This is a genomic window from Amycolatopsis sp. lyj-108 (assembly GCF_046549005.1).
GTDB lineage: Bacteria > Actinomycetota > Actinomycetes > Mycobacteriales > Pseudonocardiaceae > Amycolatopsis.
Map to the genome: position 1 here is coordinate 223,590 of NZ_JAJPWQ010000004.1, position 56,517 is coordinate 280,106.

Below are 56,517 nucleotides of genomic sequence, written 5' to 3' on the forward strand. Positions count from 1 at the left end.
CTGTTTCGTCGCCCTGCTCGGTGAACCGCGCCCGCAGGTAGCGGGCGAGCACCCGCTGGTAGCGGTCGACGGTCGCGACCTCCTTGTCCCGCAACGAAGGCACCGTCCGCGTCAGGGTGAACCGTTTGAGCGAGACGTCGAGTTCCGCGGCGTAGGAGTCAAGGACCAGGCCGACGGCGGCACAGGCGACCTCCACCGGGTCACGGCCGGGATCCGCGGCGGCGAAGGTCTCCTCCATCTCGGCCACGATCTCGTCGTGGTTCGCGAAGAGCACGTCGTCCTTGGCGTCGAAGTACCGGAAGAACGTCCGGCGGCCCACCCCGGCGGCGGCCGCGATCTCGTCCACCGTGGTGGCCTCGTAGCCCTTGGCCACGAACAGGTCCACGGCCGAGGCGGCGAGCGCGCGGCGCAGCCTGCGACGGCCCGCGGGAGTCGCCCCGGCCCTGGTCACCGGCGCTCGGCGCGGCGAATCGGTCATAGCGGGACGGTAGCAGCCACTTGCTAGTGGCACTGAGTGCCGTTAGGCTGACGGTGATCCCGGGGCCATCGTGTCCCTCCTCCGTCCGGAAGGCGCCGACGATGTCGCTGGACCACCAAGTGCTTCCGATCGAGTCCCGCTCGTCAGTGGAGTCGATCCGCCCCCGGGGCGACGCCTTCTACAGCCGTCTCTTCGGCTGGTCGCTGAAATGGCGTGGCACGCAGCCGTTCCTGGTGCTGGAGAACGGGATCTGCGCGGTGACCCTGCCCAAGATCAACGGCGCCCAGGTCCTCACCCGGCTCGCCGAGACCGGCTGCGAGGGCCCCGCCATGGCGGTGCTGACCCAGCAAGGCCCGCGTGTGGCCATCCTCGCCGAATCCGACGGACTGATCCCACCTCGGATCTCCCTGCCACCGCACGTCGAGGTGCTCGCCTGGGGGTCACTGCTCCCCTTGCCCGTCGACTCGGGCCGCGCCGAAGCCCACGCGGAATGGCTCTCGGCACCGGATCCCCGGCAGCGCTGGCTTCCGAGCCTGGACGCCGTCCTCGCCGGCGTCCGGCCGCGGTAACGCTCGCGGCTCACGCCGCCACCGTCCGATTCGGCCCGGCGTCACGGCCAGCGTTCGTTTGTCACGGCCGTGCGGTCAGCGCGGGGCCGATCCACCGGCGGACGAGGGTGCGCAACTGCTCGTCGGTGTGGGCCGGCGTGGACGGGTACTGCAGGAACGAGAGGAACAGCCGCATCAGCATTTCGGCGAGCCCCTCGAAGTCCGCGTCGGTCGTGACGCCCACCGCGGCCCAGTCGACGGGCACGTTCCGGAGGATCCGCGCGCCGAGCGCGAAGGACTGCGAAGAAGTGACCGCGACGGTGAAGACGTCGGCCTCGCCCGCTTTCAAGAGCAGTCCGAGGTACGGCTCGTCAGGGACCGCGCGGACGCCGAACACCACGGATTCCACCGCGACCTCGGCGGCGCTGCCGAACGAGGCCAGATGCCGTTCCATCCGCCCGGCGAACTCCTCGACCCGGTCCAGCGCGACCGCGCTGAGGATGTCGGCGAGGCTCGGGAAGTAGCGGTAGACGGTCTGCCGGGTCACGCCCGCTTCGGCGGCGACGTCGGAGAGGCTGGTCTTGGCGAGACCGACCCGGTCGATGCAGGCCGTCGCCGCGTCGACGATCCGGCGGCGAGCCTCGCGCTCGGTTCCGGGCGGGTTGCCCCGCCATCCGTGGTGCCCCATACGTCCCATCTTCCCCGAACGGAGAATCTCAGACGGTGGCAGGTGCCCTGCGCCGCACGCGGTACAGCGCGGCCAGCAGCAGACCAGCGGCCACGAAGCAGGCCAGTGTGTACGGACCGTTCCCGACCGGGGTGCCGTCTTCGGTGACGCCGTTCTCCGCGGACAGGTAGCCGGGCAAGGCGCCGAGCCAGAAAACGGCCATGCCGCCCAGGTAGACGGCGGGATAGAACCGGGTGAAGGCGGTCAACGGCTCGCCGGGACCCCGGTGCCGGACGAAGATCCAGATGCCCGCGAACCACAGCAACGCCAGCTCGACGCCGAGCACCCAGGCCTGCGCGGTCACGTTCCCGCTGAAGACGCTCGACGGGAGGCCGGCGATCGCCATACTCGGCGGCGTGAGGACACCGGCCACGGCGATGCGTGCCGCGAGCGACCACCCGCGTCGCGAACCGCCTGCCAGCCGCACCACCAGATAGGTCATGGCGCCCATCGAAACGGAGGCGAAGAGCAGCATGCTGTTCATGGGGACCGAATCCAGCGCGGGGTGATTGACGATCCGGTTGTTCCCGTTCCAGGCCCACCACGTCAGCTGCGGGCCGAGATGATCGAAGACCTCGTAGAACACCTGACAGGCGAAGGCGACCGCCACCGATCCGATCAGCGCGCCCTTGGCGCGGAAGATCCCGAGCGAGCGGACGAGTTCGTAGGCGAGCTGGCTGATCATCGGATAGAACGCCACGATGTACAGCGGCAGCCGGTCCCACATGAACTGAACGGCGAACCGGTTGTGGGCGAAGATGAATCCGTACTGCCGCTCGAGCCCGAACCACTCCGGGAAGTACAGCGGCGGTTCGATGACGAAGAGGTAGACCAGGGAAGCGCACCACAGCGCCAGGTTGGTCGAATCACCCTGACGGTGACGGCGAATCGCGTGCACCAACGCGAACACGGCGCCGCCGAGGACGAGCAGTTCCAGCAGCGGCATCGTCCAATGGGCCGCCGCCCACGGCGGGCGGATCGACAGCCAGGGTGAAACGTCGTGGCAGTCGAAGCCGAGTCCGCGGGTGACGGCTTCCGCGTCCGGCCCGCATACGGCGTTCATCGGGAGACGGCGGGCTCGGTGGCGCCTTCCGGCGAGTAGTCCGTGACCGGTGGCTCGGCCCGGGCGTCGAAGTCGAAGGGAACCCGGTGCCGTCCGAGCGCGGCCCGGACCCGGTAGCGCACGAGCCCCGCGAGCACGCGCGGGTTCGTCATCATGTCCTTCAAGGACTCGTCGAGGTTGAACACCTTCGCGAAGTGCTCGTCGACCACGTCGTCCTCGCGGGCGGCGCCGACGATGAGCCTGAACGCCGGGCCGGACACCGCCTCGAGCAGGCGGCGCTTCCACTCCCCCGCCTTTTCCGTGCCCACCGCGCAGGCGTAGCCCTGATCCCTCGCCATCGCCAGACTCCACGGCACGTTGAGCAGCTTTCGTTGCGCGGCAAGGAAACGCGCGGAGAATTGCGGGTCGAGGCGGCCGGCGCGCGCGAGGTGCTCGCGCAGCAGCAGCGCCGAACCGGCGGCGGAACTGATGCCTTGCGCGTAGAACGGGTTGAACGCGCAGATCGAGTCGCCGACGAACGCGAGGCGTTCCGGCGGGGTGCGGAGCCGGTCGTAACGGCGCCACTTGTTCCCCGTCGAGCGGGTCAGATGCACCTCGGACGTCGGGGTGGACCGCTCCATCGCGGCCGCGAACAACGGCGCCCGCACCCGGCGGGCCGACTCGACGAACGCCTCCGTGGTGCGCGGCATTTCGAGCCCCCACGAGCCCATGCACGCGATGACGCGGTTGCCCTCGATCGGGAAGAAGTTCACCAGGAACTCGTGTTCGGCCGGATGCGTGCCCTTGTCGGGGGTCGGCATGATCACCAGATGCCGCCACCACCAGGACGGGGGCCGGTCCTCGGGTGAGGGCAGGTCGTACCAGCGCGAGGTGTAGGTGACCTTGGCGTCGAGGGTCCGCACATCGGGTTCGGGCCAGCCCGCCGCCACCAGCCAAGCGCTGACGGAGGAACCGCGCCCCATCGAGTCCACCACGAAGTCGGCGTCGACGTGCTCCTCGCCGTCGCGGGTGGAGAACGCGACCCCGGTGACGGCACCCGCCCGCGTGGCCAATCCGTTGACCGCGACGCCTTCGCGGATCACGACGTTCGCCAAGGCCCGGACCTTGTCGCGCAGCACGCGTTCGATGAGGATCCGCGAGCCGTAGATCATCGTCATCGCGCTGCGTTTCCGCGCCGACCAGCCCTTCCCGTCGAGATAGGCGGCGTCCATGGACGGCATCAGATGCAGTCCGCCGGCGGCGATGAGGTCGTCTTCGAATCCGGGGAACAGCTCGCCGATCGCGCGGCGGCCGGAGTTCAGCAGGAAATGCGGATGCTTGCTCTGCGGTACCCCGCGCCGATGTTCGGCCTCGGCCGGAAGCTCGTCGCGTTCGAGCACCAGCACCTCGTCGAAGTACGGGGCGAGCGCGCCCGCGGTGCAGAGGCCGGCGGCGCTGCCACCGAGGACGACGGCGGTCTTGCCCAGTCGCATGCGGACCAACTCCCAGCGTCATTCATACACATTGACAACGCGTGTATGAATGTATGAACGACGCTGGAAGCTGTCAAGGAGAGAACCCGGGAAGACAAAGCAGGTGCCCGGTCGTGAGTGATTAGGAGGATCAGAGCCAAGGGCGACTTAGGTACGACGCGGATTCCGGCTGCGGTTGCCTGAGTACATGAAGGACCCCTTCATGTACTCAGGCGGCAAGGACACCCAAACGAACCGCTGATCGAGTCTCAGAGGAGCTTTCGCAGCACTTCCCGCAGCGCGGCGAGAGCAGCCTCGGGCTGGTCCCAGAAGACCATGTGCCCGGCTTCCGGAATCTCGACGAGCCCGGCCGAAGGGTTGCACTCAGCGGCTTCGGCCACACCGGCGGCGGTGACGACCGGGCTCTCGCCGCCGTACAGAAAGAACGTCGGAGCGGGCACCTCCGGCCAGTCGGTGAAGAAGTCCTCCGATTCGAAACCGGCGTGGGTGGCGGCGATCGCGTCACGGGAACACGACGACAGCCAGCGGGCACGCAACTCCTGTTCCCGGCGCGGCCATCGTGGCCAGGACCGGGCCACCTCGTCGGCGTCGGTCCCCCGGCGGGCCTGGGCGAGTTGCCCGAGGAAGGCGTCGAGGGTGGTGGGGTACGGCTCCCGTCCGGGGCCGCTCAGCGGAGGGTCGATGAGAACGGTGCCGCGAAGCCGGGAACGGCCGACGGCGGCGGCCCGTGCGGCGATCCGCGCGCCCATGGAGTGCCCGAGCAGGATCGGGTCGCGCAGTTCCAACCCGGCCACGACCGCGTCGACGTCCGCGGCGTAGCTCGCCAGGTCGTAGCCGTGCAGGGGATCCGGCGCGTCGTCGGACAGGCCGCGGCCGCGGACGTCGAGTACGAGCGGGCGTACGAGATCGGTGAGTTCCCGCGCCACGAAATCCATCGTGACGGCCGGACTGGTGATCCCGGGCAGCACGAGCACCGGGACACCGTCGGCGGGACCGTAGTCGAGCACGTGCAGCCGGACCGGACCCGACCGCACCCAGCGGCTGGTCGCGGAAACGCTGCCGAGGTCGGCCAGCGCGGGCTGGCCGAGCGTTCGAAGTGGCGCCTTTCCGAGGTAAGCCACCGCATCTTCGACGCTGACGACGTCGGCGTATTTGGCCTGGAGGTCGAACAGTGCGGCGTCGTGCGGTCCCTGGGCGCGGTCACCGCAGGCTTCCCGGACGACGAGGGTGTTGAAGCCGGACTGGACGGCGTCGACGGCGGTCGCGCGGACGCAGCCCGACGTGGTGGCGCCGCAAACGACGACGGTGTCCGCGCCCAGACTCGTGAGGAGAGCGGCCAGCGCGGTTCCGTGGAACGCCGAGGCGCCCTTCTTCAAGACGAAATGGTCGCCCTCGCGCTGTTCGAGGCGAGGGTCGAGAGCGATGGCTTCGCTTCCTTCGCGCAGGGCTCGCATCCCGGGTGCTTTCCGGAGCCAGGCGATGGCGTCGCCGTCCGCCTCGGCGGGCGTGTAACTGATCGCCGTGTAGATCACCGGCACGTCCTGCCGCCAGGCCGTGGCCACGAGGGCGGCGGTCGCGGTCACTTCGGCGGTGAGGTCCGCTCCGGACGGGAAGCCGGGTTCGGTGAATCCACGGGTCAGGTCGACCACGACCAGCGCCGGACGGGATCCGCGGGGCACGCTCGCGCCGAAACCGGCTCGGTCGTACACGCTGTCGAGGTGTTCATCGACGGGCACGCTGCAACTCCTTGATCAGTTTGTCCTGAGTGCGGATCCGGCCGAGCAGCCAGCCCTGGAACAGCCCGAGCGCCGCGGCGGCCGCGATCGCGCCGTAGCGCTTGACGTTGTCGGGAACCAGCATGGCCAGCCCGTCGAGCGCCTCACCGCCTTGCGCGGGAACGGATTTCGCCACCGGCGCGGGCTCCCCCGAGGCAGGCTGCCGCAACTGGTCGGCGAGGTTGCGGGCGAACTGGTCGAGCAGCCGGGTGGACACGGCGCCGATCGCGCCCTTGCCGAACTGGGCGAGTTTGCCGCGGATCGACAGGTCGGTGCGCAACTCGATGGTGGCGCCGCCGGGTGCCTCGCGCACGGTCAGCGTGACGTCGGCTTCGGCGTCGCCGTTGCCGTGGGCGTCCGCTCCCCTGGCCAGCAACCGCAGAGTGCGGTCGGCCTCGGTGACGTCGGTGAAGCGCACGGTGCCGGAGTACGCGGCGGTGATCGGGCCGACCTTGACCTTGACGCGGCCGAGATAGGCGTCGTCCTGCCGCCCGTCGAGGGTCGCGCCCGGGAGGCAACCCGCCACCCGCTCGACGTCGTTGATCAAGGCGAAGACCGCATCGGGTCCGGCCGGTACGGACAGCTGGTTTTCCAGGATCACGCTGTCGCCTCCTTTTCCTTGGCGTGGCACCGACGGGTCGCGGTCGCCTCGACCGCGTCCACGATCGTCTGGTAACCGGTGCAGCGGCACAGGTTCGCCGACACGGCCTCGCGGATCTCCTCGCGGCCGGCGTCCGGCCGCTGGGCGAGGAATCCTTCGGCCAGCATGAGGAATCCGGGTGTGCAGAAGCCGCACTGCAGGCCGTGGTGCTCGCTGAAAGACCGTTGCAGGTCGGAGAGTTCGCCGTCGTGGCTCAGTGATTCGACCGTGCGGATCTCGGCGGTTTCCGCTTGGACGGCGAACATCAGGCAGGCCCGCACCGGTTCGCCGTCGACGAGAACGGTGCAGGCGCCGCACACTCCGTGCTCGCAGCCGACGTGGGTGCCGGTGAGCCCGAGGTCGTGGCGCAGGACGTCGAGCAGGGTCTTGCGCGGCTCGACGAGGGTTTCGTGCTCGTCGCCGTTGACGTTCAGGACGATCAGGTGCCGGTCGGTCATGATGGGACGCTCATTTCCTCGGGGATCCGCGTTTCGAGCGCGGCGAGCACGGTCTGCGGATGGACGGGGGTCGTGTCGAGTTCGATCCCCGTATGGCGCAGCGCGTCGTTGATCGCGTTCAGCACGGCGGCCGGCGCGCCGATGGTGCCGCCTTCGCCCGCGCCCTTCGCACCGCTTTCTGTGAAGGCGCAAGGTGTTTCGAGGTGTGTGACGGTGATGTCGGGGATCTCCGTCGCGGTCGGGACGAGGTAGTCGATGAAGCTGGCGGCCGACGGTTCGCCGTTGCCGGCATAGGTGACCTCCTCGAACAGCGCGCCGGCGATGCCCTGTGCGATCCCGCCGCGGCATTGCCCGTCGACGACCTGCGGATGGATCACGACCCCGCAGTCCTCGACGCACGCGTAGCGCAGGATCTTGATCTGCCCGGTGCCCGGATCGGCCTCGACGACCACGGCGTGGGTGGCGTTGGAGAAGGTCCCGTCGCCGGGCACGTCGAAGCTCGCCGTGGCCGTCAGCGTCGGTTCGACGTCCTTGGGCAGCAGGTGACTGCGCAGGTACGCCACGTCGGCGATCTCCTCGAACGACGCGCGCCGCTCCGGGTGGTCGATCTGGACGACGCCACCGTCGCCGTCGAGGCGGACGTTGTCGGGACTCGTTTCGAGCAGGTGCGCGGCGATCTTGCACAACAGCTCGCCGAGCTTCCCGGCCGCGAGGGACACCGCCGAGCCACCGATCGTCACCGAACGGGAAGCGAAAGTCCCCCATCCGTAGGCGATGCGCTCGGTGTCACCCTGGCGCAGTTTGACCTGGTCGAGATGCAGCCCCAGCCGGTCGGCCACGATCTGCGCCAGCGTCGTCTCGTGGGACTGGCCGTGGTTCATGGTGCCGCTGGTGACGACGACGGATCCAGTGGTGTCCATGCGGATTTCGGAGATGTCGAAGCCGGGGACCACGGCCATTTTCCGTTTGGCGAAGGCACCGGATCCGTAGCCGGTCCGCTCCGAGAAGCAGCAGTAGCCGATGCCGATGTGCCTCCCCTCAGCGGCGGCACGGTCCCGGGTCTCGTACCAACCCTCGTCGCGGAGAGTGACTTCGGCCAGTTCCAGCGACTCGCGATAGGTGCCGGGGTCGTAGGTGATGCCGTTGACGCCGGTGTACGGGAACTGGGTGATCACGTTGCGCCGCCGGATCTCGACGGGGTCGAGGCCGAGTTCCCGTGCCGCGCGTTCCATGACCCGTTCGATCGCCATCACGTACTGCGGGCGGCTGACGCCGCGATAGGGCGCCGTCGGCGCCTTGTTGCTGGTGATGGCGCGGGCGCGGACCCGGTACTCGGGCACCTGGTACACGCTCGGCATCTCGGCAGACGCCATCAGCGGCTCGATCCCCGCCGTGAACGGATAGCAGGAGTACGCACCCATGTCGCAGACGACGTCGACGTCCAGCGCGGTGATGCGGCCGTCTCCGTCGAACGCCGCCAAGGTGCGGTAGCGCTGCTCCCGTGCCAGGAAGCCGGCCGTGAGCGCCTCCCGGCGGTCCTCGATCCACTTCACCGGCCGGTTCAGCCGTCGTGCCACCGCCGCGACCGCGATCTCCTCCCGGCCGACCACGCATTTCTGCCCGAAGCCGCCGCCCATGTCGGGAACGGTCACCCGCACGGTGCGCTCGGTGACCCGCAGCGAGCGGGCCATCGCCGTGCGCACCTGGTGCGGCACCTGGGTACACATCTGCACGAGCAGCTGGTCGTCGTGATCGTCCCAGGACGCGACCACTCCGCGTGTTTCGAGCGGGAGCGCGTTCTGGCGCCCGCTCTTCGTGACGACCTCGACCACGCAACCGCCGTCCGCACGGGCCGCCTCGAACGCCGCGTCGACACCGGGAGTGTCGAACATGGACACGTCGAGCAGCACGTTGCCCGGCGCCTCCTCGTGCACGAGCGGCGCTCCTTCGGCGAAAGCCGACTCCTCCGAGATGATCGCGCCGAGCGGCTCGTAGCTCACGATCGCGGCCTCGACGCCGTCCTCGGCGCTGTACGGATCACGCGCGATGACCAGTGCCACCGGCTCGCCGGTGAACCGGACCTTCTCCCTGGCGAGGATCGGCATCGCGGTCGGCGAGAACTCCTCGGGCGGGCGGTCGAGCAGCGCGACGATGTCACCGAGATCGAGATCCCGCGCCGTGTAGGCAGCCACGACGCCGTCGACCGCCAGGGTGGCCGACAGGTCGATCCCGGAGATCGTGCCGTGCGCGACCGTCGAGCGGACGAAGGCCGCGTGCAGCATCCCGGTCAGCTGGATGTCGTCGACGAACCGACCCCGGCCGCTCAGGAAACGGGGGTCTTCGCGTCGCGGCACCGAGGCCCCGACCCAGCGACCGTTCCGCCCGTCGAATCGTGGAGTCATCGCGTCGCTCCTTTCTCCCACGCCTGGCCCAAGGCCTTGGCGACGAGGGTTCGCGCCAGCCGTCGGCGGTAGGTACCGCTGCCCGCCGCGTCATCGGGAGGGTCGATGGCCGCCGCCGCGGCCTCCCCGCACGCGGCGAACAGCTCCGGCCCGGGAACACCTCCGGCGAGCAAGGACTCGGCCTCGGGAACCCGGACGGGCGCCGGGGCCACGCCGCCGAGCACCACGCGTCCACCGGCCAGCGGAGCACGATCGCCGGGGCCCGCGTCCAGGCTGACCGCGGCGTCGACGATCGCGAAATCGCCGTGGCGGCGGGCGAATTCGGTCAGCGCGGCCCGGGGCGCCGGACGGGTGAAGCGCACGGCCGTCACCACCTCGTCCGGTTCGATGGCCGTGCTGTAGAAGCCGTGGAACATCTCCCCCGCCGGGATCTCGCGGCGGCCGCCCGGGCCTTCGGCGACGATCACCGCGTCGAGCAGCAGGGCGAGCAGACACCATTCCGCGGTGGCGTCGCCGTGCACGATGCTGCCCGCCACCGTGCCGCGGGAGCGGATCGGCAGATGCCCCACCCACCGCATGGCACGGGACAGCACGGCGAAGTCCGGTCCGAGCGCGGCGACCTCCACCGTCCGATGGGTGACCATCGCCCCGATGGTGAGCCCAGAATCCGTATGGCTGAAGGAACTCAGTGTCGGATCCCGGCGCAGCGGGCCGAGGTCGACCAGAGCCGTCGGCCGGGCGAGCCGGAAGTTCATCATCGGCATCAGGCTCTGTCCACCGGCGATCAGCTTCGGATCCTCGCCCGCCGCGGCGAGCTCGCCGAGCAGGCCGACGGCGTCGGAGACGTCGTGCGCCCGGTGGTAGCGGAACGCGGCGGGCTTCACGGAGCCGGAGCCGAGGTCGTACCGGTCGCGGGCTCCGCCGGGTCGACGATCCGGTCGAGTTCGCGCCCCCGGGTCTCCGGCGCGCCCATCATCATGAACACGACCGCCGCGACCACGAGCAGCCCCAGCACGGTAAAGGTCAGGGGCAAGCCGAGCACCGGCCACAGGACGCTGCCGAACAGCAACGGCGCGAAGCCGGTGATCGCCCGGCTCGACGAAGACGCCCAGCCGAAGCCGGAGGCACGGAGTTCGGTCGGGTAGAGCTCGGAGACGTAGGCGTACATCACCGGGATGACCACCAGGGCGAACAGGCCGAACGCGCCGATCGCCACGACCGCCGCGGCCGGGGTGTCCAGCAGCAGCGAGAACACGACCAGTGACAGCGCCGTGACCGGCCCGGCGACCATGATGATCCGTTTGCGGCCGACCTTGTCGACGAGGAGCACGGCGATCGCGACGCCGACGATGCCGGTCGCGTTCATGAGCGCGGTCGAGGCGAAGGCGGCGATCTCCCCGAAACCCTGTGCCCGCAGGATGGACGGCATCCAGCTGAGCGCGGCGTAGTACACCAGCATGACGGTGATGAACAACGACCACGCGACACCGGTGATCCGCGGGTTGAACGCCCACACCCGGCGAAGCTGATCGAACGCCGCCGCGAGCGCGCCACCGCGGGTGTCCTCCACTACCGCGGGCGGGATCGAGTAGGGCTCAGGGGCCGCTCCCGTTCGGCGGACGAGATCGTCGATGACCGTGCGTGCCTCCGCTTCGCGTCCCTTGCGCACCAGGTACAGCGGTGATTCCGGGATACCGCGCCGCACCCAGAACAGCAGCAGCGCGGGCAGGATCATCAGCACCAGCATCCAGCGCCAGTTCCCGGAAACCGGGACCAGCAAGGTCGCGGTGACGGCGGCCAGCGTGGTGCCGATCGGCCACCAGCCGTCCATCGCCGAAAGCACCCGGCCGCGATGGCGTCGTGGAGAGAACTCGCTGACGATCGCGTAGTCCACCGGGATACATCCGCCGAGTCCGATGCCCGCCAGGAAACGCAGCAGCAGGAACGACTCCACGTTCGGCGAGAGCGCGCCGAGCACGGAGAACAGCGCGAACAGCAGGAGCGTCACGCTGAACGCCCGCTTCCGGCCGATGCGGTCCGCCACCGTGCCCCAGATGACCGCGCCGACGGCCATGCCGATCAGATTGGCCGTCGCCACCAGTCCTTTCTGGCCGGCGGACAACCCGAATTCCGCCCCGACCAGCGGGGTGAGGAATCCGTTCAACGCCACGTCCCAGGCGTCGAACATGTAGCCGAGGCCACCGATGAGGAAGATCTTTCCTTGCACGCTCCAACGCCAGGGCAGGTCCTGGACGATCTGATCTCCAGTGCGCATGAATGGCTCCGTCGCGCCGGCCAGTCCGCTCCTCAGCGGGCGAACTGGTAATGGATGGACTCGGTGTCGGGATCGGTGAGCGGGCTGCCGTTCCACAGCCAGTCGTAGGAGACGTCGGATTCGCCGTCGAACCGGCGCAGCTTCTCATCCCGCTCGCGCTGCTCGGGACCGTCGGGCAGGTGGTAGAAGTCCATGTTCTGCAGTGACGCGTCCTGCACCATGCCCGCGTGCTTGGCGCGCCGGTCCACGTACCGCATCAGGGCGCCGTCGATCCCGTCGCGGGTGACCCGCCCGAGCTCCTCCGCGAGCACCGCGGCGTCCTCCATGGCCTGGGACGCGCCTTGTGCCTGGTAGGGCAGCATCGCGTGGCAGGCGTCGCCGAGCAGGGCGATCCGGCCGTCGACCCAGACGGGATCACGGCGACGACGGTACATCGCCCACACCGAGACGTCCTCGTCCTTCGCCTTGGCCAGCATGGCCGGGACCCGGTCGTCCCAGTCGCGGTATTCGGCGGCGAGTTCGGCGGCGGTGGCCGGACCGCTCCAGTCCCTGGCGACCGGCTCGGTGCACGGCACGATCGCGACCACGTTGAGGTACTGGCCGCCGCGGATCATGTAGTGCACCAGATGCTTGTTCGGGCCGTACCAGATCGTGGAGTGGTAGCGGTCGACCAGGAACCGGGTAGTGGGGTCCTGTGCGATCAGGTCTCCGGAGATCAGGGCGCGGTACGCCATCTCGCCGGAGAACTCCAGGGTGTCGTCGAATCCGGCGAGATCACGCACCGCCGACCGGATGCCGTCGGCGCCGATCACCACGTCGCCGGCGAACCGTCGCCCGTCGGCGGTGAGCACAGCGGGCCGCTCCGGTTCACTGCGGTCCAGGTCGGTCACTCGCGCACCGGTCGCCACCCGCACCACCGGACCGGGGACCTCCGGATCCAGGCAGGCGTCCAGCAGGACTCCGTGCAGATCGGCGCGGTGGTAGTGCCAGTACGGGGCGCCGTACTGGTCGATCACGCGTCCGCCGAGCGGCAGCTGGGCGATGATGCTCCCGTCGGCCCAGCGACGGCGGACCTGGTCCTGCGGCTCGGTCCGCACCCGTTCCAGCCGGGCACGCAGGCCGAGCCCGATGAGGATCCGGCTCGCGTTCGGCGCGGTCTGGATCCCCGCGCCGATCTCACCGAGTGCCGGCGCCGCCTCGACCACGGTGACCCGAAGTCCTCGCTGCCGCAGGGACAGCGCGGCGCACAGCCCGCCGAGGCCGCCGCCGACGACGATGACCTCAAACGACTGACTCGCGGCCATGCCCGCCTCCCGTCTTCGTCAATTCCCCGGCGCCGCTGAGCAACCGCCCGGCGCCCGGCACCCGGGGCTCGACCCCGAGTTCGGACAGGATCCGGAACGTCGTGGCGGTCGCCGCCGACAGGACCGGGATCCCGATTTCGTCCTCCACCGGCTGGACCGCGGACAGCGACGGCATCTGGACACAGGCCGAGAGCACCAGCGCGTCCACATCGGACAGATTCAGCCTCCGGTGGTGCTCCCGCAACCCGGCCGGATCCAGCCGTGCCACGGCGAGGTTGTCCGACACCTCGAGCGACAGCGCGTCGGCCACCTCGATCCCCGCGTCCTCGATGTAGTCCACCACCGCCTGGGTGAGCGGCTTCAGATACGGCGTGATGATCGCGACCTTGCGGGCACCCAGCGCACGGATACCCGACAGCAACGCACCGGCACTGGACACGACCGGCGCCTCGGAACCCTCGTCGCGCAGCACGCGCTCGATGTCGGCCTCGGCGGTGCAGTGGTAGCCGGGCCCCTGGGCCATGATCGCCACCAGGCACGCGGTGGCCACCACGTCCGGCCGGGCGTCAGCCAATTCGGCGGCCGCCCGGCCCGCCTGCGCGTTCATCGCCCGCAGCTGTTCCGGTTCGACGTGCTTCATCCTGGCCCGCGCGGAATGGAAGACGAACCGGTCCCCCGGCTCGGCCTCTTCCCTGGCACGCAGCATCCTCGGCAGCTCGGTCTCCATCGTGAGGTTCGAGCTGGGGACGATCATCCCGATGTGGTGGTCGCTCATCGACGACCCGCCGGACGCATCTCGGAAACGGTCAGCTCGCCGTTGTCGACGATCAGTTCGTCGTCCAGGTACAGGGAATTGCCGCGCATCGGGATGTCGAAGTGGCATGGGGTGTCGTTCGGGCCGCCGAGCTCGTTGTTGGGGCCGATGGAGAACATCACGTTGCCGTAGAAGCTGCGCAGTTCCATACCCATTCCGCCGGGGAACTGGGTCAGGCCGTGCCAGTGCGCACGCTCGTCGAGCCCCCAGCCGACGTGACTCATGCCGTAGCCGCGGGGGTCTTCGAAGCTTTCGATGTAGGACCGCAGCAGGTCTGCGTCCAGCCCGGTCGATCCGGCGCCGCCGCGGATGTCCCGGATGAAACCCTGCTCGATGGTGATTTCCACCGGCGTCTGTACGTAGGTGTTGAACGGCAGCAGGACATCTCCCGGTGACAGCACGATCTTCCCGTCGACGCCGTCGTCGGCGCCGCCGGTGAACACGAACGCCGCCGGCCAGTGGTCCCAGCGGCCGGGGGTGTCGGTGTAGCCGTACTCGGACAGCGTCGGGTAAACGCCCAGCTGATAGGTGACATCGGTACCCGCCGGACTGGTGATCCGCATGGTGCCCGCCTTGGCGAGCAGCTCGGCCCCGATCTCCACCCGCTCCCGCAGTTCCTTCGTCGGCATGAGCCGGGCCAGCAGCTCGGGCGGCTCGACCGCCGTGAGGATGCGGGTGCCCGCGTCCTGGATGGCGAACTGTTCCTTGCTGAACAACAGGAACGTGCAGTCGACCACCATGTCCACGCTCTTGAGCGCCTCGACCGCGAGCGGGATGTTCCCGAGGCCCGAATCCCCCACGGCCCAGGCGCCCGCGGCGCTGACCGGCGAGGGCAACCGCATGTGGTAGGCCGAGGCACCCAGCTGCTGGGCGGCCCACAGGAAAGCGTCGGCGTACTCCGCCCGCTCACCGCCGCGGGTCAGCACCACCACGGTCTCACCCTCGTGCACCCCCGAGAAAGTCAGCTGGCGCAGGCAGATGTCGTTGAACAGGTTCTGATCCATCGTTGACCACCTCCACATTAATCCGAGCACGTATTATCCGGATGCGCAAGAGTTGCGCCTGGATTCGTGCTCCCGCAACGCATTGGGACCGACACTCATCCGAACACGTACTATCCGGATACGCAAGGGCTCACGGAGGACAGGCTTCGGCGAGGGATGGCCGTGAGCGACCGTCCGGACACGTAGGATTACCCGGGGGCCCGGACAGCGGGTGAAACAGACGAGGGAGAACGACGATGGGTGAACCGGCGCGTACGGGCCGGCGCAGGGAAGACACGCCGGCCGTCACTCCCGCGCCACCCTCCGACCTGCTGGCGGCCCCCGGCTACGGCGCCCGCCGGCTGTACCAGGCGTACCTCGCCGCGTGGAACCGGCACGTGGATCCGGTCCTGACCGGTCCGCAGTTCGCGGTCCTGTCCGCGGTCCGCGCCTACCCCGGGAGCGACCAGAGCTCACTGGCCGGCGCCGTCGCGCTCGACACCTCGACGATGGCCGATCTGTGCCGCAGGCTCGAGCGGCGGGGCCTCATCCAGCGCATCGAATCCCCGCACGACGCGCGCCGCAAACTGCTCTCGCTCACCGACGAGGGCAAGTCCGTCTTGAGTCAAGTCAACCGACGCGCCCGCAGGCTCGACAAGGCGCTCCTCGACGGCGACGGCACCGACGGCGACATCGACATGGCCGCGTTGCTCAACACCCTCGGCGCCCACTGGGAACGGATCGCGTCGGTCGACAAGCTGCGTTGACCCGGCCCAACGCCGTGAGGGCCTCCTTCCCTACCTTCAAGGTAGGCAAGGAGGCCCTCACGGCCCCTGTCCCGTTGACGTCACACGCGTGCTTGGAGTCGGATCTTGCGTGTCTCGGGACGGATGACACCCGGCGCGAGAGTTCGCCCTCCAATCACGCGAGTTCGGTCCGGCGGCTCAGCAGCCCGCGGGTGAGCACGGTGGACGGCGGGGCGGGTTGCCGTCGATGACGTCCTGTTGCCGGTCGGCGTGGACGGCCGCGGCCCGCGGGCCGAGCACGGCGACGTCCAGGGTGCAGGACTCCAGCCAAAGGGGCCTCAGGACGCCGGCCTGACGGCAGATGGTCTCGGACTGGACGCGGACCGAGTAAGCGAGGTTGCTCGCGAAGAACGGTGCCGTCGGGTTACCCGGGGCCACCTGGGCGCAGGGCCGGAGCAGGGACGCGGTGGACGCGACCCGCCAGCTGTTGCCGAACGTGTAGAGATCTGCGAACGCGATCGGGGTGCGGAACCGCGTGCCGTCCTTGGCCTCCAGCAGCGTGGGGCTGTCGTCCGGGTTGCCGAGCAGGCCACGCACCCTGGTCGGCCAGGTGCCGAGGGCGACCGCCAAGTCCGTATAGCCGGTGTTCGCGGTGACGTGGATGCTGTTCCCGGCCTTGTCCCTCACCGTGTACACGTTCGCGGCGCGTTTGATGTCCACCCCGGCCGGCAGCGACAGGGATCCGCCGGACGCCAGCTCGGTCGGCTGGCCGTCCACCACGAGGCGCGTTCCGTCGCACAGCGCGACCTGTGTGGTGCCCATCCTCGTCGCGACCGATCGGTTGACCGAGGTGTTCGGCCACGACGGAGCACCGGACACCTTGCGGGTCTGCACCTCGAACTCACTGCCGGCCTGTGCCTCGACGAAGTCGCCCGAAGCCTGGAAGTCATAGGCCAGCCCGGCGAACGTGACTTCGTGGGTGTCACCGATGGCCACGGCCGAGGCACATGGTGTCTCCGCGCCGAGCACTCCGGGGGCGAGCTTCTTCTGACGGAAGACCACCGCGGGCTTGGTTCCGGTCGGCAGCGGCGGAGGTGCCACGAACGAGAGGTTGTTGGCCTCCTTACTGAAGCCGGTGGAGATGCACAGGGGTTTGGCCGTGCCGCCGTATTCGATCTGCGTGCGGGTGTTGAACTCGGCATTGCCGTTGAACACGGCGGTGGATTCGTCGTCGTAGCCGTACACGTTGAACTCGACGTCCTGCCACTGCGTCCCGATCACGAGTTCGCGGGCGGTCGCCACGGCGACGACGCCCCCGTCGACGGTGAACACGGCCGCGTCCTGGGGCCCGTTCGCGCTGCCGGTCAGCTTGTACCTCGGCATGCTGCTGGTCACGAGTGGCATGTTCGGTGTGGGCGTCCCGGCGCTCTTCTTGTAACAACTGTCGGCCGGCTTGGACTGCCAGCCCGCCGGGCATGGCGCGCCGAGCGACCGCAGCCAGTACTTGATGTACAGCTCACCGCCGCTTCCGTTATTGGCGAACACGAACTGCATCCAGCCCCAGCACTGCGGTTTGCCCGCGCACAGCGGGGTCCTGAATTCGTTGGTGTTGAGCTGGAGCGTGTAGGCGTCCTTGGTCTCCGGCGGTGTGTTGGCCGCGACGGAGGACGTCACGCTCGTCACGTTCTTGACCGTGCCGTTGTCGAACGAGCCGGTCGCCTGCTGGACGGCTCCGGCGGGCGTGCGCGCGATGACACCGAAGTCCCCGCCCGCCATCAGCGTCGGGGGTGTGTCCGCGTGCGCCGCCATCGGCAGCAGAATGATCCCGATCGCGGCCATCGCCGCCGTGCGTCTCTTTCCGCGTATTCGCGATAATCGGCTCGTCACCTGATTCCCTTCCATTCGTTTCAGCATTGAGCGAGAAGGCTGTCCTCCCAGGTCCACACGCCCGGTTGCTGCTGGACTTCCCCATGCCAGAACCGGAATGTGTACGGAGTCGGAATCAAATTGCCGACCTGGCTGCGGATCTGACCGACGAGGTGATACGTGGCGATCTTCCCGTTCTTGATCTCCGAGTACGCTCCCGGTGATGTGCAAGCCGGCTGTCCGGCCAGCGCCTGCGGCTGCATGCCGACCACCGGGAAGAGCAACGGCGAAGGCGGATCACAGCGGGCACGATCGGCCGCATCGAAGCGGTACTGGCCGTTCACCACTTTCTCGTGCAGCCAGTACACGATCCTGCCCGAGCCGACCGGGCGGGAACCGACCCGCCAATGGGTCGAGTAAGGCGCGACGCTGTCACTGAAGCTGCCGTTGATCGTGCACCGCCAGTTCTGCGCGGCTTGCGCGGGCGCCACTCCCGTCACGATTCCGAGTACGACGACCATCACCACGACAATGCCGAGTTCGCGTTTCATGGAGCAGCTCCTGGGGTATTCAGCCGAAACGTCGGCCAGGTCTGGCACCGATCCTGCTCCTGGCACCGCCGACCGGGTAAGCTCCGAATTCGCCCATTCGGCCGTGGGTGAGAATGCCCATCGATTCTGCGGCCATGCGGGCTAGTGTGACCGGGCCGACGAACCAGTAGACTCCATTTGTGGTCTCGACCGGGGGGTCCAGCACGGGGCACGGCGACCTCGCCGAGATCCTGGGGGCACAGGTCGTCTGGTGGCAGCTCGGTTTCCGGACACGCCGGGCGGTGATCCGGCAGGCGCGCAAGGGAAACCGCTTCCCCGATCCGGAGATCTGGGCCGTCGCGCTGGGTTGGGCACGTCATTGGCTCACCGCGCCACGTTGGTGGCGCCGAGTGCGAATCGCGGGCGCGACCGTCCTCGCGATCTTGTACCTTTTGGCGCTGGCGGGCGAATGGGTGGGAGCGGATCCGTTCGTCGCGTTCAACGGCGCGCTCGTGGTCTGTTTGCCGCCGGCCGCGGCTTGGGCCATCAGGCAAGCACGCGTCGCCAGGATGCTGGTTGCTTTGGCACCCGGCCCGCGACCCGAGGGGCCGTCCACCCGGGCTCTGGCGATCCGCACCTCGGGCCTGTTGCTTTCGGTCGGACTCGCGGCGGGCGTGGTCGTCGTGGCCGTCGCCCACCAGCACCCCGAAGGCCGCTTTTGTCCTCCGTTCGTCGTCGACGCTCCGGTCCGCGATTGGTTGCGGCACAACGACGGCCAAGTCGGGACGGGTTGCCCCGCCGGTGACACCCGCAGTAGCTCCGGCGGCGTGCGCTACACCCCGTGGAACGCGCCGAACCGGGGAGTCAGGTTCGGGCCCGACTACGTGATCTACGGCCCGCGCTCCGACCGTCTCACGGTGATGCCGATGGCCATCTTCACCGTTTGGGCCGCCGAGGGCGGGCCGTCGGGGCGGCTCGGTGAACCGATCGACGAGTCGGCGGATCATTCGGTCTGCTACGTGAATTTCCGCGGCGGCGCGATCGTGCTGCCCGTCGGCGGAACACCGCGAGTCCACTTTGGACAGCGTCGGTCCGTTGCCCGCGAATCCGGCGGCCCCTGCGAAGTCCTCGACTGGCCCTGCATCACGACGGCCTCCGCGGCAGGTTCGGGTATCCGGCTGAGCTGGCGGTATCAGACCGCTGACGCGTTCAACGTGGCCTGGTGGCCGGAAAACGACCCGACGCGGTCACGCGTCGAACGCGAAGTCGCAGGTTACGAACTCACCGTGCGCGGCCTGACCGCGGCGACCACCTATCTGGTGGAGGTCCAAGCATGCGAGAAGCATTTCGTGCGCCGCTCGACCTGCACGAGGTTCTCGCCCCCAGTGATCGTCAGAGTGCCGTAGATGCCGGAGGGCCCGAGACATCCGACGCCGATCCTGCTGGTGCTCGCCCTGCGCTGGCTGGCGTTCGGCTGGATGCTGATCGTGGCGTTGATCAGCGGGCAGATCCAGCGGCCCGTCGAAGCGGGGATCGCGCTTCTCGCGACCGGTTGCTGGACGGTCTGGCTCACGATGGCCGGAATCCGGCGGATGCGGCCGGTGCTCGCGATGGACGTGGCGGTGGCCATCGCCCTGACGGTGGCGTACGGCCACATCCATCCTCCGCACGCGCTGCTGACCGAGCACCCGTCCTTCATGGGCGCGTATCCGGCCGCGGCGGTCGCGGCCTGCGGAGCCGTCTACGGACCGCGCGGCGGGTGTACGGCCGGGCTGATCCTCGGCTTGTCCCTGCCGTTCGCCTATGCCGCCAACGAAGTCGCGCTCGACAGGCTTTCCTTCCTCCAGGTGCTGGCCATGATCGGCGGAGGACTCTCTTACGTCTTGCTCGGCGGCACGATCGGGGCGGCCGCCCGCCAGCTCGACGCACTGTACGAACGGGCGAACCGTGCCGGGCTGCGAGCGGCGCGGATGGCCGAGCGGCAGCGGATCGCCGCCCAGATCCACGACGACGTGTTGCAGGAACTCGCCCGGCTGCGCGCGAACATCCGGGAAGCCGGGCCGGCGTGGGCCACCGTCGCGGAGGGGATCGCCCGGCAGGAGTCGGCCCTGCGGGGCCTGGGCGCCGCCGAACCCGATCCACTGCCGACCGACGTCGTGTCGCTGCGCGCCCGGCTGGCCGAACTCGCCGAGCGCCACGACGACGTCGCGGTCCGGCTCATCACCGCGGGCCCGTTCCTGCTGCCCGCGGGTATGGCCACCGAGATCTCCGCCGCGGTGGCCGAACTGCTGACCAATGTGGTCAAACACGCGCGGGCGCACCACGTTTGGCTCACCGTGCTGCCCGACGGCGGCGATATCACGGTCACCGTCCGCGACGACGGTGTCGGGTTCCCGCCCGACCAGGACACGAGCGGGCTCGGCCTGCGGCTCTCGGTGAAGGCCAGAGTGCACCGGATGGCGGGCGGCGTCCGCATCCGCAGCAGTCCCGGCCACGGCACCGAGGTGGAGCTACGTATCCCGAAGGGAAACGACCATGCGTGAGACCCGGATCCGCGTGCTCATCGTGGAGGACCACCCGATCACCCGCGACGGTGTCCGAAATGGACTGGAGCGCGACGGCAGGGCGATCGTGGTGGCCGAGGCGGCCGACGTGCCGACGGCGTGCCGGATGGCCGATCAGGTGCGGCCCGACGTCGCACTGGTCGATCTGAGTCTGCGACCCCACCCCGAAGAACCCACCGGCCGCGGCGTCAGTTTGATCCGCCACCTGCGGCAGCGTCGGCCCGAAGTGCGCGTTCTCGTGCTCTCCCAGGCGGGCCCGGAGGAGTTGCTGGCCGCGATCCAGGCGGGCGCGCACGGCTGCGTCGGCAAGGCCGCCACCTCGGCCGAGCTGACCGACGCGGTCGCCGCCGTGCTCACCGGGCCGGTGCTCCCCGCCGAACTCGCGGCGCATCTGATCGGCGAGCTGCACCGGGACGCCCGGCCGCTCACCACCCGGGAACGCGATGTGCTGCGCTGCCTCGCGAACGGCTACGACAACCGGGAGATCGCCACGCAGCTGCGCATCGCCGTGCGTACCGTGAACCGCCATCTGGAGAACATCCGGGACAAACTCGGCCGGACCCGCCGCTCCGACCTGATCCGCATCGCCCGGGCCCAGCTGCTGCCCTGGAATTCCCGTTGAGGGAAACCCGGCTGGTCACTACGGTCCCTGGCATGACCGCCGAGGAGTTCGTGCCGAGAGGTTTCATCCCGCCGACCTCGCTCGTCACCGACCGGTTCCGCCTGGAACCGCTGGGGCCACAGCACAACGCGGCCGACCATGCCGCCTGGATGTCGAGCATCGAGCAGATTCGCGCCGCACCCGGGTATCCCGACGGGAACTGGCCGCCACAGGAAGGCATGACCCTCGAGGAGAACCTCGTCGATCTACGCCGTCACGCCGACGATTTCGCACGCCGCACCGGTTTCACCTTCACCGTCCTCAGCCCGGACGACGGTGACGTCATCGGCTGCGTCTACCTGTATCCCACGGCCGTCGAAGAGTGGGACGTCACGGTGCAGTCCTGGGTTCGGTCCGACAAGGCGGAGCTCGACGCGGCACTCGCCGACGCCGTCGCGCACTGGCTCGCCGCGGAGTGGCCGTGGAAGCGCGTGGACCGCTGCGGTCGCTAGGCCGTAAGACGATCTTCGAAAGCCCGCAGAGGCCAATCTCGCTACGTTTCGACGCCTCGCTGCCCGAGCAGCAGGCCGCCGACGCTCGCCGCTCCGGCGCTGCCGAGTGCGATCCCCCAGCCGACCGGCCCGAGCGGCGTGCAGCCGAAGAACTGGCTGACCCCGGGGGTCTGGACCAGGATCGCCAGCAGTACGGCGGAGCCAAGCCCCGCGGCGAGGACGGTGCCGTCCCGGCCGCCGACGGCCAGCGTCTGCCCGAGCTGGGTGCCGATCAGGGAGACGAGCGCGATCGTGCTCGCCCGCCGTTGCCTGCCGGTCACCCTCGCGAGGGTCCACGCGACGGATGCCCCGAGTGTCGTGGTCACCGCGCGTGTGGTGATATCGCGCCGGAGAGCGTTCCCGAGTGACGCGCTGGGCCCCTCGCGCAGCAGTTCCGGCACGGTCTCGCCGTCCGGCCTGCTCAACGCGATCGCCAGCGCGGGCGCCAGGTCGGTGAGCAGGTTCATCAGCAGTAACTGGCGAGCGGTGAGCGGCGAGCGTCCGGTGACGATCGAGCCGAGCACGGTGAAGGCGATCTCCCCCAGGTTGCCGCCGAGCAGGATGCCGAGTGCCTCGCGGACCGACGCCCACATCGCCCGGCCTTCCACCAACGCGGCGACGATCGTCTCCAGCCGGTCGTCGGTCACCACGAGGTCCGCGGCCGCCCTCGCCGCGGCCGTGCCCCGTTGTCCGAGCGCGATCCCGACGTCGGCGAGCCGGATGGCGGGCGCGTCGTTCGCGCCGTCGCCGGTCATCGCGACGACCCGGCCGCCTCGCTGATATGCCTGGATGATCCGGACCTTCTGCGCCGGGCTGCACCGGGCGATCACGTCGACGTCGGCGAGTTCCCGATCGAGCTCCTCGTCGGCGAGTTCCTCGATCCTCGCGCCGGTGAGCACCTTCGTGTCGCCGTTGCGGCCGGTGATCTCCTCGGAGACGGCCTCGCCGGTGGCCGGATGATCGCCGGTGATCATCACCGTGCGCACTCCGGCCTCGCGCAACCGTTCCGCCGCCGGTGCGGCACTGTCACGCACCGGATCCGCCAAGGCGATGAAGCCGAGAAGCCGGAGTTCGTCGACGTCGTCCTCGGAAAGGTCCTTTGTGGACACGGCCTTCTCGGCGACGGCGAGGACGCGGTGCCCGGCGGCGGCCAGGCGTCCCACCCGCTTCTCCAGCCTGCTCCGGACGCCGGACCCCATCGGCCGATCGCCGTGCCGGGTGCACCGGGGAAGGACTGTCTCCGGTGCACCCTTGACGCACATGAGGTACCGCTTGCCGATTTTCCCGTTCGTCGCGTGGAATCCCCGTGACGGCTCGAACGGGACGGCGCCCGACTTCTCCCAGCCACCGGCGTCCACGCCCGCGGTGATGCCGCCTTCGAGCACGGCTTGATCCGTATGGTGCGGCAGATCCTCCGGGTTCTCCGCCCGAGGCGTCGCGCGGACGGCCGCGGCCAGCACCGCCTGGTGACTCTTCCGCAGTCGCCGCACCGCCGCGGTGGTCCTGCCGTCGTCGATCCGGCTGACGCTGAGCTTGCCTTCGGTGAGGGTGCCGGTCTTGTCGAAACAGAGGACGTCGACCCGTCCGAGCGCTTCGATGGTGCGCGGATTGCGGACGAGTGCGCCGTGTTCGGCGAGTCGGCGGGCGGCCGCCAGTTGTGCCGCGTTCACCAGGAACGGCAGGCCTTCCGGCACCGACGCGACCGCGAGGTTCACCGCCGCCCCGACACTTTGCCGCAGCGGTACGCCACGGACGAGTCCGGCGCCCGCGACGGCGGCCGCCGAGCCGACCGCGACGGGCAGGGCCTGTTTGGTGAGCGACGCGAGCCGTGCTTCGACACCGGTTTCGGGGGCGGTGCCTCGTGCGGCGGCCATCCCCCGTCCGACCTCGGTTTCGTCGCCGGTCGCCACGACGACGGCGGACACCTTGCCGGCGGCGACCGTGGTGCCTTCGTACAGCATCGATGCCCGCTCGGCGAGTTCGGCGGCCACGACCGGCGCCGGAGTCTTCGCCACCGGCAGCGACTCCCCCGTCAGCGAAGACTCGTCGAGTTCCGCGCCGGTCGTTTCGAGCACCCGGCAGTCCGCGGGCACGACGTCGCCGGATCGCAGCGACACGACGTCACCCCGCACCAGCGCGTCGGCGACGATCTGCCGCTCGGCACCGTCGCGTACGACGGTGGTCACCGTCGCGGACCGTTCGAAGAGCCCGGCCAGCGCGCGATCGGTGTGCACCTGCTGCACGCTGCCGATCAACGCGGACACCCCGACGATCCCGGCGACCAGCGCGGCGTCGACCGGAGAGCCCACCGCGGCCGAAACCGCCGCGCCACCGGCCAGTACCGGGGTCAGCGGGTTGGCGAGCTCGGCCATGAACGCCTTCGCGATGCTCGTGCCGGCGTTGCCTTCGCCGCCCGCACGACCGGCGGGCGCCCGCCGCCGGGCCTCGCGCTCTTCCAGACCACGCGGGCCCGAGCCGAGCCGGTCGAGCACGAGGTCCGCCGGCATCAAATGCCACGGCGGCGCGACGCGGCCTGAGGAAGGCTCCTTCCACTCGCCGGTGAGAGTCCGAGCACGCCAGATCCCGTCGCCGAAAGCCATGAGCGCCCCGGCGTTCACCGCGCGAAGGCCGCTCGCGGCGGGCCTCCGCCGGGCACCGAGCGCGGTCACACCCCCGATTCCGCCGGCCGCGGTCGCGAGCATCGTCGAGTCGCGGACGACCGCCTTGGCGGCGGTGATCGCCTCGACGAGCAGGAGGGCCGTGCCGACGTCGCGGCCGATCAGGACGTGTGCGCCCCACGGCGGCGGGTTCCCGTCCTCGTGCACGCCGACTCCGCAGTCGGACGCCCCCAGCGCCCGGCGATCGTCGGAGACCAGCATGACCACACGGCCGCACGCCTGGAGTTCGCGAACTGCGTCGAGCGCGACACCATCGTCGGTCTGGACCACCCGCAGCCCAGCGGCCCCGGCCGCGGAAGCCAACGCGTCCACGTCGGGTGAGACCTCCTGCGCGACGGCAAGCAGCCCGGCAGGCTGCCCGTCACGGACCAGGCCCAGCACCCGATGCGCGCCCTGGTCCAGCATCCGCTGTCGTTCGGGGAATCCCTCGCCACCGTCCAGGTCTTCGACCGGGCCGAGCGTCCATTCGCCGTCCCGCCGGACCACCTCGGGTTTCTCCGGGTCGAACAGGGCGAAGGCGGCGGCCGTCAGGTCCACCGGGTCGCCACCGGGCAACGGGACCAGATCGCTGAGTACGTTCGCCCCCGCGCCGAGCGCCGTGGTGTCGATGACGATCGTGTCGATGAGGTCGAGCCCACGCAGCACGGACCGGTCCATCACCAGCGCGCCGCGCCTGGCGAGAACCTGGCCCAGCTGGGCGGCAAAGGCGGCCGCGCCGTTGGATGGGGCCTTGGGCAACGCGGAGATCCCGACCGCGGCGGCGCGCCTCGGCCCGACGAACGGCAGGGCCGCCGCGGCGGCCGTGGCCCCGGCGGCGATGGACCGGCGCGCGTGCCGATCGGCGGCGCTTTCCGGTAGCGGCCACGGCCGTTCGCTCACCACCGATTCGGCACCGGCGTGCTCGCGCTGCCCGACCAGCTTGGACTCGGCCTCGCACCAGGCCCGCTGGTGTGCCTTGGCCTCCCGCCATTGGGTGCCGCGGACCATGATGTCCAGCACCGTTCCCTCGCTGCGGGCAGCGAGACCGTGGACCAGCGCCGCACCGATGGACGTGGCCGAATCCGCCCGCTCCCGTCCGCGCAGCTTCCGGTCCGCCAAGGCACGCAACCGCGGGTGCAGGTCGACGAGTGACGCCAGCGCCGCGACCTCCGTCGGCAACGGAGCCCACGGCATGATCTTCGAAGCCACCGACAGCATCAGTCCCGCGGCGTCCGCGGCGAGGGTGGACGGCAGCCGGGTCGCCGTGGTGCCGTCCGCCGGATGGTGCAGTTCGTCCTCTTCGACCCGCTCGGCCTCGGAAGCAGGCTCCGCCTCGGCTCGTTCGACCGCGCGGATCAGCTCCAGGCGCCGGGGTCCCGGCTCTCCGATCGCGACGACCACCCGGGACGTCGGCGCGTTCACCTGCGCCCAGCGCACGCCGGGGATCTCCGCCAAGGCCCGTTCCACCCGCCGGGCGACGCGGGCGCCGTCCGGTCCCTTCACGCCGTGCGTCTCGATGTAGAGCCTGCCGGGACGCGACCAGACCGCCCGCCGCGGACCGCGTCCCGGGATCCCCTCCAGCGGAAGAAGCGCCAGCCCGGCCAGCCCCCGGGCGACCCGCCCCAGCGTCCGCGACGGTTTGGGGAACGCGACACCCAGCACGTCCACGGTCTCCAGGTCCGTCCGCCGCATGCGGCATCCTCCTCGCGCTCGGGATCTTGTGGATCTCCCCGAGTACCCGCGCGCCGGAACGTCGAACCCCCTCACCACCTCAAGAGGTGACGGAGTCGATCAACCGGTTGTACCGGAGCCTCAGCGCGCGTTCGAGGGCGGAGAGGAATCCCGCCACCGTGAGCGCGATTTTCGCCCATTTCGGCAGCACCAGCGGCGAAGTGAAAGTCCCGACGTGTTCGGCGACGACGGGGATCTTGGTGACGGCCTCCGCGCCCTGGAGCAGGCCGAAAACGAGCGCGATCAGCAGGATCACGAGCGAGACCGCGCCGATCGCGGCACTGGTCCGGGGGAACCGCCGCCCGAACCTCGCCCGCAGTCCTTCCTGCGAACGAGGGTGAGGCCGCAGTGCTCGCTCGTCGCCGTGCTCGGGGACGAAGTGCATGCGCTTCAGCCCGACCGCGCTGGTGGCGACTTCGATGACGCCGCCCGGCACGGGGAACGCCGCGGGCAGGTTGGACCGGAAGAGCTGGACGCCGTCCCGATACAGCGCCGCGGGGCTTTTCCCGTCCGCGTCTTCGTGCTGCTTCCGGGTTTTGGCGTCGGCGAGATACCGGACGTCGACCGCGTAGACGTGTGCTTCGTGATCGAGGTAGAACAGCGAACGGGAGAAGAGCTGCCACCGGCGGTACTCGGCCAGCGCGGATCCGTCCCCGGACCTGACCCTGGAGAGCTGCCACCGTCGTTTGAGCTTCTTGACCATCATCAGCGATCGCTCCTCCTCCGGCATGCCCTCGACGTTCCCGTCGTAGCCCGGTGGCAGGTCCACCAGCTGCGACGGTCGTCGAGCAACCCGATCCGGTGGTAGTAGCGGACGGTCTTCAACGTCGTGCCTGCCGGTTCCGCCGGCTCCCGTGTGCTCCAAGACATCCCCCGCAGTGGACACCGTGCCCCAGGGGCACGGTCAAGCGGCTCGACCCTGCCACTGGGACACGTCTCGAATACATACGTCCTCGGCGACAAGGCCTACGCGGTGAATACGCGCATCACCGGGATCCGGGAAATACGATTCTCCGACGAAGTCTTTCAACGAAACGCACCGAACCAATACGATGGACGGGCGAGAACCGGATGAAGACGAATCCGTCGGATCATCCTTCCCCAAGGGACCTCGGCGGCACAACAGGATCCGGCCTTTGACGTGTCCCGTGCGACGCGTGGGGAATTTGTATCCCCGATCCGCCGTCCGGCCCAAATCCGGCCATCTCATGCGACGACTTTCCCTCTTGTCACCCGATTGCTGGTCCTCACCCGCGTGGAGAAGCGGGAAGATCCATGCCGGACCGCGACGAAAGAGGATTCGGCGAAAAATGACTACCGACGTCGCCGCGGCGGTCGGTTCGACGGATCGCCCGAGCGGCCGAACGTGTTCTTGGCGCATGCGGGCGCCGCCGGGACGACCCGGCCCGGACCGACCGCACGGCCCGGGGCCACCCCGGGCGTCCGTCAATACCCCAAGGGGAACCATGAACCGCGTCACCACGCTCGTAGTAGACGATCAGCCCCTCATCAGATACGCGCTCAGCAGGCTGTTGCGGGATTCGGCAGGGGTGGGAGCGGTGACCGAAGCCGCGAGCGAGCCGGAAGCCTTGTCGCAGTGCGAAAAGAGCCACCCCGACATGGTCATCACGGAGCTGTCGATCTGGGGCGAGCCCGTCGGGACCGCGATCTGCCGGTTCGTCAAGGAACACTTCGAGCGCGCGGCCGTCCTGGTCTTCGCCGGTGACGCCTCGCCTTCGGCCATCGCCATGGCGCTGAACGCGGGTGCGGACAGCTTCGTGCACAAGTCGGCCAGCGGCGGCCAGGTGATGTCGGCGGTACGCTCCACCCTCGCCGGGCAGCGGGTGTGTGTGCAGGCCGGTGGAACCCCGCGGCCGGTCACCGAAGCCGTGCGGTACGCGAGCCTGATGACCAGGCGGGAGGAGGACATCCTCGCGCTGATTCTCTACCGGTGGTCGAACGACGAGATCGCCGAAGAACTGCACCTCGCGACGCAGACGGTGAAGAACTACGTCAGCAGGATCCTGCAGAAGCTGGGCTTCGGCAGCAGGCGCGACCTGTTCCGGGCACTGCGATTCCGGCCGGGCGGCACCCCGCTGCCACGGCTGGAGACCACTCCGCACCAAGGCGGATCGCACGCCGCGGACCGGCTGGCCGGGTACCGCGGCTAGGCCATGCCCTAGGCCGGCCGGGTGGGCGGCGTACCGGAAGTACCGCGACCGGAGCAGGTTCGGTACCCACCGTCTCCTGCGCCGCCGAGATCGTTTTTCTAGCGTTGCAGTCATGACGAAGCCAGGCTTCCCGTTCGTGCTCCTCACGCTCGCCGGAACCCTCGCCCCGGATACCGTCCGGGCCTCGTCGGTCAAGATCCATGAGGTGCTCGGCGGCCCGGCGGGCTACATCGCCCTGCACAACACCGGCACCGTCACGCTCGACATCGGCGGCTGGTCCGTTCAGGCGTGCACAGGCGGAGCCGTGCCCGTCGAGCTGGCCACCATGCCCGCTGGGAGCGAGATCCCCGCCGGTGACCATTTCCTCATCACCGGACAGGGTTTCAGCGGGACCGTGCAGCGGATGGTCGTCGAGGCGATCGTCGGGGACGGCGAGATGCTGCTGGACCGGCGCGGAGCCCGGGTCGACAGCGTCGGATGGGCGCCGTCGTCGCCGTGCCGCGAGAACCAGGCCGCCGTCGCCTGTCCCGGTTCCGCTCAGGCAAGGGACGCCGTCAGCCGCGACACCGACGACAACAAGGCCGACTTCGGCTGCGTACGGCCACTCCCCTGAGATCAGAAAGGTTCGGTCGTGACCCCCCTGTGCGAACTACTCGCCGAACAACGAATCGCGAAAGGCTGGTCACAGTGCGACCTGGTCGCGAAGTTGCATATCCGCTCCGGCAACGAAAGCGTGACGCGAGAGGAGATCTCCCGCTGGGAGCGAGGGAAACGCATCCCCGGCCCGTATTGGCGAGAGCGGCTCAGCGACGTATTGGGCACGCCCAGCCGGGAGCTGGAACTCGCCGCCGCGGTCGCCAGAAGACAGCGGCGGAAAATTATCGGCTGACGGGAAAGTACCGGAAAACTGGCCCCTTTCCGAAGACGCACCCGTTCTCGGATACTTATCTGGTCGCCGCCGGACGAAATCGTTCCGGTCAGGCGAACAGATTCCCCGAAATCCAGTTGAAAGGAATTTCTCATGCGACGAATTCTGGGTGCTTCGGCGGTATTCGCGATGCTGGCGATGGGTATGGCCGGCGGTGTCGCGAACGCGGCAGGCGAGAGTGAGGGAACCGAGGCCGCGCCGCTCGTCTCGTCCACGGTGGTCGTCAACGAGGTTTCGACGCGCGGCGTGAACGGTCTGCTCGACGAGTACGTCGAGCTGCGCAACGTCTCGAACCAGCCGCAGGACGTGAGTGGCCACGTGATCCGCATCTACTCGCCGTCGAACGTCGTGGTCGACACGATCGTCCTGCCGGCGGGCACGATCCTGCAGCCGAAGGGCAACCCCGGCCAGTACGCCGTGCTGGTCGGACAGAACTTCTCCGGCACCATCGGCGACCAGACGTACGTCATTCCGTTCACGTTGACCGGCACCGAGGGCATCCCGACCCTCGGTGGCGTCTCGGTCCAGAACCTGGCCGGCGCGAAGATCGACGGTGTCGCCTTCAGCAACGCGGTCATGGCCGCACGTGAAGGCCAGGCCGCGACTCCGGAGAGCACCGTCACCGATTCGCTCAACGCGGCGAACACCCGCAACATCCTGAGCACCGACACCGACAACAACCGGCAGGACTTCTCGCTGCAGCTGCGCTCCCCGGGTCTGTAAGGCTTGTAGTACCGACCCGTTTCGCCCGGGCCCGGGCCGCCGTCGGCGGTCCGGGCCCCTTCCATGGCGGTATCTCGCCAACGGCGACATACCGCCACCGAGAGTTGTGTTCATCTGAGAACTCCTGCCTCATCCTCTGGGAAATCCCTTTTCGCGGCGGCCGTGACCACGGCCGCTTCGTGATATCCGAGGAGAGTGAGGCTCGATGCTTCCCCGTTCCCCTCACGTGACGAGACGCCCACGGCACCCATCGGCGATTTTGGCGGCCTCCGCTCTGGTCGCTCTTTCCCCACTACCGGTGACCGCGACCGCCGCGACCGCCGCCCTGTCCGGACCCGCTCCCGTCGCCGGGCGGCCGGACGTCCATCGCGTCACGTTGCTCACCGGCGACGTGGTGACCTACGAGCGGGACGGTGCCGGACACGGCAGCGCACAGGTCGAACCGGCGGTGCGGCCGGACCGGCCGGCCCCGGCGTTCCAGATCACGAGCACGGCCGAAGGTCTGATGGTGTATCCGTCGGACACGCTTCCGTTCGTCGGTAAGGGATTGCTGAGCCGGGACCTGTTCAACGTGACCGCGCTCGTCGGCGACCGGCGTGACGACGCGGCGAGCGCCACGATCCCCGTCATCGTGCGCTACGGCGACCGATCGGGTCTGCCCGCGCAGTCGCTGGACGCGAAGGCGAAAGCTCTTCCACAGACCCAGCGACGCACCCCGCTCGTCACGGCCAACGCGGTGGGAGTGCAGGTCAAGAAAGCGGGGACGGCCGAATTCTGGCGCTCGCTCGTCGCGTTCGATCCAGGCGGAAAACCCGTGCTGAACCAAGGGATTTCGCAGGTTCGCCTCGACAGGAAGGTCCGGGTGGCGCTGGACAAGAGCACCGGGCAGGTCGGTGCGCCGTCGGCCTGGAGCGGTGGGTGGACCGGGAAGGGGACCACGGTCGCGGTGGTGGACACCGGGATCGACGAGAACCATCCAGACCTGGCGGGCAAGACGATCGCCTCGGCGGATTTCAGCGGAGAAGGTGACGCCGTGGACCGCCATGGCCATGGCACCCACTGCGCGTCGATCATCGCCGGCACCGGCGCGGCGTCGGGCGGCCGGTACAAGGGCGTGGCGCCGGACGCGAAGCTGGTGGTGGCCAAGGTTTTCGACGCCTCGGGCGAGGGTGACACCGCACAGGTCATGGCCGGGATCGACTGGGCCGTCGCGCAGGGCGCGAAGATCGTGAACCTCAGCCTCGGTGCCGGCGTCAGCGACGGGGCCGACCCGTTGAGCGAGCAGGTCGACACGCTGTCGGCGAAGTCCGGCACGCTGTTCGTGGTCGCGGCCGGGAACTCCGGGCCTGGCGACCGGACCGTCACCACACCGGGGGCCGCGACGTCCGCGCTCACGGTCGGGGCGGTCGACAGGGACAACTCGATCGCGTGGTTCAGCAGCCGCGGGCCGCGGCTGCGGGACGCCGCCGTCAAGCCGGAGATCACCGCACCGGGCGTCGGGATCGTCGCCGCCCGGGCCGCGGGCACGGCGATGGGTGAGCCGGTGGACGACTCCTACACCGCGTCGTCGGGCACTTCGATGGCGACGCCGCACGTCGCGGGTGCCGCGGCGATCCTGCTGCAGCAGCAACCAGGGCTCACCTGGCGGGAACTGAAGAACACGCTCGTCACCACCGCCAAGGACGTCGGCCTTCGCTGGTACGAGCAGGGATCCGGTCTCCTCGACGTCGCACGTGCGGTCTCGCAGAAGGCGACCGGAACCGCCGTCGCGAGCTTCGGCCGTAACGAGCGGAAGATCACCGGCACGGCTCAGGTCGTACGGCAGCTGTCCTACACCAACGCCGGGGACCAGCCGCTGGCACTGAACCTGAAACTGACCGTGCACCCATGGGACAGCGGCACGCAGCCCGGAACCGGGATGCGCCTGGCGAAACCGAACCTGTCCGTCCCGCCGAAGTCCACCACCACCGTCGACCTCGCCGTGGACCCGAGCCAGGGGGTGGCCGGCGTCTACGGCGGCGCCGTGGTGGCCACGACCGCGGACGGGGCCACCACCGTGCGGACGTCCGTGAGCACCTACAACGCGGCCGAGCTGTTCCCGGTGACGATCCGGGTACGGGATTCGGCGGGTGGCCCGGCTCAGCTCGCGTCGGCCCAGCTGATCGACGACGCGGCCGGTGCGGGTAACCGCAATGACCCCTTCCTCGACCAGGTCAGCCAGCAGGTCGGCCTGGTCGACGGGGTCGGCCGGGTGCTCGTGCCCGCCGGACGCTATTCGGCGCTCGGCTGGGTGATGGAGCGCGGGCTGGCGGTCCGTCGCTGGTCGGCGATGAGCGCGACGCAGGTCTCCGTCCTGGCCCCGGCCGAGATCACGCTGAACGCGGCGAGCGCCGTCCCGGCGGGGCTGGTCACCCCCACACCCACCGACCTGCGGGACCGCACGGTGATGCTGCGGCGCGTGATCCCCGGCGGAGCGGGCGTGAACGGCTACGTCGGCGAAGCCGGGCTGACCGTCGGCGCGGGTTGGGACGTCCGCGTGACCCCTGCCGCGGCCACCTCGGCAGGCGCGATTTCGTTGCAGGACAGCGCGACGCTGTCCCAGACCGCGGTCGAAATGCGGGTCGTCGGCGGCGGCTCGCCCGTGCTGAATCCCGCGTACGACGTGCCGACGCTCACGGCGAAGTCACCCGGTGACCGAACGCTGCCGGTCGTGTTCGGCGGTGCGGGTGATCTCGCCGGTCTCGACGTGCGGGGGAAGGCCGTCCTCGTGCGGATCCCGGTCCAAGCCGGGTCGCCGAACCCGGTGGGCGACGTCTCCACCGGCATCGCGAACGCGGCACGCGCGGTGGCCGCCGCGGGTGGGGCCGCCATGATCCCTTACGCCGGTTCGCCGGGTTCGTTGAGTGTTCCGGGGCTCAGCAGTTCGGTGGTGCCGACCTTGTCCCTCGGCTGGGACGAAGGCGAGGCGCTGCGGACCGCCGGCGCGGTTTCGGTGCGGTTGCTGGTGCGCGCGGCTCCGGACGCGATGTACAACCTCAGCCACCTCGACGCCAACGGTGTGCCGAAGGAGCTCGTCCGGCGTGTCGATCAGAAGTCCTTGGTCGCCACGAAAACCGCCTACCAAGCCGAAAAACCGGGGCTGAGCGCGCAGAAGAACTGGTACGCCTTCCCCACCGGGCTGTGGAAGACGCAAGTGGTGCAGGGCACGAAGATCCCGGCGCCGGGCGCGTGGACCGAGTACACCGGCCCGGCGGACGATCGGCTGGTCTGGAAACGGGTGGTCACCCTGTCCGGCACCGACACCGCGGGCCGTCGCGCCGCGCTGTCCATGAACGCGCAGAACATCTACCGCGCGGGCGAGCGGTCGAGGCCGGACGAGAGCTGGTTCCGCGCACCGCTGCGCGGCGGGTCGGTCGAACTACCGTCCGACCATCCGGCTCGCTACCCGGCGACGGCCCGTGGCTGGGCGGTGCTGTGCTCGATGTGCCGCGGCGGCACGGATCCCGACCTCTTCGTCCCCGGGGCGCAGTGGATGGACGGCGCAACCGGTGCGGGTTCGGGCGGGCACTACACGAATCCGTACGAGAACGCGCGGTACTTCGCGGCGACCACGGTGCGGTTGTCCAAGGACGGGAAAGAGATCCCGCGATCCAATGTGGACGATCCACTCGCCCTTCTCCCGGTGTTCCGGCTCGCGCCGTCTCCCGCCACGTACCGGCTGGACGTGACCGACGTGATGCCCGGCCAGGCGCAGGTCGGTGCCCCGAGCGGAGTGCTGTTCCAGAACGCCCCGCGGACCGACACGTCGTGGACGTTCGCCTCGGCGCGGTCCGAGGCCGCGTCACCACTCGGGTTCACCTGTTACGAATCGGGCAGCGCGTGTTCCTTCCAGCCGCTCATCCAGCTGGACCACCGGCTGCCGCTGGATCTCGGCGGCCGTGCACCGGCAGGGCGCCCGTTCACCTTCGACGTGCTCGCCGGGTCGCACAGCGGCGCGCGTGGCGGCGGGCCGGTGACGCAGCTGCGGGTCTCGGCGTCGACGGACGGCGGGCGCACCTGGACGGCGGCGAGCGTCCGGCCGAACGGGAACGGGCTGTGGTCGGTGACGGTGTCCCATCCGCGGCTCGCGGCGACCGACGGGTTCGTCTGGCTGCGCTCGGACGCACGAGACGGGTCCGGCAACACCGTGACGCAGACGGTCCAGCGGGCCTACGCGCTCACGGACGTGGCGAAGGCGAACCCGCGCCTTCGGTGACGTCGTCCGCACGCGTGGGCCGGGTCACCGGCAAGGTGACCCAGCCCCGGGTGGCGACCTGAAGCCCGGCTTGGAAGCGGGTGGTCGCGCCGAGTGCGGTCATGAGGTCGCGGAGGCGTCGCTGGAATGTCCGGTAGCTCATGCCGAGCTGCTTGGCGATGCTCCGGTCGGGCAGGCCGGTGGTGAGCAGCGCGAGCAGGCGGGCGTCGTCGGACGGCGCGACGTCCGCCTGCTCGACGGAACCGGGCATGTGCAGCGGAAGCCCGGTCTGCCATAGGAAAGCGAAGACCGCGCTGAGCGCGTCGAGCAGCGCGCACGGGTGGATCACCAGTGCCGTGCCGACCTCGGGGAGATCGGAACGCAGCGGCACCAGTCCGAGTCGCCGGTCGACCACGATCATCTTCAGCGGGGCGGCGGTGACCACGCGGGCCTCTTCGCCGAGGGCGAGACCCGCCTCGATGTCGGACGACAGATCGTGCAGTTCCAGCGCACTGCGCTCGTAGACCCCACGGAACCGCACACCCCGGTTGAGAAGGTCACGTTCGGCGGGATGCAGCACACTCGGCGGTTGCGCGTAAGGCGGCTTGTTGACGAAAGCGACCTCCTGCTCAGCCGAGCGCAGCAGCTGATCGGCCCGGTCGGCGATGAGCGCGTTCCCGTGGACCACCTCGATGAGGTCGACCGGCCGTTCGCCGGCCGTCGCCCGGTACCGCTCGCGCAACCGGTCCGCGACCAGCCGCGCACTCGCGAGTTCCCGCTCCTTCTGCCGGAGCATCGCCTCCAGCGCGATCTCCGGTCGCACCGCCGAATACGCCTTCACCGGGCCGGGCAGCCCGGTGAGCAACCCTTTTTCGGTCAGTGAGCGCAGAATCGGGAGCAGCCGCTGCTCGGGCAACCCGGTTCGCCGCCGGATTTCGGCGACGGTCATCGAACCGGTTCCGGCGAACGCGTCGTAGACCTCGACGTCGATTTCACTCAGACCGATGATGTCCAGCAAATTAGCTCCCGCCGAGGTCGCTTTCGCCTGACCATACCGCTGGGCTTCGGCAGGCAAAAGGGACCGCGCTGGTCCCGGCGATCAGCCCTCGAGACGCGGATCGACGGCTCCCTCGAGCCACGTGCGCAGAACACCGTTGAACAGTTCCGTGTCCTCCACATTCCAGATGTGGTGCATCCCCGGCGCCACCCGGGAACATGTCTGTGGCGCGACTCGCGCGATGTCCGACAGGGATCGCCGCACCGCCGCGGAATCCTTCTCCCCCGCGATCGCGAGCAAGGGCCCCCGATAGCGGCTTACTTCCGCGGGCATCCCACCCGCGCACACTTCGGCGACCATCGCGGACTCGGTCTCCCGGCTCACCGAAAGACCGTGCTCGACATACCGCGCGCGTGAATCTTTTGGGAGTCCGAAGACCGCGGCTTGAGCACGCCAGAACCAACGGGTCCGCAGCAAGGCCAGCTGCATCTTGCAGTACAGGCGCAACCCGAAACCGGCGGGCACGAGCGGCGCGCTGGTCAGGAACGCCGAACCCACCCGGTCCGGATGCCGCGCCAGCACACGCAACGCCGTGAGGGCTCCGAGGGAAAGCCCGACGAGATCGAAGGGACCGGCTACCCCGTGACCGGACACCCTCGCGACGACGTCGTCCGCCACCGCGTCCAGTCCCGGCCAGTCCTCGCCGACCCGCTCGCCGAAGCCAGGCAGATCCGGCGTGAGCACGGTGCGGTCATCGAACGCGGACAGCTGCGGCTCCCACATCCAGTTCGCGGCGTTGCCGCCGTGCAACAGCACCAAAGGCCGCTTTGTCGCGTCCGTCCCGGCGAAGTGCACTTCGGGGAACGCGCTCACGCGAGCTCCTCCTCGACAGCGTCGAGCCAGGCCAGTTCGACGCGCAGATGCGCGATCCCGTTGTCCAACGTGGACAGTCGCAGCCGGGCCGCGCGGTCGGACGCCGACGACTCGGCCCGCGTCCGTTCGAACCGCTCCAGCCTGGCTCGGGTCGCCTCGCGATGCCCCGCCAAGAGCGCGCGGAATGCGTCGTCGCCGAGGTCCGCGCCGAAGAACACCCGCGCGAGGAACGGGTCGCGCTCGACGTGCCGCTCGGGCTCACTCGCCAGCCAGTCGGCGAGAGCCGTCCGCCCTGCGGCGGTGATGTGATGTTCCTGCCGGTCCGGCGCTCCGGAACCGGCCACCTTCTCGACATCGGCGAGCCCGTCGGTGACGAGTTGGGCGAGGGTGCGATAGATCTGCGCCTTGTCCGCCGCCCAGAAGTGCCCGACCGTCGAGTCGAAATGGCGTTTGAGGTCGTAGCCGGTCATGGGCGCGAGGGCGAGTAACCCCAGGATGAGGCGGGAGAGAACCATGCCACTAGTAGACAGCTCACCTATGAGACTTGTCAACTAGTGCAGGGTGCGCCCGGCCCAGCGCGCCCGTCTGGGTAACATCCGGGTATGCCATCACCATTCGAGGAGACCGCCTCGTGTCCCGCGCGATGACCAACCGCTTAGTTTGTCTCGGGGACTCCTTCACCGAGGGTGTCGGCGACGAGGACCCGTCGTCGCCCAACGGCGTCCGCGGCTGGGCAGACCGCGTCGCCGCCACGCTCGCGGCCAACCACCAGGACTTCCGCTACGCCAACCTCGCGATCCGCGGCAAACTCCTCGGGCAGGTCCTCGCCGAACAGCTCGACCCGGCGCTCGCGCTGAACCCGGACGTCGTGACGCTGTACGCCGGCGGCAACGACCTGATGCGGCCGAAGGTCGACATCGACGCCCTCATCGACGACTACGACATCGCTGTCGGCAAGGTCGTGGCCACGGGTGCGCGGGTCGTCCTCTTCACCGGTGTCGACGGGGTCGAAGACGCGTTGTTCCGCAGGATCCGCGGCCGCGTCGCGATCTACAACGAGCACGTCCGCGGTATCGCCGCGCGGCACGGGGCGCTACTGGTGGACATGTGGGCGATGCGGCAACTGCGGGACCGGCGACTGTGGGCACCGGACCGCCTGCATCTGAACTCGTTGGGGCACAACGAGATCGCCATCGCAGTCCTCGACGCGCTCGGCGAACCGCACAAGCTGGCCGCCGCCGAACTCGGACCGCGCCCGCTGCTGAGCCCGCAGGCGCGGCGCACCGAGAACCTCCAGTGGGGAAAGGAGCACGCTGTCCCGTGGATCAAGCGCAGGCTGCGTGGCGAATCCTCGGGCGACGAGCTCGCGCCGAAGCGACCGGCGATGGACCCTTACGCCTGACGCGGCCGTAGCCCGTCGAAGAGGATGCAGATCGTCCGGGTCCGGAACTCGGGTCCGGCATGCTCCGCCGCCTTCGCCGTTCCGATGATCACCGGGATCAGTTCGTCGACGCCGAGATCCTTGCGGACGTCGCCGGTGTCCTGCGCCCGGCTGAGCAGTACGCCGAGCGCGTCCTTCAGGCGGACACCGATGACCGACCCTGCCGACGGAACGCTGACTCCGGCCGCCGACAGGGCTTCGAAGTAGGCGTTCTTGGCACCCGACATCTCGATCCAGCCGGTCAGGAACCCGAAGAACGCAGCGCCCGGTTCGGGTGAGTCGGCGGCCACCGTGGCCTCCGCTTCGTCGGCGAAGCAGTGAAGGCGTGCGAAAAGCACCGCCTCCAGAAGCGCCTCTTTCGTCGGAAAGTGCCGAAACACGGTGCCGACTCCGACGCCTGCTTCGCGGGCGACTTCCTCTGTCGGCGCACTGGTGCCTTTGGCCGTGAAGACGCGCTCCGCAGCCTCCAACACCCGTGTGCGGTTACGGCGGGCATCGGCTCGGAGCGGTTTCTCGTCCGTCACAGCGGGGATCCTAGACCCGCTGTCGATAGCCTGTCCGGCGACTCGGGTCTCGCAATCGACGATGGAGGAATCGGGACGTTGAGTGTCCCGATTCCTCCATCGTCGCGAGGTCGACCCGATCCAGACCTTGATCAACGGAAGATCCGGGACGTTCAACGCGCCCTGCGGGTGAGTGGGGAAGATTCGGGACGTTCAACGTCCCGAATCTTCCCCACTCACCCGCAGCCACCGAGCCGAGGTCAGATTCCAGCAGGTACCGGAACGCCAGCGAGCAACCTCTAGTCCGCCATCTCGTCCAGCACCCGCGCCAGTGCCTTCGGAACCCCGGTGCGCCAGCCGCCGCCCATGATCCGGCGTGACATCCGCTGGAACTCGTCGTCGGGATCGAAGCCCTCGTGACTGAGGAACAGCCTGGTCCCCCGGCCCTCCGGCTCAAGCCGCCACGTCACCGTCCACTCCGGACCCCAGCTGATGCTCAGCAACCGTTCCGGCTCGACGGCCAGTACCTCGCAGGCGACCGGGCCGCCTTCGAATCCGGCGGCGGGAACGGGGTCCGCGAGCAGTTCGAACCGGTGCCCCACAACGGGTTTGATGTCGTTCGGCATCCGGAGCCAGCGTTCGAGCAGCTGTGGTTCGGTCAGCGCACGCCACACCTTGCGCGGCGGATGCGCCAGGAACTGATCGACATGAACGGCCGTCGGGTCCTCGTCGTTCAGAACTCCTCCTCGTCCAACAGGTCGCGCAGGTTGCCCAGCTTGCCGCGCCAGTAGCGCTCGTAGGGCGAAAGCCAGTCGGAGACCTCTTGCAGCGGAGCGGCCTCGAGAGAGTAGACGCGGTTGCGCCCTTGCCGCTCTTCCCGGACGAGGCCGGCCTCACGCAGCACCCGAAGGTGTTCCGACAGGCTGGGCCGCCGCATGTCGAAGCGTTCGGCGATCTCCCCCGCCGCCCGCGGGCCGTCGAGAAGGATTCCCAGCACCTCGCGACGGGCCGGGTTGGCGAGCGCGGCGAAGACGTCATCGTTGACCGGCACTAGCGCGGCCAGTTGCCGTAGCCGGACGGTTCGAGCAATCCCATCGCGTTGCCGTCGGGATCCTTCAACGAGGTCACGCGACCCCACGGCATCTCCTCCGCGTCGTCGACCTCGATGCCCTGGGCGCGAAGCTCGGCGATGTCGGCATCGAGGTCGGCGGTACTCAGCTGGAAATGCACGCGCGTCTCGTGGTCGATCCCGCCGACAGCGCGGTCGACAAGGACGATGCCGGTCTCCGCCCCTTTGGGGCCGACCATGACGAACGGGCCGTGCGGCCCGCTGACGTCGACGATCAGGTCGAAACCGAGCTTGCCGACGTAGAAGTCGCGCGCCTTGGCCTGATCGGCAACCGGAACGGTGAGGAACTGCACGCGGTCGATGTTCATGCCGCCACCATACGTAGGAGATTTCCTACGTGTCAATCCCGGCCCCTTCGACCGAAAGGAACATCTGCGCGCCACGAGAGCCAGGCGTCGCCTTCGAGTCGCCGAACACCCGCGGTCGCCGGATGAAGTCGGCCACTTCCAGGGCGGACATCAGATCCCAGATCGACTCGTGGGTCGCCACGACCACGCCGACTTCCCGAAGATCCCGCGGCAGCGCGGAAACGATCTTCTCCGCGATCCGCAGGCCGATCTCGTGAACAGGATCGGCGTCCCGCCGCCCGATGATCGGAATCGTCGGCCTCCCGTTGTCGTCGACGAGCGTCCACTCTTGCCCGTCCTCGGTCACGACGGATTCGCATGGAAGGTCGCCACGGGAAACCGTGCGCAGCGACCGCCGCAGAGACTCGGCCTCGGCCAGCCGATTCAAGGCACGCACCGTCGGCTCCGTCCAGACCATCGTCAGCCTGACTCCGGCTTCCTCGACTTCGTTGGTACCCATCGCACCCTCACGTGGAGGATGAACCGCCCAGAACACACCATTCCAGTAGGGGTGCTCGATACTCAGTTCCGTGGAAGGAAGCAAGCCGTCCACCCGGAGGCGATCCCAGACGAGGCCATCGATCACGTAGCCGAAGAGCACACCGTAGGCGCAATGCGCCAGCCCCTGACCCGCCAGGACATCGGTGAGCGCGGAGACATCGTTCGCGATTCCCGGCACGATCGCGGCGGCGAGCCGTGCCGTTCGGGCGCGCAATCCGGCCGTCTCCTTGGAGCCGAGTACAGGAAACGTGGTCACCAGGCGATCGCCTTCGACGGAAATGAGGCGGTACGCCTGCAACAGCGCGATCTGACTGTCCAGCGGTTCGAAACCCAGTTCCCGCAGTTCCGTGCGACTGACGCCCATTCGTGCGCGGAAAAGCAGACGGCCGTTGTCGTCCATCCTCACGACATGATGCGGCGTGCTTCGCGCACCGAGGCAGAAGCAATGCAGTCCCAATTTCGCCAGGTCATCCGGGTCATCACCGTAGTCGTACATGACCGAAGGCTTACCGCAACACCTTCCCTTACAACCTCCACTTAAATAGAGGTCCAGGGTTCGTGACCAGCGCCGCAAGAGCTTGAGTTCGCCTATGGACGAGCTTTTAGCGTCTTCGGCATGACCACGGAAAACACCGCCCAGTCCCCCCTTCGCCTCGCTGTGATCATCGGCAGCGTCCGGCACGAACGATTCGCCGACGCCATCACGGGCTGGCTGCTGACCGAACTCGCCGCGATCGACGGGCTGGAGGTCGACCCCATCGACCTCGCCGACATCGATCTGCCCTTGCAGGGAACGCAACCCGGCGGCACCGAGACGGTGATCAGCGACAGGTTGCGTGTGGCCGACGCCTACCTCGTCGTCACCCCGGAGTACAACCACAGTTTCCCGGCTGCGCTGAAGAACGCGATCGACTGGCACTTCTCCGAATGGGCGTACAAACCCGTCGCGTTCGTCGGCTACGGTGCCGGTTCGGGCGGCATCCGCGCGATCGAGCAGCTGCGGCTGATCTTCCCCGAACTTCGAGCCACCACCATCCGCGACGCGGTGCTGCTGAACGCTCCCTGGAACCGCCTGGGCCCGAACGGGTACGAGGGCACCGAAGGCGAGCGCGGCGCGCTGGTCGCGACGATGACCGAACTGGGCTGGTGGGCCCGCACCCTGCGCGCCGGACGCGTCGCGGCTCAGGCGAGTGCGGCATGAACCGCCTGACCGGACAAGAACTGCGCATCGCCGCGGTGATCGCGCTCGGCGGGCTGATGGCCGTTCTCGACACCACGATCGTCGCCGTCGCGCTGCCGCGGTTCATGACGACCTTCTCCGCGTCGCTCACCACGATCCAGTGGATCGTGACCGCGTACGCGCTCGGCATGGTCGCGGCGATGCCGCTGGCGGCGACTTTCGCGCAACGCTGGGGAGCCCGCCGGGTGTACCTGGTCGCGCTGCTCGTGTTCGCGGCGGCGTCCGCGGCCGCCGGAGCCGCCGGCGATCTGGGCTGGCTGATCGCCGCACGGGCGGTGCAGGGGCTCGCCGGCGGCCTCATCAATCCACTGGGGATGACCATCGGTTTCGGCGCGGTGTCCCCGGAACGCCGGAGCCGGATGACCACGATCACCGGTCTGCCACTGCTGATCGGGCCGATCCTCGGCCCGATGCTCGGCGGGCTCCTGCTGGACAGCTTGTCGTGGCGGGCGCTGTTCTTCATCACCGTTCCGCCCGCCCTGCTCGGCGTCGCCGGCGTGTTGCGCTGGGTGCCCGCCGACACCCCGTCGGCGGAACGCGCTCCGATCGATTTCGCCGGCGGCCTGCTGCTCGTCCCCGGTGTGGTCGCGGTGGCGTACGGATTCAGCGAAGAGACGGTCGGCATGGACGTCCGGGCGGCGATCGTCGCCGCCGGACTCGCGCTCATGGCCGTGTTCCTTCGAAGGTCGTGGAGGCATCACGCGCCGCTGCTGAACGTCCGGCTGCTGCGCGACAGGACGTTCGGGCGCAACGCCGCGGTCCTCGTCCTGTACGCCGGGCCGTACTTCGGCTCGATGCTGCTGATGCCTGCCTACATTCAGGTGATGCGCGGCGATTCGGCCATGATCAGCGCGCTGATGATGGTGCCGAGCACGATCGGGATGGGCCTCACCATCCAGTTCGCCGCCCGCGTTCTGGAACGCTTCGGCCCGCGGATAGTCGTCGGGACCGGACTGAGTCTCGCGATCATCTCGACCGCCCTGACCATCCTCGTCCTCACACCGGACACGCCTTACCCAGTGTTGGCGATCTTGGGAGTGCTCCAAGGGGCGGGCACGGGGGCGATCATGATGCCCACCATCGTGAGCGCGGGCCGGAACCTGCGCGGCCCGGACCTCGCATCCGGTTCCGCGATCCTTCCCTTGTCCAGCACCATCGCGAGCGCGGTCGGCACGGCGGCGGTGAGCGCGGCGTTCACCGGGCTGATCGCGGCCGCCACCGCCGGGCAGGGTCTCGCCGCGCTGAGCGATCAGTCGGCGGGCTCGGCGCTCACCGGGGAGATCGTCGACGCGTATCGTCTGACACTCGTCGGTGTCCTCGCGGTCATGGTGCTCGCCCTGGTGGTCAGGCTGCGGACCAAGCCCACTCCGGCGGCGGAATCCATCACGGTACGGAGCGCAGCATGACAACGCCGACACAATCCCTGGCGGAAGCCCGGCTGACCGTCAGCGAGGTCGCGAGCAAGGCCGGGGTCTCGGCCAACGCCGTCCGCTACTACGAGCGCTACCGCGTGATCGCCGCCGAACGCACCACCGGCAACGCGCGCCGGTTCACGATCGACGCCATCTGCCGGATCCGGCTCGCGGTCGCCGCCCAGCGGGTCGGGCTCAGCCTCGCCGAAAGCGCGGAGATCCTGGCCGAGATCCCGCCGATGTCCTCCGACCTCGGGCAGTGGTCACGCGCCGGGCAACGACTCGTCGACGCCGGGCAGGCCCGCATCGCCGAACTCGCCGCCGTGGTCGACGAGTACCGGACGCTCGACTTCATCAGGAGCTGAACGGTCCGTCCGCCGCGTTCGACCAACGGAACACCGGGCGGTTCTCCAGACCGGGGTAGGCCACGGCCATACCCCGGTCAGGGGACATCGACCACAGCCGCGCGTCAGGCGACGCGGCATGCTCGGCCCAGGACGGCGACCAGGCGGGAACGTAGCGCTCGTAGATGCGGCGGATCCGGCTCACGTCCTTGGCTTCCAGCCTCGCCGGCCCGGTCATCCGCACCTGACGGACATCATCCGGCGGGGCGAAGGTCGCGACCATGACAGCGACTTCGCGATCGTCGCGAGCCGCGGCCAGGAACGGAGACGGCGGGCCGTCGGACACCGGGGTGTGGAACCACAGCCTGCCCTCCTCGGCCACGAACCACATCATCGCCAGCGCCGGGTTCCCTCGGCCCGTGGTGGTGGCGACGCTCGCAGGCAAGCGCGGCTCGTCGAGGAAGCCCTGTATCGCGAAAACCGATGAGTCCATGGCGTCACCCTGCAACCTCGACCGGGGTCGAGGTCCAGTGACGATCGGGATTTCGTCGATCGGGAACGAGTCCGTGAAGGCCTCCTTACCTACCCTGAGGGTAAGGAAAGAGGCCCTCACTACCTTCAGCGGGCACCAGCAGTCGCAGCGGCTGCGCGTGGAGGGCCCCGTTCACTCGGCTCAGCCCAGGTCCCGGCAAAGTCGAATAACCGCTGGTCGGTGGCGCTCCTGGTGAGGCGGACTGGACATACATGAAGGACCCCTTCCTTGCGCCTGGCGCAGTGAAGGGGTCCTTCATGTACCTCGGCAAGGTGTGAAGGTCGAGTTTCCTCGGCTGAGCCGGGGAAGGGGTCCGTCACGCGCCACTGCTGTGACCACTGGTGCCTGTGGGGCGAATGTGGCGGTCATCGAGTCCGTGCAGGCCTCCTTCACACACTGCCGAAACCCACTAACGCAAACGAAGAGGGCCGCCCAAACCGGGACGGCCCTCTTCCTTCACCTGACTCAGTGCTGCGGCGGACCGCCCTGCGGCCCACCGAACGGACCCTGCTGCGGGAACGGGCCGCTGCCCGGCCCCTGCGACGGCGGCCCCTGGTACGGGCCACCCTGCGGACCGGCAGGCGGCTGCGGCTGCGGCAACCGGGAGGGCGGCGGAACCTGAGGCTCCGGTGCGGCCTCCGGCTCGGGAGCGACCTGCCGCGGAGCGGGCGGCTCCTGCCGCGGTGTCGCGACGCCCAGCGCCGGAACTTCCTTGCGTGCCACGGCTTCCGCGGCCGCGACGGCCTCGGCGACCTTCGGGTCGCTGGAGGTGTCGAACCAGCCCTGGACCTCTTCGTCCTCCAGGTCCGGCTTCTCGACCGGTTCTTCCTTCGGCGGTTCGTAGCGGAACACGCCGTCGTCGCCGGGGGCGCCGAGCGCGCGGGCGAAGCCTTCCAGGGCCTTGCCGTAGTCGCTCGGGATCATCCAGACCTTGTTCGCGTCACCCTGCGCCAGCTGCGGCAGGGTCTGCAGGTACTGGTACGCCAGGACCTCGGGCGTGGGACGCCCGGCCTTGATCGCCGCGAAGACCTTCTCGATGGCCTTCGCCTGACCCTGCGCCTGAAGGTACCGGGCGGCACGTTCACCCTGCGCCCGCAGGATCCTCGACTGCCGCTCGGCCTCCGCGCCAAGGATCGCGGCCTGCTTGGCACCTTCGGCCGCGAGGATCTGGCTCTGCTTCTGACCTTCCGCGGTCTTGATCGCCGATTCCCGCTGACCTTCGGCGGTCAGGATCATCGCGCGCTTCTCACGGTCGGCACGCATCTGCTTCTCCATCGAGTCCTGGATGGAGGGCGGCGGGTCGATCGCCTTCAGCTCGACCCGGGCGACGCGGATGCCCCAGCGGCCGGTGGCCTCGTCGAGCACCCCGCGAAGCTGGCTGTTGATCGAGTCACGCGAGGTCAGCGTCTGCTCGAGGCTCATGCCACCGACGACGTTACGCAGTGTCGTGGTGGTCAGCTGCTCGACACCGACGATGTAGTTCGAGATCTCGTAGACCGCCGCGCGCGAATCGGTCACCTGGAAGTACACGACCGTGTCGATCGACACGGTCAGGTTGTCCTCGGTGATCACGGGCTGCGGCGGGAACGAGACGACCTGCTCGCGGAGGTCGATCCGCGCCCGCACCTTGTCCAGGAAGGGCACCAGAAACGTCAGGCCGGGAGAAGCCACCGTCCGGAACCGGCCCAGCCGTTCGATCACAGCGGACTGCGCCTGCGGCACCACCATGATCGCCTTGACCACGACGACGACCACGAACAACGCGAGCAATCCGACGACGATGAACACCACTGTTTCTGACAACTACCTTCCCCTTACGTAGAAACCCTTTGCCGTTCGGCCGTCCGGCTCACAGCTCGGCGGAGACGACCGCCGTGGCGCCCGAGATCTCGACGACCGTCACCGATGTCCCCGGGGCGATCGGTTCCCCTTCGGTCATGGCCCTGGCCGACCAGACGTCGCCCGCCAGCTTCACCTGCCCGGCTTCGACGTCCACTGTGGACACTACTACCGCTCGCGCGCCGATCAGCGCGTCGGTGTTGGTCTTGATGTCCGGCCCCGCGAGGAACCGGCGTTTGAGGGCGGGCCGGACGAGGGCGAGCATCCCGACCGAGGCGACGGCGAACACCGCGACGTCGATGAACGGGTTCCCGGTCAGTGCGGCGGAGCCTGCCCCGAACAGGGCTCCCGCGCCGACCATGAGCAGGAACAGGTCACCCGAGAGCAGCTCGGCGATGATCAAGAGGATCCCGGCGATCAGCCAGATGAGAGCGCCTGTCATGCGTTCATGCTCCCAGATCGCGCCGATTCATACCGAAGAAGCGAAACCGACGTGACCGACGCGTGACCTTGAGTGACCTCGCGCAAACCGGTCATTCAGGACTCCTCGCCCGGATCGGAGACGAAGTCGATGAGCCGCTCCACCGCTCCGATCAGCGGCGTTTCCAGATCCCGGTAGCTGCCGACCGCCGCCAGGACGCGCTGCCAGCCCTCCCACGGCTCGCCCCAGCCGAGCGCGTCGCAGACACCCTGTTTCCACTCCGTGCCACGCGGGATCTTCGGCCAGCCGCGGATGCCGACGACCGCGGGTTTCACGGCCTCCCAGATGTCGATGTACGGATGCCCGGTGATCAGCACGTTCTCGTCGCGGATTCCGTCGACGATCCGGGATTCCTTGCTGCCGGCGACCAGATGGTCCACCAGCACACCGAGGCGACGGCCGGTCCCGGTGCCGAATTCGTCGATGCGATCGGCGAGCACGTCCACACCATCGAGTGGTTCCACCACCACGCCCTCGACCCGCAGGTCATGTCCCCAGACCCGTTCGACGAGTTCGGCGTCGTGCTTGCCCTCCACCCAGATGCGCGAATCGCGGGCGACCCGGGCCTTGAGCCCTTGGACCTGGACCGACCCGGACGCGGAGATCCGCCTGGCCGGGGTCTTCGGTGCGGCCTTGGCGGGCACCAGCGTGACCGGTTTGCCTTCGAGCAGGAAACCCGCGGGATTCAGCGGGAACACGCGGTGCTTGCCGTGCCGGTCTTCGAGGACGACGTTGCCGTACTCGATCTTCACCACGGCACCGCAGTAGCCGCTGGCCGGGTCTTCGACCACGAGCCCGGGTTCGGCGGGCACCTCGGGGATCTTCCGCTTGCGCGGACCGGACAGCACGTCGTCGTACGAATGGGAGCGCACGGCGATCGACGCTATCGGGGCACGCGGCCGGCGTCTCCCCGCCACGCCGGTCAGGCGGCCATCCGCCGCCCTGCCGACGTCGATCGCGGACTCTTCACCGACAGAATGACAGCATCGCTTCGACGAACGGGGTCCGCTCACCCCGTTCGAGCGGGCGCATCACGAACAGCGGCGCGAGTGCGACACACCACGCGCGCACTCGGCCGGCGTCGAATCCGGGAAGATGCGGGGCGATCGCGTCGAAGCCGTCTTCGAGCGTGCCGCCTTCTTTCATCGGCAGCGTGACCCAATCGGCCAGATCGAAGAACGGGTCGCCGACGCTCGGCCGCGGATCGATCGCGACCGCGCCCCGTCCGGGCCCGCCGTCGAGGACGTTGCCCGGATGCAGGTCGCCGTGCACGATCGCGGTCCCTCCCCCATCGGTCGCGAGAGCCAGCGCCCGCAGCCGGGCGCGATCGAGCGTCTCCAGCGACAGCGTGGACTCGGCCACCGATCCGCGCAGCCCTCGCTCGGCGAGGCCGTACATGAAGACGACCCGGTCTTCCAGCGTCGAGAAGCCCGACGGCGGCGTCACCGCATGGATCTGGGTCAGCAGATCACCGACCTCCGCCCACGGCACGTTCGCCCCCGCCTCCAGCAATTGCGTGCCGGGATCGATGCCCTCCAGCAGGATCGCCCCGTCGGCGAGTTCGGTGGCGAGCACCTGCACGACCCGCGAACAGCCGTCCCACGCGCGGAGCGCGGCGGCCTCGGACTCGGCGATCGCGCGATCCGGGGTGAGTTTGAGGACCTTCTTGGCGCCGTCTTCCCCCGCACAGATCAGGGTCCGGCCGGTGTTGCCCGGCTTCGCGTCGACGACGGTGAGCCCCCACCGCGCCGCCAGCCGCGCCACGAGTACGGGCAGCTCGTCGCACCACGCCGTGACGTCGTCGCCGAATCGCTTGATCAGGCGTGCGCGGGCCTGATCGTCCAGCACCTTCAGAACAGCGGCCACGGGATGGCGCGCCAGTCGTCGCCGGGCTCCGGGAAGACACCCTCCGCCAGAAGCAGGTCGGTGCGCTCGGCCAGCGCGCGGATCTCGAAACCCGTGAGGTGCTCGCCGAGCGCGTCGCCGAGTTCGCCGTCCAGCCGCTCGCGCAGACCACGAAGCCTGCCGACCTCGGCCTCGGTCAGCCGCTCACCGATCCAGCCCCAGAGCACCGTCCTCAGCTTCGGGTCGGTGTGCAGGCAGATGCCGTGGTCGACGCCGTAGATCCGGCCGTCGGCACCGGCGAGCACGTGACCGCCCTTGCGGTCGGTGTTGTTGACCACGATGTCGAGCAGGGCGAGTTCCCGCATCCCCTGCCGGTCCGCGTGCGCGAGCACCGCGGGTTCACCGTCGCGATCGTGTGCGTGCAGCACGACGCGCCAGTCGTCCGGCAGGTTGTCCGGGGAGCGGACGTCGACCAGTTCCTCGTCGGTGGTCTCGATCCACAGCTGCACCATGCCGGGCCCGAACGGCCCGTCGCGCAGCACCGTTGGCGGGATCGCGCCGAGCCCGGAGGCATCGGCGACCATGGCCGTCGCGACCTCGCGGCCGGCGAGTGTCCCGTCCGGGAAGTCCCACAACGGCCGCTCACCGGACACCGGTTTGTACACGACGTTGCCGGTGACGCCGTCGAGTTCGATCGTGCAGAAGAGCGTGACGTTGGAGGCGTCGACGAGCCTGCCTTCGACGTCGATCTTGCCGCGCGTCACCAGCTCCCGCGAAGTCTCCGTCACCCGGTCAGTCCTCGAGGACGTCGACGTCGCGCCGGTACCCGTTCTGCCGCGGGCAGATGTGGCCCGCCGGGTCGAGCGGCTCGGCGCACAGCGGGCACGGCTTGCGGCCGGCGTTGACCACCCGGTCCGCTCGCTCCGCGAAAGCGCGCGCCGCGCCAGGGCTCAGGAAGACACGGACTGCGTCCGGACCTTCTTCGGTGTCGTCCAGAACGACCGTTTCGTCCACCTCGCCTTCCGTCATCGCGAGTAGTTCGATGACGACGGCGCTGCTCTCCGCGTCCCAGCCGAGACCCATGGTGCCGACGCGGAACTCCTCCTCGACCGGAACCGTGAGGGGGTCGACGTCGAGGAGCTCGTCGGGCGCGTCGTCCGGTACGTCCGCGCCGAACCGGCTGGCGACCTCTTCCAGCAGCGAGCCGAGCCTTTCGGCCAAGACCACGACCTGCTGTTTTTCGATCGTCACACTGATCGTGCGGACGTCCTCGGACGCCTGGAGGTAGAACGTGCGGTCGCCGGGCTCACCGACGGTTCCTGCGACGAACCGGTCGGGCTGGCGGAAGACGTGGATTACGCGAGACATGGCACCGTTGACCCTAGGCCACGGCCTCATGATCGGCATCCGCCGCCCCAAGGTTCAGCCAAGGGCGAAACCGCCGCGCCCCGGGCCGTCATCGGCAAAGGGACGAACCTAGTCTTCCCCTGTGGTTGAGATCGCCCCTTACGGCACCTGGACGTCTCCCCTGTCGGCCGTCGATGTCGCGGCCTCGGGAGTCAGCGCGCAATGGCTCGGAACGGCGGGAAACGAGGTGTGGTGGGCCGAAGCGAGAACCGGTGAGGGCGGCCGCGTGACCCTCGTGAGGTCCCGCGCCGGCGGCACGGTCGAAGACGTCCTTCCCGCTCCGTGGAACGTCCGGAACCGGGTCCACGAGTACGGCGGCCGTCCCTGGCTCGTCGTCGGCGACGACCTGGTCTTCACCCACTGGGCCGATCAGCGCGTCTACCGCCGCGACCTGACCACCGGCGAGACGACTCCGCTCACCCCGGAACCGGCCACCCGGCACCAGATCCGCTACAGCGACCTGCGACCCGGCCGGACCGGCGAAGTGTGGCTGGTACGCGAACGCAGCACCGGCCCACGGCGCGTCGACATCGCCCGCGACCTCATCGCCGTTCCTCTCGACGGCGGCCCGGAACGGGTGTTGACGGCCAGTCACCACTTCCTCACCGCGCCGCAGCTCTCCCCCGACGGCACGCATGCGGCGTGGATCGGCTGGAACCATCCCGCGATGCCTTGGGACGGCACGGAACTGTGCGTCGCCGAACTCCGCGAGGACGGGGCCTTCGGGCCCCATCGCGTCCTCGCCGGCGCGGCGGACGTCTCCGTCTGCCAGGTCGAATGGGAGACGGCGGACAGCCTGCTGGCCCTGCTCGACCCGGACGGCTGGTGGAATCTGCACCGCGTCGGACTCGACGGCGTCATCACGAACCTCGCACCGTTGGAGCAGGAGATCGGCGGTGCGCAGTGGAAACTCGGCGCCCGCTGGTTCACGCCGCTCGGGGACGGCAAGTTCGCCGTCATCGCCTCGGGCAAGCTCGCCGTCCTCGACGAGACGACGCGGCAAGTGACCCCGGTGGCGGCCGCCGCCGACCTCACCGCGTGGTCCACCAACGGTTTCGCCGTGCACGACGGCTACGTGGTCGGCGTCGCGGCAGGCCCGGCACGCGAAGGCGCCGTCGTGAAGGTCGATCTCGACGCCAAGACGGTCACCGAACTCGCGTCGGCGCCCGAACCTCCGTCGCCCGCCTACCTGTCGACGCCGGTGGAGCGGATCTTCAAGACCGACGACGGCGACCAGATCCCTGCCTTCGTCTATCTGCCCGCGAACGCCGACTTCACCGCGCCGGACGGCGAACGTCCGCCGCTGTTCGTGTACCCGCACGGCGGACCGACCGGCCGGGACAGCGCGGTGCTCGACTACGAGATCGCGTACTTCACCAGCCGCGGGATCGCCGTCGTCACGGTGAACTACGGCGGCTCGACCGGATACGGCCGCGCCTACCGCGAACGGCTGCGGGAACAGTGGGGCGTCGTCGACGTCGCGGACTGTGTCACCGTCGCCGAAGCTCTCGCCGCCGAAGGCACCGTCGACGGCGACAGGCTGGCGATCCGCGGCGGCAGCGCGGGTGGGTACACCTCCGCCGCCTCGCTGACCACCACGACGACCTACCGCGCGGGCACCGTGATGTACCCGATCCTCGACCTCGGCCAGTGGACCGGTGACGGCGGTGAGACGCACGACTTCGAGTCCCGCTACCTCGACGGCCTGGTCGGGCCGCTGCCGGAATGCGCACAGCGTTACCGGGACCGGTCGCCGATCAACAACGCGGGCACCCTCGCCGGCCCGTTGTTGTTCTTGCAGGGCCTGGAGGACGAGATCTGCCCGCCGGAGCAGGCGGATCGGTTCGTGGCCGGGCTGGCGGGGCGCGGCATCGAGCACGCCTACCTGAGGTTCGAGGGCGAGCAGCACGGTTTCCGGAAGGCGGAGACGATCGTGGCCGCGCTCGAAGCGGAGTTGTCGTTCTACGGTCAGGTCTTCGGCTTCGAGACGCCCGGCGTGCCGAAGCTCCGGCTGAGCCGATGAGGCCGGCGAAGACGCGGCCGGGCGACACGATCGCCTTGGTCGCCCCGGCGGGTCCGGTCCCGGCGGATCTGGTCGAGAAGGCACTGCCTGTCCTCCGCGGTTGGGGCGTCGAAGTCCACGTCGGCGAGTGCGTCCGCGCGGCGTCCACCGGCTACCTGTCGGCATCCGACGAGGCACGAGCCGCCGAATTCACCCGCGCCTGGCTGGACCCCGGGGTGACCTGCGTCCTCGCCGCCCGCGGCGGCTACGGCTCACAGCGGATGCTCGACCTCGTCGACTGGGCGGCGCTGCGGACGGCCGGGCCCAAGATGTTCGCCGGGTCGAGCGACGTGACGGCACTGCACCTGGCCGTGAACGTCCGCTTGGGACTGGGGACGCTGTTCTCGCCCATGCCCGCGACCACGCTGTTCGACGCGGTCGCCGCCGAACACCTGCGGCTTTCGTTGTTCGAGCCGGACTCCGTGCGGACGATCGCGTCGCCGACGTCGTCACCGCTCGTGCCGGGCACCGCGACCGGCACACTCGTCGGCGGCAACCTCGCCCTGCTGGCCGCATGCCTCGGTGCTCCGGAACAAGGCTCGGCCCGCGACGCGATCGTGGTGCTGGAGGACGTCACCGAGAGCCTCTACCGGATCGATCGGATGCTCACGCAGTTGCTCCGTTCCGGCTGGCTCGACGGCGTACGCGGCTTCGTGCTGGGTTCGTGGAAGTCCTGCGGTGAGCCCGAGGCGATCCGAGCCCTGATGCTCGACCGTCTCGGCCCCCTCGGCGTGCCCACGGCCTGGGAATTCGGCGTCGGGCACGTCCCCGCGTCGCCGACCATCCCCCTCGGTGCGCGGGCCACCCTCGACGCGGACGCGGGCACCCTTCAGGTCTTGCCATAACGGCAACGGAACTTGCGCGTTTGACCGAACCAAGGGCATCTTTCGGACATGGATTCCACACAACAGTTCTGGGAAGACTTCTATCGCGACAAAGAGCAGGTCTGGAGCGGTAAGGCGAACCCGATCCTGGTGAACGAGGTCACCTCGCTCACGCCGGGCACTGCACTCGATCTCGGCTGCGGCGAAGGCGGCGACGCCATCTGGCTCGCGCGGCAGGGTTGGCGCGTCACCGCCGTCGACATCTCGGAGGTCGCGCTCGAACGTGCTGCCGGGCACGCGGCCGAGGCCGGCGTCGAAGGCATCGTCTGGGAACGTCACGACCTGGCGAAGTCGTTCCCGGAGGGGCGCTTCGACCTCGTTTCCGCGCAGTTCTTCCACTCCCCCGTCGAGGTGGACGGCGAGCGGGACAAGGCACTCCGCCGCGCCGCCGAGGCCGTCACCCCGGGCGGCACCCTGGTGGTCGCCGGCCACGCGGGCTGGCCGACGTGGATGGAAGAGCCGCCGCACAAGCACGCCCACTTCCCGACGACGGCCGAGGTCCTCGAAACGCTGGCGCTGGCCGACGGTGAGTGGACCGTGGAGCGGCAAGACCTGATCACGCACGATTTTCCGGGACCGGAAGGACAGAACGGAACGCGTTCGGACAACGTGCTCCGCGTGCGACGCTCGGGCTAGCGCCTGGGTACCGTCACGGCATGCGGATGACGCCTGCGGAAGCCCGGTCACGGTTCGAAGGCGAGCGGATAGCGAGGCTCGCGACGACGGGCTCGGACGGCGTGCCACATCTGGTACCGGTGACGTTCGTCGTCGAAGGCGACTCGGTCACGTTCGCGATCGATCACAAGCCGAAGAGCACCACGGCCTTGCGGCGGCTGAAGAACATCGCGGAGAACCCGGTGGTCAGCTTCCTGACCGACCACTATGCCGAGCACTGGACCGGACTGTGGTGGGCCCGGGCAGACGGTGTCGCCCGAGTACTGACCGATCCCGACGAGCAGGCACTGCCGGTGCGGCTGCTGCGGGAGAAGTATCCACAGTACGAGGCGCAACCCGCTCCGCATGCCGTGGTGAGCACGCTGGTCCACTCCTGGAGTGGGTGGCGGGCTTCCTGAGCCTTCTTTTCGGCGTGGTTGCCGCCATGCGGCGACAACGCCGTCGCCGTGCCGTATAGGTCGTTATACACTTTGGTGGCCGCCACAGCGGACCGCGTCCGCAGCCCAAGTACATGAAGGCCCCCTTCCTTGCGTCTAGCGCAAGGAAGGGGGCCTTCATGTACCGAAAATCAGGAGGAGCGAGGAGCCTCGGCGGGCAGGAACTGCTCCACCGGCCTCCCCCGCCAAGCCGAGACGATGCCCAGCGGATCCGGCCGCAGCAGCGACGCGGCCGCGTACACGCTCGCCGCGACGACGCCCGCCATGAACCACCAGTCGTACAGCGCCTGCTCCCCTGTCGGGTAGTAGACCAGCGTCACGAACACCGACACCGCGACGACGACCGCGAGGTTCCGGCGGCGCCACTCGAACGCGGACAGGACCACGAAACCCCAGGTCAGGTACCACGGCAGCGAGGGCGGCGGGACGATCGCGCCGGCCAGCAGGACGATCGCCATCCGGTGGATCGCCGGGTTGCCGCCGTTGCGGGCGAGCCACCATTGGCGGCCGGCGAAGACGAACAGGCCGACCATCGCGATCGCCCGGAACACGGTGACGAACGGCGAGACCTCGACGTCGATCACCAGGTTCACCAGCGAGTAGAAGATCTCGCCGATCCCGGTCGGGAAGTTCATCCAGTTCGCGATCAGCGTCGGCGCCTTGAGGCCGGTCAGCCAGCCGAGGTTGACCGAACCGAGCGACAGCCACGTGCCCGCGACGAACACCGGCAGGAAGATCCCGACCGACGCGGCGCCCGCGCGGAAGAAGTTGACCACCTTCCGGTCGCCGGGCAGGTGGTTCGCCCACACCCAGACCAGGAACGGCAGCGCCCACGCCGCGGTGGGTTTGATCAGCATGCCGACGGTGACCAGGACGATCGCGACGACGTGTTTGCGCTCCAGCGCGGCCAGCACGCCGACGGTGAGGAAGCCCAGCATCAGCAGGTCGTTGTGCGGGCCGCCGACGAGGTGGATGACCGTCATCGGGCTGGCGATGGCGAGCCACAGGGTGATCGGCAGTTTGCCGCCGAGGTGCTTGACCAGCCTCGGCAGCGACCACAGCATCCCGACCAAGCCGATCATCAGGACCAGCCGGGTCGCGATGACACCGGCGATCATGTCGTTGCCGGTGACCGAGACGATCCCCTTGGCGACCAGCAGGAACAGCGGGCCGTACGGCGCGGGCGTGGTCTGCCACAGCGGGTGCACGTTCTGTACGACGTCCGGCAGCACGACCAGCTCGGCGGGGCCGTTGGCGTACGGGTCGAGCCCGTTGAGAAGCTGAGCGCCCTGCGCGAGGTAGGAGAACACGTCGCGGGTGAACAGCGGCGGCGAGACCAGCAGAGGCGCCATCCAGCAGGCGGCGGCGATCACGATCGGACGGCTACCGATCCGGCCTGCGAGTGCGTAGCGGCCGAGCCGGACCCACGCCCAGATGATCAGCCCGAAGCCCGTGTAGAGCATCGCGTTGGCGAGGATGCGGCCGTGGCCGTACCGGATCCACGACAACGGTCCGTGCCCCAGGATCGGGTCACGGATGAGGATGCCGCCGGCGCCGAGCGCCGCCAGCATCAGCAGCGTGCTGCCTATGGTTCCCATCGCGATGGTGCGGTACGGGAACCGGGAAGGCACCCGGAGCCGCTCGCCGAGGGAACCGGCCGAGGGCGTCTGCGGGGAGTCTGTCGTGGTCGCCATTTCGAGATTGGAGGTTACACACCGCGCCTGTGCGTGTGCGCGGCAATGGGTGTTTCCCGCGTCGGACACGGGAATCCCCTCGCTCAGCGGTCGGCCGCCGCACGCTGGGCGGTGCCACCGGGCAACGCCGCGAGCAGCGACTTCGTGTAGTCGTGTTTCGGGTCCAGCAGGACCTCTTCCACGGTACCGACCTCCACCAGTTCCCCGCGATACATCACCGCGACCCGGTCGGCGATGTTCCAGGCCAGCCCGAGGTCGTGGGTGATCACGAGCCCGGCGAGACCCAGCTCACGTCGCAGGCGCAGCAACAGTGCGAGGATCTCCCCTCGCACCGACGCGTCGAGTGAGGCCACCGGTTCGTCTGCCACGATCACGCCGGGGTCCAGCGCGAGCGCACCCGCGATGACGACCCGCTGCCGCTGCCCGCCGGACAGCTCGTGCGGGAGCCGTTCGAGGAACTTCTCCGCGGGCCGCAGTTCGGCCGCTTCGAGGGCCTTGATGACGAGCTCGTGCTCGTTCGCGGCCATTCCGTGGATGCGGGGGCCTTCCGCGACGGCCTCGTACACCGTGTGGTTCGGGTTCAGCGCGCTCGTCGGGTCCTGCAGCACGAGCTGGACCTGCCGCCGGTAGGCCTTGAGCCCGGCGCCGCCGAGCGGGACCGGTTTCCCGGCGTACCGCACCGCGCCGGAGTCGGGTTTCTGCAGCCCGAGCAGCGTCCTGGCCAGTGTCGTCTTGCCGGAGCCTGACTGGCCGACGAGTGCGACGATCTCGTCCTTCCGCACCTGGAGGCTCACCCCGGCGACGGCGTTGATCCGCTTGCCGGTTCGGTCGCGGAAGCTGACGCGCAAGTCCTCGGCCTCCAGCAGCGCGGGCTGATCACCGACGCGTTCCGGTTCCGGCGGCAACGGCGTGCTGGTGGCGGGCGCGAACCGCGACACCGGGTCGCCGACGGTCGGGAACGCGGCCGCCAGCGCCTTGCTGTGCTCGTGCCGCGGCGCGCTCATCAGCTCCGCGCTCGGCCGTTCCTCGACGATCTCGCCGTCGTACATCACCGCGATCCGACGGCAGGTCGCGGCGAGCACCGACAGGTCGTGGCTGATCATGATCAGCCCGATCCCCTGTTCGGCGACCAGCCTGCCCAGCAGGTCGAGCACCTGTGCCTGGACGACGACGTCGAGCGCGGTGGTCGGCTCGTCCGCGATGATCAGCCGCGGCGAGCAGGCCAGCGCCATCGCGATCATGACGCGCTGTTTCTGGCCGCCGGACAGCTCGTGCGGGTACGCCCCGGCGCGGCCGGGCGGCAGGTCGACCTGTTCGAGCAGTTCCTTGACCTTGGCGTTGATCTCACCGTCCGACAGCGCCTTGCCGCCGGGCGGGTGCAGGCGGATCGGCTCGGCGATCTGCTCGCCGATCCGGCGGACCGGGTTGAGCGCGTGCATCGCGCCCTGGAACACGACCGAGGCCTCGGCCCAGCGCACCGCGCGCAGCCTGCCCCACTTCATGGCCGTGACGTCTTCGCCGTCCAGCAGGATCTCTCCGCTGACCTTCGCCGACCGCGGGAGCAGCCGCAGGACGCTCATCGCGACGGTCGACTTCCCCGACCCCGACTCCCCCGCCACCCCGAGGGTGTCGC

General features: G+C 69.3%; 53 protein-coding genes (2 of these 53 running past the window's edge). 19 read left to right on the forward strand and 34 right to left on the reverse strand.

Translation table 11 applies throughout. The features are described from left to right. Window positions 1-478: the 5' portion of a TetR family transcriptional regulator gene (locus ACLJO0_RS17070; protein WP_410579494.1), read on the reverse strand. The gene continues 257 nt to the left of window position 1, outside the view; 478 of the gene's 735 nt are visible here — the first part of the coding sequence; it begins with the start codon at window positions 476-478; the stop codon falls past the left edge of the window. A 101-nt stretch (window positions 479-579) separates the two neighbouring features. Here ACLJO0_RS17070 and ACLJO0_RS17075 point away from each other — a divergent pair, with 101 nt between their 5' ends. Then, window positions 580-1,047 (forward strand): glycogen operon protein GlgX, encoded by a 468-nt coding sequence (locus tag ACLJO0_RS17075; RefSeq protein ID WP_125795914.1) that lies wholly within the window; start codon window positions 580-582, stop codon window positions 1,045-1,047. Window positions 1,048-1,108: 61 nt separating this feature from the next. Here the strand turns inward: ACLJO0_RS17075 and ACLJO0_RS17080 are convergent, their stop codons facing one another. The 12 genes from ACLJO0_RS17080 to ACLJO0_RS17135 all read right to left on the reverse strand — a co-directional run bounded on the left by ACLJO0_RS17080 (window position 1,109) and on the right by ACLJO0_RS17135 (window position 14,960). Further along, complete coding sequence (locus ACLJO0_RS17080) at window positions 1,109-1,714, reverse strand: TetR/AcrR family transcriptional regulator (RefSeq protein ID WP_410579495.1); 606 nt, start codon at window positions 1,712-1,714, stop codon at window positions 1,109-1,111. A 28-nt stretch (window positions 1,715-1,742) separates the two neighbouring features. Continuing rightward, window positions 1,743-2,816 carry a hypothetical protein gene (locus tag ACLJO0_RS17085; protein ID WP_410579496.1) on the reverse strand — a complete coding sequence of 358 codons (1,074 nt, stop codon included), beginning with the start codon at window positions 2,814-2,816 and terminating at the stop codon, window positions 1,743-1,745. Beyond that, window positions 2,813-4,288: an FAD-dependent oxidoreductase gene (locus tag ACLJO0_RS17090; RefSeq protein ID WP_410579497.1), complete on the reverse strand. Its 1,476-nt coding sequence runs from the start codon at window positions 4,286-4,288 to the stop codon at window positions 2,813-2,815. The genes ACLJO0_RS17085 and ACLJO0_RS17090 overlap by 4 nt, the downstream gene beginning before the upstream one ends. A 248-nt stretch (window positions 4,289-4,536) precedes the next feature. Continuing rightward, window positions 4,537-6,024: an isochorismatase family protein gene (locus ACLJO0_RS17095; RefSeq protein WP_410579498.1), complete on the reverse strand. Its 1,488-nt coding sequence runs from the start codon at window positions 6,022-6,024 to the stop codon at window positions 4,537-4,539. Continuing rightward, complete coding sequence (locus tag ACLJO0_RS17100; protein ID WP_410579499.1) at window positions 6,011-6,664, reverse strand: SRPBCC family protein; 654 nt, start codon at window positions 6,662-6,664, stop codon at window positions 6,011-6,013. The genes ACLJO0_RS17095 and ACLJO0_RS17100 overlap by 14 nt, the downstream gene beginning before the upstream one ends. After that, window positions 6,661-7,161, reverse strand: a complete 501-nt coding sequence (locus ACLJO0_RS17105) for a (2Fe-2S)-binding protein (RefSeq protein ID WP_125795921.1) — start codon at window positions 7,159-7,161, stop codon at window positions 6,661-6,663. The genes ACLJO0_RS17100 and ACLJO0_RS17105 overlap by 4 nt, the downstream gene beginning before the upstream one ends. After that, on the reverse strand, window positions 7,158-9,563 hold the full coding sequence (locus ACLJO0_RS17110) for a xanthine dehydrogenase family protein molybdopterin-binding subunit (RefSeq protein WP_410579500.1): 2,406 nt from the start codon (window positions 9,561-9,563) through the stop codon (window positions 7,158-7,160). The genes ACLJO0_RS17105 and ACLJO0_RS17110 overlap by 4 nt, the downstream gene beginning before the upstream one ends. Continuing rightward, window positions 9,560-10,447 (reverse strand): FAD binding domain-containing protein, encoded by an 888-nt coding sequence (locus ACLJO0_RS17115; RefSeq protein WP_410579501.1) that lies wholly within the window; start codon window positions 10,445-10,447, stop codon window positions 9,560-9,562. Before ACLJO0_RS17115 ends, ACLJO0_RS17110 begins: the two co-directional genes overlap by 4 nt. Beyond that, window positions 10,444-11,838, reverse strand: coding sequence for an MFS transporter (locus tag ACLJO0_RS17120; RefSeq protein WP_125795924.1), 1,395 nt, complete (start codon window positions 11,836-11,838; stop codon window positions 10,444-10,446). The genes ACLJO0_RS17115 and ACLJO0_RS17120 overlap by 4 nt, the downstream gene beginning before the upstream one ends. Window positions 11,839-11,870: 32 nt before the next feature. Continuing rightward, window positions 11,871-13,142 (reverse strand): FAD-dependent monooxygenase, encoded by a 1,272-nt coding sequence (locus tag ACLJO0_RS17125; RefSeq protein ID WP_410579502.1) that lies wholly within the window; start codon window positions 13,140-13,142, stop codon window positions 11,871-11,873. Then, on the reverse strand, window positions 13,120-13,917 hold the full coding sequence (locus ACLJO0_RS17130) for an Asp/Glu racemase (RefSeq protein WP_410579503.1): 798 nt from the start codon (window positions 13,915-13,917) through the stop codon (window positions 13,120-13,122). Before ACLJO0_RS17130 ends, ACLJO0_RS17125 begins: the two co-directional genes overlap by 23 nt. Beyond that, window positions 13,914-14,960, reverse strand: a complete 1,047-nt coding sequence (locus ACLJO0_RS17135) for a leucyl aminopeptidase (RefSeq protein WP_125795927.1) — start codon at window positions 14,958-14,960, stop codon at window positions 13,914-13,916. Before ACLJO0_RS17135 ends, ACLJO0_RS17130 begins: the two co-directional genes overlap by 4 nt. 236 nt (window positions 14,961-15,196) lie before the next feature. On the opposite strand from ACLJO0_RS17135, the gene ACLJO0_RS17140 reads away from it, so the two are divergent. Next, window positions 15,197-15,706, forward strand: coding sequence for a MarR family winged helix-turn-helix transcriptional regulator (locus ACLJO0_RS17140; RefSeq protein WP_410579504.1), 510 nt, complete (start codon window positions 15,197-15,199; stop codon window positions 15,704-15,706). 177 nt (window positions 15,707-15,883) lie between these two features. Here the strand turns inward: ACLJO0_RS17140 and ACLJO0_RS17145 are convergent, their stop codons facing one another. Together ACLJO0_RS17145 and ACLJO0_RS17150 are read right to left on the reverse strand one after the other, a co-directional pair. Next, on the reverse strand, window positions 15,884-17,524 hold the full coding sequence (locus ACLJO0_RS17145; RefSeq protein ID WP_410579505.1) for a VWD domain-containing protein: 1,641 nt from the start codon (window positions 17,522-17,524) through the stop codon (window positions 15,884-15,886). A gap of 68 nt (window positions 17,525-17,592) precedes the next feature. Further along, complete coding sequence (locus ACLJO0_RS17150) at window positions 17,593-18,150, reverse strand: hypothetical protein (protein WP_410579506.1); 558 nt, start codon at window positions 18,148-18,150, stop codon at window positions 17,593-17,595. A gap of 131 nt (window positions 18,151-18,281) precedes the next feature. On the opposite strand from ACLJO0_RS17150, the gene ACLJO0_RS17155 reads away from it, so the two are divergent. From ACLJO0_RS17155 to ACLJO0_RS17170, 4 genes are read left to right on the forward strand one after another with little or no spacing between them, the layout of a single operon-like run. Then, window positions 18,282-19,487: a hypothetical protein gene (locus tag ACLJO0_RS17155; RefSeq protein ID WP_410579507.1), complete on the forward strand. Its 1,206-nt coding sequence runs from the start codon at window positions 18,282-18,284 to the stop codon at window positions 19,485-19,487. After that, window positions 19,488-20,624, forward strand: a complete 1,137-nt coding sequence (locus ACLJO0_RS17160; protein ID WP_410579508.1) for a sensor histidine kinase — start codon at window positions 19,488-19,490, stop codon at window positions 20,622-20,624. After that, window positions 20,617-21,267 carry a response regulator gene (locus ACLJO0_RS17165; RefSeq protein WP_410579509.1) on the forward strand — a complete coding sequence of 217 codons (651 nt, stop codon included), beginning with the start codon at window positions 20,617-20,619 and terminating at the stop codon, window positions 21,265-21,267. The genes ACLJO0_RS17160 and ACLJO0_RS17165 overlap by 8 nt, the downstream gene beginning before the upstream one ends. Before the next feature lie 32 nt (window positions 21,268-21,299). Further along, window positions 21,300-21,758: a GNAT family N-acetyltransferase gene (locus ACLJO0_RS17170; protein ID WP_410579510.1), complete on the forward strand. Its 459-nt coding sequence runs from the start codon at window positions 21,300-21,302 to the stop codon at window positions 21,756-21,758. 41 nt (window positions 21,759-21,799) lie between these two features. Here ACLJO0_RS17170 and ACLJO0_RS17175 read toward each other — a convergent pair whose 3' ends face one another. Both ACLJO0_RS17175 and ACLJO0_RS17180 read right to left on the reverse strand, forming a co-directional pair. After that, window positions 21,800-26,146 carry an HAD-IC family P-type ATPase gene (locus ACLJO0_RS17175; protein WP_410579511.1) on the reverse strand — a complete coding sequence of 1,449 codons (4,347 nt, stop codon included), beginning with the start codon at window positions 26,144-26,146 and terminating at the stop codon, window positions 21,800-21,802. 79 nt (window positions 26,147-26,225) lie between these two features. Next, on the reverse strand, window positions 26,226-26,954 hold the full coding sequence (locus tag ACLJO0_RS17180) for a hypothetical protein (protein WP_410579512.1): 729 nt from the start codon (window positions 26,952-26,954) through the stop codon (window positions 26,226-26,228). 697 nt (window positions 26,955-27,651) lie between these two features. Between ACLJO0_RS17180 and ACLJO0_RS17185 the strand changes: the two genes are divergently transcribed. The 5 genes from ACLJO0_RS17185 to ACLJO0_RS17205 all read left to right on the forward strand — a co-directional run bounded on the left by ACLJO0_RS17185 (window position 27,652) and on the right by ACLJO0_RS17205 (window position 34,262). Further along, entirely contained in the window at window positions 27,652-28,356 is a 705-nt protein-coding gene (locus tag ACLJO0_RS17185) for a response regulator (RefSeq protein ID WP_410579513.1), read from the forward strand. A 112-nt stretch (window positions 28,357-28,468) separates the two neighbouring features. Beyond that, window positions 28,469-28,969, forward strand: a complete 501-nt coding sequence (locus ACLJO0_RS17190; protein ID WP_410579514.1) for a lamin tail domain-containing protein — start codon at window positions 28,469-28,471, stop codon at window positions 28,967-28,969. 18 nt (window positions 28,970-28,987) lie between these two features. Further along, entirely contained in the window at window positions 28,988-29,245 is a 258-nt protein-coding gene (locus ACLJO0_RS17195; RefSeq protein WP_410579515.1) for a helix-turn-helix domain-containing protein, read from the forward strand. A 132-nt stretch (window positions 29,246-29,377) separates the two neighbouring features. Beyond that, window positions 29,378-30,007, forward strand: a complete 630-nt coding sequence (locus tag ACLJO0_RS17200) for a lamin tail domain-containing protein (RefSeq protein WP_125787779.1) — start codon at window positions 29,378-29,380, stop codon at window positions 30,005-30,007. Window positions 30,008-30,305: 298 nt separating this feature from the next. Further along, window positions 30,306-34,262, forward strand: a complete 3,957-nt coding sequence (locus ACLJO0_RS17205; RefSeq protein ID WP_410579516.1) for a S8 family peptidase — start codon at window positions 30,306-30,308, stop codon at window positions 34,260-34,262. On the opposite strand, the gene ACLJO0_RS17210 is transcribed toward ACLJO0_RS17205, so the two are convergent. The 3 genes from ACLJO0_RS17210 to ACLJO0_RS17220 all read right to left on the reverse strand — a co-directional run bounded on the left by ACLJO0_RS17210 (window position 34,225) and on the right by ACLJO0_RS17220 (window position 36,626). Then, entirely contained in the window at window positions 34,225-35,259 is a 1,035-nt protein-coding gene (locus tag ACLJO0_RS17210; protein ID WP_125795940.1) for a helix-turn-helix domain-containing protein, read from the reverse strand. The two genes, ACLJO0_RS17205 and ACLJO0_RS17210, sit on opposite strands and share 38 nt — an antisense overlap. An 81-nt stretch (window positions 35,260-35,340) precedes the next feature. After that, window positions 35,341-36,111, reverse strand: coding sequence for an alpha/beta fold hydrolase (locus ACLJO0_RS17215; protein ID WP_410579517.1), 771 nt, complete (start codon window positions 36,109-36,111; stop codon window positions 35,341-35,343). After that, window positions 36,108-36,626: a PadR family transcriptional regulator gene (locus ACLJO0_RS17220; protein ID WP_410579518.1), complete on the reverse strand. Its 519-nt coding sequence runs from the start codon at window positions 36,624-36,626 to the stop codon at window positions 36,108-36,110. The genes ACLJO0_RS17215 and ACLJO0_RS17220 overlap by 4 nt, the downstream gene beginning before the upstream one ends. 128 nt (window positions 36,627-36,754) lie before the next feature. On the opposite strand from ACLJO0_RS17220, the gene ACLJO0_RS17225 reads away from it, so the two are divergent. After that, entirely contained in the window at window positions 36,755-37,513 is a 759-nt protein-coding gene (locus ACLJO0_RS17225; protein ID WP_410579519.1) for an SGNH/GDSL hydrolase family protein, read from the forward strand. Here ACLJO0_RS17225 and ACLJO0_RS17230 read toward each other — a convergent pair. The 5 genes from ACLJO0_RS17230 to ACLJO0_RS17250 all read right to left on the reverse strand — a co-directional run bounded on the left by ACLJO0_RS17230 (window position 37,504) and on the right by ACLJO0_RS17250 (window position 40,606). Continuing rightward, on the reverse strand, window positions 37,504-38,076 hold the full coding sequence (locus tag ACLJO0_RS17230) for a TetR/AcrR family transcriptional regulator (protein ID WP_410579520.1): 573 nt from the start codon (window positions 38,074-38,076) through the stop codon (window positions 37,504-37,506). The two genes, ACLJO0_RS17225 and ACLJO0_RS17230, sit on opposite strands and share 10 nt — an antisense overlap. A 278-nt stretch (window positions 38,077-38,354) precedes the next feature. Further along, window positions 38,355-38,843 (reverse strand): SRPBCC family protein, encoded by a 489-nt coding sequence (locus tag ACLJO0_RS17235; RefSeq protein ID WP_410579882.1) that lies wholly within the window; start codon window positions 38,841-38,843, stop codon window positions 38,355-38,357. Then, window positions 38,789-39,106: a metalloregulator ArsR/SmtB family transcription factor gene (locus tag ACLJO0_RS17240; RefSeq protein ID WP_125795946.1), complete on the reverse strand. Its 318-nt coding sequence runs from the start codon at window positions 39,104-39,106 to the stop codon at window positions 38,789-38,791. Before ACLJO0_RS17240 ends, ACLJO0_RS17235 begins: the two co-directional genes overlap by 55 nt. Further along, window positions 39,106-39,492, reverse strand: a complete 387-nt coding sequence (locus ACLJO0_RS17245) for a VOC family protein (protein WP_410579521.1) — start codon at window positions 39,490-39,492, stop codon at window positions 39,106-39,108. Before ACLJO0_RS17245 ends, ACLJO0_RS17240 begins: the two co-directional genes overlap by 1 nt. Window positions 39,493-39,517: 25 nt before the next feature. After that, window positions 39,518-40,606: a hypothetical protein gene (locus ACLJO0_RS17250; RefSeq protein ID WP_410579522.1), complete on the reverse strand. Its 1,089-nt coding sequence runs from the start codon at window positions 40,604-40,606 to the stop codon at window positions 39,518-39,520. 42 nt (window positions 40,607-40,648) lie between these two features. Here ACLJO0_RS17250 and ACLJO0_RS17255 point away from each other — a divergent pair, with 42 nt between their 5' ends. From ACLJO0_RS17255 to ACLJO0_RS17265, 3 genes are read left to right on the forward strand one after another with little or no spacing between them, the layout of a single operon-like run. Further along, window positions 40,649-41,233: an NADPH-dependent FMN reductase gene (locus tag ACLJO0_RS17255; RefSeq protein ID WP_410579523.1), complete on the forward strand. Its 585-nt coding sequence runs from the start codon at window positions 40,649-40,651 to the stop codon at window positions 41,231-41,233. Further along, window positions 41,230-42,678, forward strand: a complete 1,449-nt coding sequence (locus tag ACLJO0_RS17260) for a DHA2 family efflux MFS transporter permease subunit (RefSeq protein ID WP_410579524.1) — start codon at window positions 41,230-41,232, stop codon at window positions 42,676-42,678. Before ACLJO0_RS17255 ends, ACLJO0_RS17260 begins: the two co-directional genes overlap by 4 nt. Continuing rightward, window positions 42,675-43,049 carry a MerR family transcriptional regulator gene (locus ACLJO0_RS17265; protein ID WP_410579525.1) on the forward strand — a complete coding sequence of 125 codons (375 nt, stop codon included), beginning with the start codon at window positions 42,675-42,677 and terminating at the stop codon, window positions 43,047-43,049. Before ACLJO0_RS17260 ends, ACLJO0_RS17265 begins: the two co-directional genes overlap by 4 nt. Here the strand turns inward: ACLJO0_RS17265 and ACLJO0_RS17270 are convergent. The 7 genes from ACLJO0_RS17270 to ACLJO0_RS17300 form a co-directional block, all read right to left on the reverse strand. Beyond that, the gene (locus ACLJO0_RS17270; protein WP_410579526.1) at window positions 43,039-43,521 is read right to left on the reverse strand and encodes a pyridoxamine 5'-phosphate oxidase family protein; all 483 of its coding nucleotides are present in this window, start codon (window positions 43,519-43,521) and stop codon (window positions 43,039-43,041) included. The two genes, ACLJO0_RS17265 and ACLJO0_RS17270, sit on opposite strands and share 11 nt — an antisense overlap. Before the next feature lie 504 nt (window positions 43,522-44,025). Beyond that, on the reverse strand, window positions 44,026-45,351 hold the full coding sequence (locus ACLJO0_RS17275) for an SPFH domain-containing protein (RefSeq protein WP_410579883.1): 1,326 nt from the start codon (window positions 45,349-45,351) through the stop codon (window positions 44,026-44,028). Window positions 45,352-45,409: 58 nt separating this feature from the next. Next, window positions 45,410-45,841, reverse strand: a complete 432-nt coding sequence (locus tag ACLJO0_RS17280; RefSeq protein WP_125787764.1) for an NfeD family protein — start codon at window positions 45,839-45,841, stop codon at window positions 45,410-45,412. A gap of 95 nt (window positions 45,842-45,936) precedes the next feature. Next, a complete protein-coding gene (locus ACLJO0_RS17285; RefSeq protein ID WP_125787763.1) occupies window positions 45,937-46,752 on the reverse strand; it encodes a DUF3097 domain-containing protein in 816 nt (271 codons plus the stop codon). A gap of 94 nt (window positions 46,753-46,846) precedes the next feature. Next, window positions 46,847-47,746 carry an aminoglycoside phosphotransferase family protein gene (locus tag ACLJO0_RS17290; protein WP_410579527.1) on the reverse strand — a complete coding sequence of 300 codons (900 nt, stop codon included), beginning with the start codon at window positions 47,744-47,746 and terminating at the stop codon, window positions 46,847-46,849. After that, on the reverse strand, window positions 47,731-48,513 hold the full coding sequence (locus ACLJO0_RS17295; protein ID WP_410579528.1) for an SCO1664 family protein: 783 nt from the start codon (window positions 48,511-48,513) through the stop codon (window positions 47,731-47,733). Before ACLJO0_RS17295 ends, ACLJO0_RS17290 begins: the two co-directional genes overlap by 16 nt. Before the next feature lie 4 nt (window positions 48,514-48,517). Continuing rightward, window positions 48,518-49,093 carry a DUF3090 domain-containing protein gene (locus ACLJO0_RS17300; protein WP_125678033.1) on the reverse strand — a complete coding sequence of 192 codons (576 nt, stop codon included), beginning with the start codon at window positions 49,091-49,093 and terminating at the stop codon, window positions 48,518-48,520. Window positions 49,094-49,214: 121 nt separating this feature from the next. On the opposite strand from ACLJO0_RS17300, the gene ACLJO0_RS17305 reads away from it, so the two are divergent. The 4 genes from ACLJO0_RS17305 to ACLJO0_RS17320 are packed head-to-tail and all read left to right on the forward strand — an operon-like array spanning window position 49,215 to window position 53,151. Next, window positions 49,215-51,155 (forward strand): S9 family peptidase, encoded by a 1,941-nt coding sequence (locus tag ACLJO0_RS17305; RefSeq protein ID WP_410579529.1) that lies wholly within the window; start codon window positions 49,215-49,217, stop codon window positions 51,153-51,155. Then, entirely contained in the window at window positions 51,152-52,039 is an 888-nt protein-coding gene (locus ACLJO0_RS17310) for an LD-carboxypeptidase (RefSeq protein WP_410579530.1), read from the forward strand. Before ACLJO0_RS17305 ends, ACLJO0_RS17310 begins: the two co-directional genes overlap by 4 nt. Before the next feature lie 48 nt (window positions 52,040-52,087). Further along, the gene (locus ACLJO0_RS17315; RefSeq protein WP_410579531.1) at window positions 52,088-52,714 is read left to right on the forward strand and encodes a class I SAM-dependent methyltransferase; all 627 of its coding nucleotides are present in this window, start codon (window positions 52,088-52,090) and stop codon (window positions 52,712-52,714) included. 20 nt (window positions 52,715-52,734) lie between these two features. Further along, window positions 52,735-53,151: a TIGR03668 family PPOX class F420-dependent oxidoreductase gene (locus ACLJO0_RS17320; protein ID WP_410579532.1), complete on the forward strand. Its 417-nt coding sequence runs from the start codon at window positions 52,735-52,737 to the stop codon at window positions 53,149-53,151. Window positions 53,152-53,321: 170 nt separating this feature from the next. Here the strand turns inward: ACLJO0_RS17320 and mptB are convergent, their stop codons facing one another. Beyond that, entirely contained in the window at window positions 53,322-54,884 is a 1,563-nt protein-coding gene (mptB, locus tag ACLJO0_RS17325; RefSeq protein ID WP_410579533.1) for a polyprenol phosphomannose-dependent alpha 1,6 mannosyltransferase MptB, read from the reverse strand. An 83-nt stretch (window positions 54,885-54,967) separates the two neighbouring features. Beyond that, on the reverse strand, window positions 54,968-56,517 hold the 3' portion of the coding sequence (gene nikE, locus ACLJO0_RS17330) for a nickel ABC transporter ATP-binding protein NikE (protein WP_410579534.1). The gene runs 100 nt beyond the window's last position; 1,550 of the gene's 1,650 nt are visible here — the last part of the coding sequence; the start codon falls outside the window, past its right edge — the gene reads right to left on this strand; it ends in the stop codon at window positions 54,968-54,970.

Excerpts from the sequence above, each read along its gene's own strand:
- ACLJO0_RS17300 (WP_125678033.1), bottom strand. The coding sequence starts at position 49,093 with ATGTCTCGCGTAATCCACGTCTTCCGCCAGCCCGACCGGTTCGTCGCA.
- ACLJO0_RS17090 (WP_410579497.1), bottom strand. The coding sequence starts at position 4,288 with ATGCGACTGGGCAAGACCGCCGTCGTCCTCGGTGGCAGCGCCGCCGGC.
- ACLJO0_RS17190 (WP_410579514.1), top strand. The coding sequence starts at position 28,469 with ATGACGAAGCCAGGCTTCCCGTTCGTGCTCCTCACGCTCGCCGGAACC.
- ACLJO0_RS17260 (WP_410579524.1), top strand. The coding sequence starts at position 41,230 with ATGAACCGCCTGACCGGACAAGAACTGCGCATCGCCGCGGTGATCGCG.
- ACLJO0_RS17265 (WP_410579525.1), top strand. The coding sequence starts at position 42,675 with ATGACAACGCCGACACAATCCCTGGCGGAAGCCCGGCTGACCGTCAGC.
- ACLJO0_RS17080 (WP_410579495.1), bottom strand. The coding sequence starts at position 1,714 with ATGGGGCACCACGGATGGCGGGGCAACCCGCCCGGAACCGAGCGCGAG.
- ACLJO0_RS17225 (WP_410579519.1), top strand. The coding sequence starts at position 36,755 with ATGACCAACCGCTTAGTTTGTCTCGGGGACTCCTTCACCGAGGGTGTC.
- ACLJO0_RS17170 (WP_410579510.1), top strand. The coding sequence starts at position 21,300 with ATGACCGCCGAGGAGTTCGTGCCGAGAGGTTTCATCCCGCCGACCTCG.
- ACLJO0_RS17280 (WP_125787764.1), bottom strand. The coding sequence starts at position 45,841 with ATGACAGGCGCTCTCATCTGGCTGATCGCCGGGATCCTCTTGATCATC.
- ACLJO0_RS17185 (WP_410579513.1), top strand. The coding sequence starts at position 27,652 with ATGAACCGCGTCACCACGCTCGTAGTAGACGATCAGCCCCTCATCAGA.
- ACLJO0_RS17315 (WP_410579531.1), top strand. The coding sequence starts at position 52,088 with ATGGATTCCACACAACAGTTCTGGGAAGACTTCTATCGCGACAAAGAG.
- ACLJO0_RS17220 (WP_410579518.1), bottom strand. The coding sequence starts at position 36,626 with ATGGTTCTCTCCCGCCTCATCCTGGGGTTACTCGCCCTCGCGCCCATG.
- ACLJO0_RS17310 (WP_410579530.1), top strand. The coding sequence starts at position 51,152 with ATGAGGCCGGCGAAGACGCGGCCGGGCGACACGATCGCCTTGGTCGCC.
- ACLJO0_RS17320 (WP_410579532.1), top strand. The coding sequence starts at position 52,735 with ATGCGGATGACGCCTGCGGAAGCCCGGTCACGGTTCGAAGGCGAGCGG.
- ACLJO0_RS17255 (WP_410579523.1), top strand. The coding sequence starts at position 40,649 with ATGACCACGGAAAACACCGCCCAGTCCCCCCTTCGCCTCGCTGTGATC.
- mptB (WP_410579533.1), bottom strand. The coding sequence starts at position 54,884 with ATGGCGACCACGACAGACTCCCCGCAGACGCCCTCGGCCGGTTCCCTC.
- ACLJO0_RS17140 (WP_410579504.1), top strand. The coding sequence starts at position 15,197 with ATGGGTGAACCGGCGCGTACGGGCCGGCGCAGGGAAGACACGCCGGCC.
- ACLJO0_RS17160 (WP_410579508.1), top strand. The coding sequence starts at position 19,488 with ATGCCGGAGGGCCCGAGACATCCGACGCCGATCCTGCTGGTGCTCGCC.
- ACLJO0_RS17075 (WP_125795914.1), top strand. The coding sequence starts at position 580 with ATGTCGCTGGACCACCAAGTGCTTCCGATCGAGTCCCGCTCGTCAGTG.
- ACLJO0_RS17085 (WP_410579496.1), bottom strand. The coding sequence starts at position 2,816 with ATGAACGCCGTATGCGGGCCGGACGCGGAAGCCGTCACCCGCGGACTC.
- ACLJO0_RS17125 (WP_410579502.1), bottom strand. The coding sequence starts at position 13,142 with ATGGCCGCGAGTCAGTCGTTTGAGGTCATCGTCGTCGGCGGCGGCCTC.
- ACLJO0_RS17105 (WP_125795921.1), bottom strand. The coding sequence starts at position 7,161 with ATGACCGACCGGCACCTGATCGTCCTGAACGTCAACGGCGACGAGCAC.
- ACLJO0_RS17175 (WP_410579511.1), bottom strand. The coding sequence starts at position 26,146 with ATGCGGCGGACGGACCTGGAGACCGTGGACGTGCTGGGTGTCGCGTTC.
- ACLJO0_RS17130 (WP_410579503.1), bottom strand. The coding sequence starts at position 13,917 with ATGAGCGACCACCACATCGGGATGATCGTCCCCAGCTCGAACCTCACG.
- ACLJO0_RS17200 (WP_125787779.1), top strand. The coding sequence starts at position 29,378 with ATGCGACGAATTCTGGGTGCTTCGGCGGTATTCGCGATGCTGGCGATG.
- ACLJO0_RS17145 (WP_410579505.1), bottom strand. The coding sequence starts at position 17,524 with ATGGCCGCGATCGGGATCATTCTGCTGCCGATGGCGGCGCACGCGGAC.
- ACLJO0_RS17270 (WP_410579526.1), bottom strand. The coding sequence starts at position 43,521 with ATGGACTCATCGGTTTTCGCGATACAGGGCTTCCTCGACGAGCCGCGC.
- ACLJO0_RS17165 (WP_410579509.1), top strand. The coding sequence starts at position 20,617 with ATGCGTGAGACCCGGATCCGCGTGCTCATCGTGGAGGACCACCCGATC.
- ACLJO0_RS17120 (WP_125795924.1), bottom strand. The coding sequence starts at position 11,838 with ATGCGCACTGGAGATCAGATCGTCCAGGACCTGCCCTGGCGTTGGAGC.
- ACLJO0_RS17135 (WP_125795927.1), bottom strand. The coding sequence starts at position 14,960 with ATGGATCAGAACCTGTTCAACGACATCTGCCTGCGCCAGCTGACTTTC.
- ACLJO0_RS17245 (WP_410579521.1), bottom strand. The coding sequence starts at position 39,492 with ATGAACATCGACCGCGTGCAGTTCCTCACCGTTCCGGTTGCCGATCAG.
- ACLJO0_RS17110 (WP_410579500.1), bottom strand. The coding sequence starts at position 9,563 with ATGACTCCACGATTCGACGGGCGGAACGGTCGCTGGGTCGGGGCCTCG.